The sequence below is a fragment of the Streptomyces sp. NPDC057694 genome (genome assembly GCF_042799415.1).
GTDB lineage: Bacteria > Actinomycetota > Actinomycetes > Streptomycetales > Streptomycetaceae > Streptomyces.
In genome coordinates, this window is record NZ_JBHVIX010000028.1 from 49701 (window position 1) to 105886 (window position 56186).

Consider the following 56186-nt stretch of genomic DNA (forward strand, 5'->3'; position numbering starts at 1 on the left):
AAGGATGAGACCAACAAGAGGGACACTGCGGAGCAGGGTGCGCACTGCCCCCCCCCCCCCCCCGCCGGGAGCGCCGCGCTCAGGCGGGCAGCGGCATCAGCGCCACGGGGTCGGAGGTCGGATGCTGGGATCCGCCCGCCGGTTCGACGGTGATCCCCATGCCGGACGCGCCGTCCACGGCACCGCTCAGCAGCACCGTCTGGTCCTGGCGCGCGGCGTCCATGAGGCCGGCGGCCCGCATGGTGCCGCCGTCGTCGAACCACAGTTGGTAGACCTTGCCCCGGGGCGGCTCGGCCATCCCGGAGACGACGAGAACCGCCTTGTCCTGCTGCGCGGAGACGACGACGGTGCCGGCCGCGCCGCCCGCCAGTTTCGCCGAGCCGGTCTTGGCGTCGGGCGCCGCGAGGACGGCGGCGATCCGGTCGCTGCTCTGCTCGGCCTGACGGGCCTGCTGGACCGCGTCCTCGGCGCGCTGGTGCTGCCACACCGCGACACCGCCGAGGGAGGCCGCCGCGGCCAGGCACGCCGCCAGCGCCCACCGCGACAGCAGACGCCGCCGTCCGGCTCCCGTGCGGACCGTCTGGGCCGCGACGTGCTGTCCCGGCGTGTCCTGCCGGACGGTGGTGATCCGCCGCAGCACCTGCTCGCGCAGCTCCGGGCGCGGCGCGTCGGACGCGGCCAGGCCCAGGCGGGCGGCGGTCGCGGTCAGTTCGGCGGTCTCCTGGGAACACGCCTCGCAGTCCGCGAGATGGCGTTCGAACGCCTCCCGCTCCTCGTCGGACAGTGCGTGCACCGCGTAGGCGCCCGTCAGCGTGTGCAGGTCGGCGGCGGTCATGCGGTCACCCCCAGGCAGTCGCGCAGCCGGATCAGGCCGTCACGCAGCCGGGTCTTGACCGTGCCCAGGGGCACGGCCAGCGCCTCGGCGACCTGACGGTAGGTCAGTCCACGGTAGTACGCGAGAGTGACCGCCTGCCGCTGGATCTCGGTCAGAGTGCGCAGACAGCGCCGCACCTGCTCCCGCTCCAGGCGGGCTTCGACCTGTTCACTGACCTGGTCGTACTCGGGTGTGTGGTCCAGGAGCGCGGCCCTGCGGTCCCGCGCGGCGGCCGCGTCCACGGACCGGACCCGGTCGATGGCGCGCCGATGGGCCAGGGTGAGGATCCAGTTGATCGCGGTCCCGCGGTCGGAGCGGTAGCGGGGCGCGGTGCGCCAGACCTCCACGAGGATCTCCTGGGCGACCTCCTCGGACTGGGCCCGGTCGCGGAGCACGGCGCGCACGGTGCCGAAGACCGGCCCTACCACGGCGTCGTACACCGAGGTGAAGGCTTTCTCGTCGCCGAGGGCGACGCGCCCCACCAGTTCCTCGAGGTCCGGCTCGTCGGCCGGACGACCGCCGATGTGCACGGCTTCTTTCACAGGGCCCTCCGTGGTCGCTGCATGTCCATGGTTAATTCGGAGCCCGACCGTCCACGGATTGGTGCCTGGACCGATCCACGTGCGGATCGGCTACGAATTGATGATGAGGGGTCGAGGGGGAAAGGGCACGGTACGGTGCCCGGCGCGGAGGGAGCGAGCACGGATGACGGTGGACGAGCGCGGGACACAGGTGGTTCGGGCGGGTGCGCTGGTACCTGGGAGGGTTCCCGCGCGGGCGCGTGCGGCCGTGCTGTTCCTGCACGGTGGCCGGGCCGACAGTCGTGCCCCGTCGCGGCCCTGGCACCCGGCGGCGCTGCGGATGCGGCCGTTCGTCGGGGCCGTCGCCGCCGCGCTGTCGGACGACGACGTGGCTCTCGCGCGGGTGCGCTATCGGGTGCGCGGCTGGAACGGCGCGGCGGCCGATCCGCTGCACGACGCCGAGCGCGCCCTCGCGGAACTCGCGCGGCTGGTGGGTGAGGTGCCGGTGATCCTGGTGGGGCATTCGATGGGCGGTCGCGCGGCGCTGCGGGTCGCGGGCGCGCCCTCGGTGCGGGGCGTCCTGGCGCTGGCTCCGTGGTGTCCGGACGGTGAGCCGGTGGCCCAGTTGCGGGACAGGGACCTCGTGGTCCTGCACGGGGACCGTGACCGGGTGACGGATCCCGCGGCCTCGCGGGCCTTCGTGGAGCGGGCCGGCGCGGCCGGGGCGCGGGCCGGGTTCCGGTCCGTGCCGGGCGGCGATCACGCCATGCTGCGCCGCTCGGGTCTCTGGCACCGCACGGCGGCCTCCGTCGTCGCGGGGCTGCTGCCGCGCTGACGGGAATCCGCCGCGGCGTGTGTTTTTTCAGGGGGACGGGGTCGTCAGCGGGGGTCGGTCGCCAGCAGAGCGACCGCCTCGCGCAGCCCGGCGGGCTGCACCGCCCGGTCGACGGCGGCGCCCCGCCAGCCGGGCCCGGCCAGATGCAGCCGGGGCTGCTGCCGGGCGCCCTGCGGCCCCCAGGCCGACTGGAGCAGGTGCTGGGCGAGCGGGGTGTTCGCCAGCGAGCGGGCCTGCGACCAGAGCACGACGGCGGCGGGCCCGGTCCTGCGCACCGTCGAGACGAGCGCGTCGGCGGGGACGGCCGCGCCCAGCATGCGGGAGGAGCGGCCCGCCTGGAGCAGCGCCGCGTGCACGGCCTCCAGCGGCAGGGTGTGCTGCTCGCCCGGTACGCAGGCCAGCAGTACCGAGTTGTCGTCGCGGCTCGCTTCGGGGAGGCCCAGCAGGAACGGTGCGTTGCGCAGCGCCGTCGACACGTGCCAGGAGAGGAGATGCTCGACCTCGACGTACCGGTCGCCCGACGCCTCCCATTTCCGGCCGACCGCGTGCAGGGTCGGCATCATGAGCTCTTCCCAGGCGGCGATCACTCCGTACGTCCGGACGAAGGCGTTCAACCGCTCCTGGACGGCCGCGGAGTCGAGGCGCAGCGCGGCCCGGATGAGCCCACGGCACTCGGCTCGCACGGTGCCGGGCGGTACGGACGCGGAGTCGGTGCTCCGGTTCTCCGGACCGGTGCCGGAAGGTTCCGCCTCTTCGGCGGCTCCGTCCGCCTCACCACGTGGCGCGTCCGCGGCGTGTTCCTTGACGACGCGCGCGGCTTCGGCGGGCGGCACGCCGGAAGCCGTCAGTCGGCACATCTCCTCGATCATGGCCACGTCCTGGGGTGACCAGCGGCGATGCCGGCCCTGGTCGCGGCGGGCCGGGCCGAGGTCGTAGCGCCGGTCCCACGAGCGAAGTGTCGTGGGCGAGATGCCCAGCCGCCGCGCCAGCGCCCCTGACGTGATGCCGGCGCCGTCCACGGTCGACGGGCGCCGGGACGATCGCGCCGGAGCGCCTCGGGTGTCCATGACACGCATTGTATCGATGCGAAACCGCTGCATGCCTGGTGGAGCCCTCACGAGAGGATCCTCCTCGCCCTTCACGCCCTTCCCCTGCCCGATAACCGCCCCATTTTGGGACCTCCCTGGGCTGCACACGACAACTTGAGGGCAAACCGATGCGTATTCGTTGCGAGTCGAAACGGATGCGGGCCGCTGGCCAAGGTGGGCATCACTCAGTCGGCCACAGAAGGGCACGGGTCCATGCGCGCTCAAACGATTTCCCGGACGTCGACTTCGCGCGGAGACTTGTGGGCCCCCGTCGAGGAGTCCCTCGCCGACGAAGAGCTCGCGGCCGGACTGCGCGGCGGCCAGGAAGCCTGCCTGGAAGCCGCCTACCACCGCTGGGGAACGCTGATCCACACCCTCGCCTACCGCTCCCTGGGCGACGCGCGGGAGGCCGAGGACGTCACCCAGCAGGTCTTCCTCGCCGTCTGGCGCGGCCGGGACGGCTACGACCCTGCGCGCGGCGCCCTGGCCGGCTGGATCGTCGGCATCACCCGGCGCAAGGTCGCCGATGCGCTGCGCGCGCGGACCCGGCGCTCCGATCTGGCCTCCGCGGCGGAGGCGGTGCTCAGCCTGGCGGCCCCGGCCGCCGACGACGCCCCGCAGCGCACGCTGGACCGGGTGGTGGTGAGCCACGAGCTGGCGCAGTTGCCCGCCACCCAGCGCCGCGTGCTGGAACTGGCCTTCTTCGCCGACCTCACCCACACCCAGATCGCCCATGTGACGGGCTGGCCGCTGGGCACGGTGAAGAGCCACTCGAAGCGCGGCCTGCACCGGCTGCGCCTGCGGCTCGTCGGCAGCGAGCTCGGCTGAGCCGCCCGGTCCCGTCCCGGCACGGCCCGTGCCCGATCCCCCTGCTTCTCAGGCCGCTTCCGCTCCCTGCGCTTCGGCCGTGAGGCGTTCCGCCGCCTTGGTGATGTTGTAGGTCATGCCCCCGAAGACGATGGCGTGGAAGGGGGCCACGCTCCACCAGTAGGCGTGTCCCGCCAGTCCGTGCGGGTGGAACAGGGCGCGCTGGCGCAGCACCGTCCGCCCCTGACGGTCGTGGCCGACGCGGAGTTCCAGCCAGGCCAGGCCCGGCAACAGCATCTCGGCGCGCAGCCGCAGGCTCCTGCCGTGCTGGATCTCCTCCACCCGCCAGAAGTCGACGACGTCGCCCAGGCGCAGCCGGGTGGCGTCCCGGCGGCCGCGGCGCAGTCCGACGCCGCCCACCAGCCGGTCGATCCAGCCGCGCACGGACCAGCCGAGGCCGAAGGAGTACCAGCCGTGCTCGCCCCCGATGCCCTCGATCACCGTCCACAGCGCCTCGGGGGTCGCTTCGGTACGGCGGGCCCGGCGGTCGGTGTAGAGGCTGCCGCCGGCCCAGTCTGGGTCGGTGGGCAGCGGGTCGCTCGGCACCCCGGGCACGGCCGCGGCGGACCAGTGGGTGCTCACCTGGGCCTGTTTCACCTGGCGCAGCGCGAGGCGCAGCGCGTCGTCGAAGGGGATCGGGGTGCCGGGGGGATCGGGCACGTACCGGGCGATGTCGTGCTCGGCGCAGACGACCTCGTGCCGCAGGGACTCGGCGAGCGGCCGGGCGATGCCCCTCGGGACCGGGGTGATCAGCCCGATCCAGTGGCTGGACAGGCCGGGGGTGAGCATCGGCACGGAGAGGATCATGCGGTGGGGCAGCTCGGCCACGCGTGCGTAACGCTGCATCATGTCGCGGTAGTTCATGATCTCGGGTCCGCCGATGTCGAACACGCGGGACACCTCGGCGGGCAGGTCGGCGCAGCCGACGAGATAGCGCAGCGCGTCCGCGACGGCGATCGGCTGGATGCGGGTGCGCACCCAGCGGGGCGTGACCATGACGGGCAGGCGTTCGGTGAGATAGCGCAGCATCTCGAACGACGCGGAGCCCGAGCCGATGATGACGGCGGCGCGCAGCACGGCCGTGGGCACCCCGGACCGCAGCAGGATGCGGCCGACCTCGCTGCGCGAGCGCAGGTGGGGGGAGAGTTCCGGTTCGGCGACGTCTTTGGGCGTCAGGCCGCCCAGGTAGACGAGCCGGCCCACTCCGGTCTGCGCGGCGGCGTCGGCGAAGGTCCGTGCTGCCCGCCGGTCGGTCTCCTCGAAGTCGTCGCCGCTCCCCATGCCGTGCACGAGGTAGTAGGCGACGTCGATGCCCCCCAGAGCGGCGGTCACGGACGGTGGGTCCAGGACGTCGCCGCGCACGATCTCGACCTGGCCGGCCCACTCGAAGTCGCGCAGCTTCTCCGGCGTCCGCGCAAGGCACCGGACACGGAAGCCCTTCGCCAGCAGTTCCGGCACGAGTCGGCCGCCTACGTAGCCGCTCGCGCCGGTCACCAGGCAGTGCCGTCCGCCGTCCGCCGGAGAATCTTCGTGCGCTGACCGTTCATCGGGGGAAGAACTCATGCTCGGACACGTACCCCGCACAGCGGTGGGCGTGCGCCGCTATCCGGGTACGGGACGGGGTTTCGTCCTGTCGCCGCACACTGCATGCCGCGAGGTCAGTACGCGACGGGCCACCCGCTGCTCCAGTTCAGGAGGTTGATGCCCAGCTTCGGGGTGCCGTTGTCGTTGCCGTCGTAGTAGTGGTAGACGATCAGGTCGCCGTCGGTGTCGTTCATGATGGACTGCCCGCCGGGGCCGATGACGCTGCCGTGCGACTCCAGGACCGGGGTGCCGCCGTTGTCGGTGAGGGCGACGCCGCTCTTGTCGTAGTACGGCCCCGTGACTCTGGTGGCCCGCCCGACCTTGACCTTGTACGTGGAGCTGGTGCCCGCGCAGCAGGTGTCGTAGGACGCGAAGAGGTAGTAGTAGCCGTTCCGTTTCACGATGTACGGGGCCTCGACGGCCTTGGTGCCGGTCGGCCGGGCGGCCAGGCCGTAGCGGGTGGTGCTGGAGGACAGCTGCTTGCCCGTGGACGGGTCGATCCTGATCATCTTGATGCCGGTCCACCAGCTGCCGAACGACAGCCACCAGGTGCCGTCGTCGTCCACGAAGAGGTTCGGGTCGATGGCGTTGTAGTCGCTGGAGGTGGTGGAGGTGTAGACGACGCCGTAGTCCGTCCAGGAGCCGGGCAGTCCCGTCGTCGAACCGGCGAGCCCGATCGCGGACTTGTTGGAGCCGAAGGTCGAGACGGCGTAGTACATCAGGTACTTGCCGCCGTGGTACGAGATGTCGGGGGCCCACGCCTCGGTCGCGTACGACGACCACCACGACGGCTTGGTGGTGAAGGCGTCGCCGCCGGCGGTGAACGCGATCCGGTCGGTGGACGTGCGGTGTCCGAGGCCGCCGCCGGTCGCGTAGAGCAGATAGCGGCCGCCGGAGGTGCGGATCATGGTGGGGTCGTGGACGACGGTGGCGCCGGTGACCGTGCCGGGGTTCGGGTAGGCGGACGCGGTCGACGGGAGCAGGGCGAGCACTGCTGCGGCGGGTACGGCGAGGAGGGTCCTGCTCAGGCGTCGGGGTGTGCGGCTCACGCGGCTCTCCTTCACTGCGGGGGACACGAGATCACTTCGGGGGACACGAGGGTTCTGCGGCTTCGGGACACGGTCGCCGCCCGGGGCCGGAAGGTTGCCCCTCCCCCACCCTCTTCACCTCCCTCACCGGCATAAATTGCGTTCCAGATGCAAGGTTTATAGCCTGCGCGCATGCGGCTGACGCGATTCACGGATCTGGCCCTGCGCGTACTGATGCGCCTCGCGGTCGAGGAGGGCGAACTGCCCACCACGCGCGAGGTCGCCGCTGCCATGAACGTCCCCTACACGCACGCCGCGAAGGCCGTGGCCAAGCTGCAGCACCTGGGCCTGATCGAGGCGCGGCGCGGCCGGGGCGGGGTTCTCGCCCCCACCCCCACCGCCCGCAGGGCCTCGATCGGCACGCTGGCGAGGGAGCTGGAGGGCCCGGGCGACGTGGTGGACTGCGACGGTACGACGCCGTGCCCGCTGCGCACGGCCTGTCGGCTGCGGGGCGCGCTGCGTCAGGCCCAGGAGGCCTTCTTCACCTCCCTCGACCCGCTGACCGTGAGCGATCTCGTCGAGTCGCCGACCGGGCCGCTGCTCCTCGCCCTCTCCCCCACGCGCGTCGTCGGCTGATCTTCCGGCCCGCCCTCCCGCTCTTCTTCACGTAGTTAAATTCGAATCTAAAATACCTATTAAGGAGCCCCTGATGCTGACCGACCAGTCGAGCGCCGTCGTCCGTGCCACGCTTCCCGCCGTCGGCGCCGCCATCGAGGAGATCACCGGGCGTTTCTACGAGCGGCTGTTCGCCGCCCACCCTGAGCTGCTGCGCGATCTGTTCAACCGCGGCAACCAGGCCGCGGGCACCCAGCGCCGGGCGCTCGCCGGTTCCGTCGCGGCCTTCGCCACGTATCTGGTGGACCACCCCGACGACCGGCCCGACGTGATGCTGCACCGCATCGCGCACAAGCACGCGTCGCTCGGCGTACGGGCGGACCAGTACCCGGTCGTGCACGAGCACCTCTTCGCCGCGATCGCCGAGGTGCTCGGCGACGCGGTCACCCCGGAGGTGGCGCGCGCCTGGGACGAGGTGTACTGGCTGATGGCGAACGCGCTCATCGCGATCGAGGAGCGCCTGTACGCGCAGCAGGGCGTCGTCGACGCGAACGTGTGGCGGGAGTGGGAGGTCGTCGCCCGCACCGAGGAGACCGACGACGTCGCCGCCTTCGTCCTGCGGCCCGCGGACGGCCGACCCGCGCCCGGTCTGCGGCCCGGGCAGTACGTCTCCGTCCAGGTCGAACTCCCGGACGGCGCCCGGCAGATACGCCAGTACAGCCTCACCGGCGCGCCGTCGCCCACGACCCGGTCGATCGCGGTGAAACGGGTGCGGGGCGCCGCCGGGAGTCCCGACGGCGAGGTCTCGCGCCATCTGCACGCGCGCGTCGGTGTGGGCGACCGGCTGCGCGTCTCGGCTCCGTACGGGGATCTGGTGCTCGCCGCCGACGCGGCCCCGCTGCTGCTCGCCTCGGCGGGTATCGGCTGCACGCCCATGCTCGCCATGCTGGAGGAGCTGGCGGGCACCGGTCACGCAGGCCCCGTCACGGTCGTGCACGCCGATCGCTCCCCCGGCACCCACGCGCTGCGCTTCGCACACGAGGCCCTGACCGGCAAGATTCCGTCCGCCGACGCGCACTTCTGGTACGAGGAGCCCGCCGGAGGGGACACGGGCGCCGGAGCCGAGCGCCACGTCGGCCGGGTCGATCTCACCGACGTGCCGATCGCTCCCGGCACCCGCGCCTATCTGTGCGGGCCGCTGCCCTTCATGCGGGCGGTGCGCGAGCAGCTGCTCGACCGGGGCGTCGCGGCGGCCGACATCCACTACGAGGTCTTCGGCCCGGATCTGTGGCTGGCCGTCTGACCTGCACCGATGCCCTCTGCGACGGCGAATGTCAGTGGTGGGGTGCAGACTGACGGACACCTGGAGACAACGGCGTTTCGGAGGTGTTCGGCATGACTGACGTACTGCTCGCGGTGGGTACGCGCAAAGGGCTTTTCCTGGGGCGGACGGGCGGGGCGGCGGGGGCGTCCCGCCAGGCCTGGACGTTCGACGAGAGTCCCTGTTTCAACGCGCAGGCGGTGTACTCCGTCGCCATCGACACCAGGGGTCCGACACCAAGGCTGCTCGTGGGCGGCGACAGCGCGCACTGGGGACCGTCCGTCTTCCACTCCGACGACCTCGGCAGGACCTGGACCGAGCCGTCCGCACCGGCCGTCAAGTTCCCCCGGGACACGGGGACTTCGCTGGAGCGGGTGTGGCAGCTGCACCCGGCGGCCGCCGAGCCGGACGTCGTGTACGCGGGCACCGAGCCGGCGGCCCTGTACCGCTCGGAGGACCGCGGCGAGACGTTCGAGCTGTGCCGGCCGCTGTGGGAGCACCCGACGCGCGCCCGGTGGGTGCCGGGCGGGGGCGGCGAGGGACTGCACACCGTCCTGACCGACGCCCGTGATCCGCGGGCGCTGACGGTGGCGGTGTCCACGGCCGGGGTGTTCCGCTCGGCGGACGGCGGCGCGAGCTGGGACCCGGCGAACTCGGGGGTGTCCGCCGTGTTTCTGCCCGACCCGAATCCGGAGTTCGGGCAGTGCGTGCACAAGGTGGCCCGGGACGCCGCCGACCCGGACCGGCTGTACCTGCAGAACCACTGGGGTGTGTACCGCAGCGACGACGCGGGCGGCCACTGGACGGACATCGGGGACGGCCTGCCGTCGACGTTCGGTTTCGCCATGGCCGCGCACCCGCACCGCGCGGACACCGCGTACACCTTCCCGATCACCGCGGACGCGGACCGGGTCCCCGCCGACCGCCGCTGCCGCGTCTTCCGCACCCAGGACGCGGGCAAGAGCTGGGAGCCGCTGAGCCGGGGCCTGCCCGCGGGCGACCACTACGGCGTGGTGCTGCGGGACGCACTGTGCACGGACGACGCCGACCCGGCGGGCGTGTACTTCGGAAACCGGAACGGGGAGGTGTACGCCTCGGCCGACGACGGCGACAGCTGGCAACAGTTGGCGTCCCATCTGCCGGACGTGCTGTGCGTGCGGGCGGCGGTGGTGGGCTGAGGAGCAGGGGTGGACTGAGGAGCAGTGGCGGGCTGAGGCCGGGGCGGTGCTCCCCCGGCCCCTGGAAAGCCTTGTTCCGTCCGCCGTAGGGTCTACGGCAGACGCCAGTCCACCGGCTCCATGCCCTGCTGCCGCAGCAGGTCGTTGGCCCGGCTGAAGGGGCGGGAGCCGAAGAAGCCGCGGTCCGCGGACATCGGGGAGGGGTGTGCGGACTCGATCGCCGGGAGGTTTCCGAGGAGCGGGCGGAGGTTGCGGGCGTCACGGCCCCACAGGATCGACACCATCGGCTTGTCGCGTGCCACCAGGGCCCGGATCGCCTGCTCGGTGACGTCCTCCCAGCCCTTGCCGCGGTGGGCGGCGGGTTTGCCGGGGGCCGTGGTGAGCGCCCTGTTCAGCAGCAGCACGCCCTGTCGCGTCCACGGCGTCAGGTCGCCGTTGGAGGGCCGGGGCAGGCCCAGGTCGGAATGCATCTCGCGGAAGATGTTCTCCAGGCTGCCCGGGAGATTGCGCACGTCGGGCGCCACCGCGAAACTCAGCCCGATGGCCATCCCCGGTGTGGGGTAGGGGTCCTGACCGACGATCAGGACTCTTACATCGTCCAGGGGTTGCTGGAAGGCGCGCAGGACATTGGCGCCCGAGGGGAGATACGTCCGGCCGGCCGCGATCTCGGCCCGGAGGAAGTCCCCCATCTCCGCGATGCGTCCGGCCACCGGCTCAAGGGCCTGCGCCCAGCCTGCTTCAACAAGTTCGTGCAACGGTCGTGGTGCCACAGTGCGTCACCCTACTGGTCCACACCGACAGCGACGGTCCACGGGTGGGCAACCCCCGCACCGGGGCGAACGGGCTCAGCGCTACCCTTCGTCATGTCCGAGGCCATCGAGCCGGTCCAGCACCCCACGCGGCCGGCCACCAGGAAGGCGGGGAGCCCCTTTGCATCCGGCGTTCGAGCCACTCCCCCACACCGACCGGCGGCTGCCGTGAGCGCCGCCCGGGTCCTCGGGATCGACTCGGGGGGTTCGGGACTGCGGGTCGCGCTCGCCCGCGCCGACGACCTGGCCGGGACCGCCACCGCCGCGTCCCGTACGCCGGTGCGCACCTCGGCGGCCGGGATCGACGCCGCCGACATGATGGAGCAACTCCTGCCCATGGTGCGGTCATTGCTGTCCGACGCCGGCGCACCGGTGGACGCGGTGGCCGTGGGCGCCGCCGGGATGGCGACGCTCGGCGACGACCTGCGGGCCGAGCTGCCGGGCGCGATGAAGCGTGAACTGGGCATCGGCCGGATCGCGTTGGCCGGTGACGCCGTGACCGCGTACGCGGGGGCGCTCGGTCAGCGGCCCGGGGCGGTCGTCGCCGCGGGCACCGGCATGATCGCCCTCGGCAGCGACCTCACCGCCTGGCGGCGGGCCGACGGCTGGGGACATCTGCTCGGCGACAGCGGGGGCGGCGCCTGGATCGGGCGGGCCGGGCTCGACGCGGCGCTGCGGGCGTTCGACGGCCGGCGCGGGGGCAGCGCGCCGCTGCTCGCGCTCGCCGAGGACCGGTTCGGGCCCGCCGGTGACCTGCCCGGCCGGATCTACCCGCGCACGGACCGGCCGGCCGCGCTCGCCTCCTTCGCGCCCGACGTGGCCCGGTGTGCGGCGGAGGGCGACCCGGTCGCCGCGGAGGTGCTGCGACAGGCCGCACGGCACATCGCCGAGGCCGCCGCCGCGGTGTGCCCGGCGGACGGCGGGGACGTCGCGCTCACCGGAGGCCTGTTCAAGACGGGTGAGCCGCTGCTGGCCCCGCTGCGCGCCGAACTCGCGGAACAACTGCCCGGGGCGACCGTGGTCTCCGCCGCCGGCGATCCGCTGCACGGCTCCCTGGTGATCGCCGCGGCCCTCGCCACGGACGACCTGCGGCTGCCCTGTGACGGCCGACTTCTGGCGGTGGCCTAGGGCGCCGCCGGAGTGCCGGGGGCGCCCGGGGTTGACGGTCACCCCTGCGGACCAGGGCACTTGAACCGTCCGTAACCGCCCATCCGTAACTGAACGGACAATCAAGGACGGATACCGCTCAGCTGGGCCCTGACCGAACACCGGGGCCTGCTGAGCCAGTAGCATGCGGCGCCATGAGCTCCCCCCAAGGGCCTGCTTCTGGCCTGCCTGTACGAATGCCGCGACCCCGACAGCCCGGACGGCACCGCCGCCCGGAACCCGTGGCCGCCCCCGAGGGCGCACCGTCCCTCGTTCTCGCGGTGCCGGGCACGCCCAGCGCCGCGACGCGCATGCTCGCCGACGAGGTCGTGAGCATCGCCCGTTCCGAGCTGCCCGGCCTGGACGCGCGCGTCGCCTTCGTGGAGGGGGAAGTCACCGACTTCCCGGTCTCCGCCGAATTCCCCTCGCTCGCGTCCGTGCTCGCGCACGCCGCGAAGGAGCGCACCGGCCGTTACGAGCAGGCGCTCGCCGCCGGTGTCGAGGGCGCCAAGGAGCCCGAGGGCCCCGTCGCCGTCGTCGTGCCGCTGCTCGCCGGCCCGGACAACGCGCAGGTCCGGCAGATCCACCAGAGCATCGCCGACAGCCGGGTCGCCGCCGAGCTGACCGATGTGCTCGGCCCGCACCCGCTGCTCGCCGAGGGGCTGCACGTACGTCTGTCGGAGGCCGGTCTGGCCCGTGCCGACCGTGCGCGGCTGTTCACCGTGGCCACGGCCGCCGACGGGATCATTCTCGCGACGGTCGGCGGCGAGGAGGCCGTGCAGGCCGCCGGGATCACCGGCATGCTGCTCGCCGCGCGTCTTGCCGTGCCGGTGATGGCCGCCGCGCTGGACGCCGAGGGGTCGGTCACGGCGATCGCCGAGCAGTTGCGGGGGTCCGGGTCGCAGCAGTTGGCGCTGGCGCCGTATCTGATCGGGCCCGAGCTGGATCCGTCGGTGCTTGAGGCTGCCGCCAAGGATGCCGGGTGTGCTGCCGCGGAGCCGCTGGGGGCGTATCCGGCGATGGGGAAGTTGGCTCTGGCCAAGTACACGGGGGCGCTGGGGATCACGCCTCAGCCTGTTGCCTCCGGCGGCTGACCGGGGATTTTGTGCGGGGCTCGGGCTGTGCTCGGGCCCCGTTTCTTTTTTCGGCTCGCCCTGCGGGCTCGATCGTCGCCCTGCGGGCTCGTCCTCAATCGCCGGACGGGCTTGATTGGGCTTGCCTTTCGTCGCAAGTGCACGCCCGTCCTCAATCGCCGGACGGGCTTGATTGGGCTTATCTCTCGTCGCAAGAGCGGGCAGTCTGTAGCGTCGTTGTCATGAGCAGCGACGACGCGGCACTCATGGCGGAGCAACTGGCCTACTACCGGGCCCGTGCGCCCGAGTACGACAGTGTCTACGCGCACCGGGCGGACCTGCGGGAACTGTTGGGCGGGATCGATGAGTTGCCCGTGCGGGGGGATGTGCTGGAGCTTGCGTGCGGGACCGGGCAGTGGACCGCGTTGCTTGCCGAGCGGGCCGTGTCCGTCACCGCTGTCGACGCGTCGGCCGAGACGCTGGCCATCGCGCGGGAGCGGGCCGGCGGGCCCACCGTGCGTTTCGTGCAGGCCGATCTCTTCGACTGGCAGCCGCCTCGGCGCTACGACACCGTGTTCTTCGGGTTCTGGCTGTCGCACGTGCTTCCGGCCCGGTTTCCGGGGTTCTGGCGGTCCCTGGGGGCGTCGCTGGCGCCCGGCGGGCGGGTCGTCTTCGTCGACGACGCGCCGTCCGAGGCGGTGCACGAGGAGTTCGTGGCCGACGAGTCGACGCACACGGCACTGCGCCGGGTGGGGGACGGCAGCGCGTTCCGCATCGTGAAGGTGTTCCGCGGGCCCGGGGAGCTCACGGACCAACTGGCCGCGCTCGGGTGGTCCGTCGAGGTCAAGGGGGCCGCCGGGAGCTTCCTCACCGGCGTCGCCAAGCCCTCCGAAGCGCAGGGCTAGCCGAACACCACGCACGAGGCCGCCGGTACCCGTACCGAGCCGCCCCGCACCGGCACGCCCGTCTCCGGGGCCACGGTGAACCAGGTGACGTCGCCGGAGCGTTCGTTGGCCGCGTAAAGGAAGCGGCCCGAGGGGTCGATGGCGAGGTCGCGGGGCCAGTGGCCGCCGCAGGGCACCGTGGCGAGCAGGGTGGCCGTCTCGCCCGTCGGGTCCAGGGAGAAGACCGAGATGACGTCCTCGCCGCGGGTCGCCGTCCACAGGAAGCGGCCGTCGGGGGCGACGACGACCTCGGAGGGAAAGGCGTCGCCGTTCGTGTTGTCGCCGGGCAGGACGAGGAGTTCGGTGAGCGGCTTGAGGGTGCCGCCGACGGCGTCCCAGCGGCAGACGGTGAGGGTGGGAGTGAGTTCGTTGAGCACGTAGACGTACGCGCCGGAGGGGTGGAAGGCGAGGTGGCGGGGGCCCGAGCCGGGGCGCAGCGCCGTCTCGTGGTGGAGGGTGAGCCGGCCGTCGGTGAGCGCGCAGACGCGGACCGAGTCCGTGCCGAGGTCGACGCTGACGGCCCAGCGGCCGCTCGGGTCCGGCAGCACCTGGTGGGCGTGCGGGGCCTGTTGGCGCTGCGGGTGCGGGCCGGAGCCGGTGTGGCGCAGCACGTCGCGCCCGGCCGGATCCGGGGTGCCGTCGGCGCGCAGCGGGAGCGAGGTCACGCTGCCCGAGTTGTAGTTGGCGGTCAGCACCCGGTCGCCCCAGACGGCGAGGTGGGTGGGGCCCGCGCCGCCCACCGGGGCGGAGGGCGCGGCGAGCCGCACCGGGGTGGTGTCCGTGCGGAAGGCGGCGACGGCCCCTTCGCGGGTCTCGCTCACCGCGTACAGGACCTGGCCGGCGAGGGCGAGGTAGGAGGGGTCGGGCAGGGCGTCCGTGGCGTCGAGGACGGTGAGGGAGCCGTCCCTGATGTTCAGTTCCGCCGTCACGATGCCGGGGCCGCCGGCCGCCGTGAACGACCCGATGTACGCCCGTGCTGCCTGACTGCCGCTCACTGCTTCCCCTTTCGGCCGCGGGCCCGGTGCCCGTGCGGCCGACGGTAGCAGTCGGTCTAGACCAGGTCGTGCCACGGTGGGCGGTGCCGCGCCGGGACCGCGTCCTCGCCGCGGGCCCGCGCATGGGCCTCGGGATGGTGGACGTACGTCGGAGTGTGCTGGACGTCGTCGTAGGTCCGGTGGAAGACCGGGGTCGTCGAGCCGGAGAGGGGCGGGACGATCCAGGACCAGTCGGCGCCGACGGTGCGGCCGCGGGACTCCTCGCGTTCGAGGTGGGTGAGGAAACGGACGGACTCGGTGTGGTGGTCGGTGATGGTGACGCCCGCGCGGTCGAAGGAGTGCAGGACCGAGCGGTTGAGTTCGACGAGCGCGCGGTCCTTCCACAGCGAGCGGTCGGTGGCGGTGTCGAGGCCGAGCCGGTGGGCCAGGTGGGGCAGCAGGTTGTAGCGGTCGGTGTCGGCGAGGTTGCGGGCGCCGATCTCGGTGCCCATGTACCAGCCGTTGAAGGGGGCGGCGCCGTAGCAGATGCCGCCGATCTCCAGGCACATGTTGGCGAGCGCGGGCACCGCGTACCAGCGCAGGCCCAGCTCGGCCCACCAGGTTAACTCCGGGTGTTCCAGGGGGACTTCGAGGATCGCGTCCGGTGGGAGGCCGAAGAGGCGGGGCCTGCGGTGCGGGGCCTCCTGGACGATGAGGGGCAGGACGTCGAAGGCGGAGGCGGTGCCCGCGGCGCGCCAGCCGAGGTGCTGGGCGTACGCGGTGAGGCCCGCGGCGCGCGGGTCGCCGATGACGTGTCCGTCGCGCTGGACGTATCCGGCGTAGCGGATGAGTTGGTCGTTCCAGATGCGCGGGCCGGGGCGGCCCGGCCGGTCGGGGGCGAAGACGGTGATGAGGGGGCGGATCCGGCCGCCGGGCGCCGCCTGCCGCAGATGGTCGGCGCAGGCCTCGGCGATCTCCTCGGCGGAGTCGAGGTGGCGCAGGTCGCGGACGTGCAGGGAGCGCCAGTACAGGCGGCCTATGCAGCGGTTGGCGTTGCGCCAGGCGAGCCGGGCGCCGTGTTCGAGTTCGCGCGGGGTGTGCGTGTACGTGCCGGTGGCCGCGAGTTCCGCGTCGACCTCGGCGATGCGGCGGGCCGGGTCGCCGAGCTCTTCCTCGGCGTGGTGCTGCCGGATGAAGGCGGCCGCGGCCTGTGCGGTGTCGGTCGCCGGAGCGCGGTGCGCGCCGGGGTCGGGGGCCGGGCAGGCCGCGTGCCGTGCACGGCCGTGGGGGCCACGGGCCACGGCGAGCCAGCCCTCCACGTCCTGCGACGGTCCGGTCCTGCGCAGATGGCTCGGCATGGCGCACCCCCAGCGGTTCGGTGGCGACGGCACCCGGCTCGCTCCCGCGCGGCCGGGCGGCGGGGCCGGTCCGCCGCGTCGGCGGTCCGGACCCCGGGCGTCCAATGGCGCGGGATGTACCCCTCGGGCGGACTGATCCACCCGATGAGGGACCGGGAACGGGCCTCATTCGGGGCCGGGGTGTCCACGCCGATGCGAGACAACCACACCTCGGCCCCGGTGGGCGGGCCGTCACGGACGCACGGGGAGCGCGCGGAACTGTTCGACGGCGCGCGGCCGGGGCTACGCGCCCAGGGTCGCGCGTCCGGCTCCGCGCAGGGGGACGGCGAGTTCGACGAGGGTCCGCTCCAGGGCGTGCAGGTGGGCGAGTACGGGCAGTTCGGCGTCGGCGGGGTGCGGCGCGGCCACGACGGAGTGCGGGTGGCGGGCGGGGACGGTGAGTGCCTCGACCGCGCTCTCCACGCGTCGGCAGGCGGCGGCGAGCCGGGCGTCGTGCGAGGCCTCCGGGTCGGCGGCGACGGAGGCGAGACCGCGTACCTCGTGGGCGCACGCGTCGAGCAGGGCGAGCACCTGCCGGGCCCGGCCCTTGCGGTGGCGCAGGGGGCTGAGCGGGTGCACGAGCGGGGCGAGGGAGAGGCGGACGCGGCCGAGGACGGCTTCCAGTTCGGCGACCCGCGGCGCCGGGTCGGCGTCGCGTCCCGCGAGCCGGTCGGCCGCTTCGGCGGTGCAGGCGTGGACGCAGCGCAGCGCCCGCTCGACCCAGGCCTCGGTGACGGAGTGCGTGGTCACGGGGAGCACCAGCAGCACGGCGAGAGCGGCGCCCAGGGCGCCGACCGCCGTCTCGCTCACGCGCAGCGCGAGCAGGGCGGGGTCGAGCACGCCGAGCAGCCCGTAGAGCATGCTCGCCATCACGGTCACCGCGAGCATCATCCACGTGTAGGAGACGTGGGCGGTGTAGAAGATCCCGAAGACGCTGACGGCGATCACCGCGGCCGCGACGACCGGGTCGTGGTGAAGCGGCACGGCGAAGCCGAGGACGATGCCGAGGACCGTCCCGAGGAACCGGCGGAAGCCGCGCACCACCGTCTCGCCGCGTGAGGTCGTGGCGACGAACACCCACCAGGTGGCGCCGACGGCCCAGTACCAGCGCTGGTCCGACAGCAGTTGTCCGGCGGCGAGCGCGAAGCCCGCACCCACGGTCGCCTGGACGGCCTGCCGGGTGGTGATCCGGCGCAGCCCGGTCCCGCCGGTCGGCGCGGCGACGGCCGCCGGGGCCGGGAGCCGTCGCTCGTAGCACCAGACCCCGAACCGGACGGCGGCCGCCGCGCCGAGCGACAGGAGCACGGCCGCGTACAGCTCGGGGAGCTGGCCGGGCACGGTGTGCAGGAACTGGGCCGCGAAGAAGGTCATGAAGCCGAACACGCCGAGCGAGTGGCCGCGGGGCCCCCACCGCCGCGCGTACACGCCCGCGCCGACGACGCCGAGGAACGCCAGGTCCCGGGCGAGGGGTATGTCGTGCAGCAGGGCCGCGAGGGCGAGCACCGGCAGTCCGACGGCCGGCAGCAGCGCCGTCGTGACCGCCTGCCCGCGCACGGTCGGGTCGGTCACCGTGAACAGGGCGAGCAGCGCGGCGAGACCACCGGTGACGGCCGCCACCAGCGAATGCCCCAGGGCCCCGCACAGCGCGACGGCGAGCCCGATGCCCAGTACGGCCCGGCTCGCGAACCGCAGCCGCATGCGGCCCGGATCCGGCGCCACGAACGCCCTCTTCAGCACAGTGCCCCGCCCCTCCTCGTTGCTGGTCCACGTGCGCACAGGAGATCCGTACGCACATGAGAAAGGCGCCGCGGAGACCTCTCACAGGTCCGCAGCGCCATCGATACGTACATCTCAGCAGTTCAGTGGCTCATGGTTCAACAGAGGGCGAAAGCCCTGGGCCAATGGCACACCATCGCCCGGTTCCGCTCGGCCACCACCGGGCCAACGGTCCACCGCGCCGCGTCGGCCGATCGGTCAGTCGGTGAGCCGGCCGGGGCTCACCAGGCGGTACTCGTAGGCCATGACGACGACCTGGGAGCGGTCCCGGGCGCCCAGTTTGGCCATGACGCGGCTGACGTGGGTCTTCGCGGTGAGCGGGGAGACCACCAGCCGCTCGGCGATCTCGGCGTTCGTGCAGCCGGCGGCGATCAGCCGGGTGACTTCGCGTTCACGGCCGGTCAGGGTGTCGAGGCGCCGGTCCGGCTCCCGGGTGTGGTCCGGGCGGGAGGCGAATTCGGCGATGAGCCGGCGGGTCACGGAGGGGCTGATGAGCGCGTCGCCCCGCGCGGCGACCCGGACCGCGTGCAGGAGTTCCGCCGGTTCGGTGTCCTTGACGAGGAACCCCGTGGCGCCGGCGCGCAGCGCCCCGTACACGTGGTCGTCGAGGTCGAAGGTCGTCAGCATGACCACCTTGACCGCGGCCAGGTGATCGTCGGCGGCGATGCGGCGGGCGGCTTCGAGTCCGTCCATGACGGGCATGCGGATGTCCATCAGGACGACGTCGGGCAGCAGTTCGCGGCAGGCGGCGAGGGCGGCCTGTCCGTCGGCGGCCTCGGCGACCACCCGCAGATCGTCCTCGTCGTCGAGGATGCCGCGGATGCCCGCGCGCACGAGGCGCTGGTCATCCGCCAGCAGGATCCTGATCATCAGTTGCTCCGCCGGTCGGCTCGTGGTGGTCTGCGAACGGTAGCCGGGCCAGGACGGCGAATCCGCCCGTGTCGCCGGGCCCGGCGCTCAGTGTTCCGCCCAGGGCGCGCGCCCGTTCCGTCATGCCCGTGATCCCGCTGCCCGCCGCGTGCGCCGCGCCGCGGCCGTCGTCCCGGACGCCGAGCGTCAGGTCCCGGGCGCCGTGGTGGACGGTGACGACGACGTGCCGGGCGCCGCTGTGCCGGACGGCGTTGGTCAGGGATTCCTGCACGATGCGGTAGGCGGCGAGGTCCACGGCGGCCGGCAGGGCGCGCGGGGCTCCGCCGCGCTCGACGGTGACGTCCAGACCGGTACGGGCCGCCGACGCGACCAGGTCACCGATCCCGGAGAGCCCCGGTGCGGGAGCGGTGGGCGCCTCTTCGTCGACCTGGCGCAGGACGCCGAGCGTGGCGCGCAGTTCCCGCAGGCCCTCCTTGCTGCCCTGCTTGATGGCCGTCAGTGCTTCCTCGGCCAGGGCGGGGTCCTTGCGCATCCGGTGCAGGGCGGACGACGCCTGGACGTGGATCATCGACATGTTGTGGCCGATCACGTCGTGCAGTTCACGGGCGATGCGCAGCCGCTCACGCGTGGCGCGCAGCCGCGCCTCCTCCTCCGCGTAGGCGATCCGGCCGTGGCGCATCGCGCCCAGCGCGACCACGGCGACCAGCCAGCCGGTCAGCATGAAGACCGCTGTGCCGTTCACGTCGCCGGTGCCGGCCAGGACTCCCGCGCCCACCCCGAGGACCATCACCGCGGCCATGGCGACCGATGCCCGGATCCTTCCGCGGGCCGACAGCGCGTACAGCGCGGCGACCGGGATCACGACGAGCGGACCGTCGACCGTGCTCAGCAGGTGGTACACGCCCGTGCCGAGGACGGTGCACCAGCCCACGGCCACCGGGTGGCGCCGGCGCAGCGGCAGCGCACCGCACACGGCCGCCGCGACCAGCCAGGAGACGATCACCGACGCGGTCGCGTCGCTGTCCGAGCCGAGCCGCTGTCCTTCGGCGATCCCCGTCAGCGCCAGCACGATTCCGGCGAGCGCCAGGTCGGCGCGCGGGCCCGAGGGCAGGCGGAAGCGGGCGGCGTCGAGAGGGGGCATGGCCTCATTCTGCCTGGGGCGCGCTGGAGAACCGTGCCGGATGTCCCCTTTTGTGCGCCGAGTGCCTGCCGGGGATGTACGCGCCGCCCGGTCCCGTACATCCGCTGGTGTACGCCGCTGTGGCCGTGTCCCCCTGTCGGTGCAGACGGGCTGTCCGCCGGGGGCCGATGCCCGCGCCCGGGGTTGCCGAGCACGATCGAGGCGACTCCAGGAAACACTCTCGCTCGACTTCGAGGCAGGCATCATGTCTTCCCCCCGCGGCTCGGCCGCGCCCCTCGCCCCGGCCCCGACACCGGGCGGCGAACCGCCCGCGCCCGTCGGACGGTTCGGCGCCCTGGCCCGCTGGGCGCAGCGTCGTCACTGGGCCGCCCTCGTGCTGTGGGTGGCCGTCGTGGCCGCCATCACGCTGGGCTCCACCGTCGCGGGCTCCGCGTACAAGAACGACTTCTCGCTGCCGGGCACCGATTCCCAGACGGCCACCGACCTGTTCACGCGGCACGGCAGTGACCGGGCGGGCGACAGCGTCGAGATCGTCTTCGCGGACGCCACCGGCATCCGGGGCGCGAAGGACCGCGTCGAGCCGATGCTGGCCGAGGTGCGGCGGCTCGCGGGGGTCGCCGAGGTGCGCAGCCCCTTCGCCGACGCGTCGGCGGTGTCCGGGGACGGCACGATCGCCTACGCGTCCGTCACGCTGGACGGCAAGACCGAGGAGGTACCCAAGGAGGACGTCGCCCGGATCATCGACACGGCGCAGGGCATCGCCGACGGGCACCTCCGGGTCGAGGTGGGCGGCGAGGCCGCGCGCAACGCGGAGGACAAGGCGGGGCCGACGGCCGAACTCGCCGGGATCGTGGCCGCCCTGGTCATCCTGGTGCTGCTGTTCGGCTCGCTGCTGGCGGCCTCGCTGCCGCTGATCACCGCGCTGTTCGCGGTCGGCGGTGCCATCGGCCTGATCGCCCTGGCCTCACACGTGTTCACGGTCGCCGACTTCACGCCGCCCATCCTGATGCTCGTCGGCCTCGGTGTCGGCGTCGACTACGCCCTGCTGATCTTCTACCGCTACCGGCACGAGCTCCTGGCCGGTGCCGAGCCGGACGAGGCGGGCCGCAAGGCTCTGGACTCCGCGGGACGCACGGTCTTCTTCGCCGGCTGCACCGTGATCGTCGCCCTGCTCGGGCTGGTCGCCCTCGGGCTCGGCTCCCTCCAGGGCATCGCCCTCGCGGTGGCCGTCACGGTCCTCATCACGATGGCGGCCTCGCTGGTACTGCTGCCCGCGCTGCTCGCCCTGTTCGGCCGGCGCATCCAGCGGCACGTTCTCGAGCAGCGGGCCAAGGCCACCCTCAAGAGCCGGACGGAAGGCGATCGCTGGCGCGCCATGGCACGCGCGGTGCAGCGCCGCCCGCTGCCGACCCTCCTCGTCGGCGTGCTCGCCCTCCTGGCCCTGTCGGCACCGGCCCTGGGCATGCGGCTGGGCTTCGCCGACTCCGGGAACGACCCCGCGGAGACCACGTCCCGGCACGCGTACGACCTGCTCGCCGAGGGGTTCGGCCCCGGCTTCAACGGGCCGCTCGTCGTCCTGGTGAAGGGCGACGCGGAAGCGGGCAGGACCGTGCGGGCGAAGCTCGCCGCCACCCCTGGCGTCGCCCAGGCCGGGCCCGCGGCGCCGTCCGAGGACGGCGCCCTGTCCACGGTCTTCGTCTACCCGACGACCTCGCCCCAGGACGAGGGGACCGTGGACCTCGTCCACCGCCTGCGGGACACAGTGGCCCCGCCCCTCGAAGACGCCACCGGTGCCGAGATCCTCGTCGGCGGTGCCACCGCCGCCTCCCAGGACGTCTCCGAAACCCTCGCCGACCGGCTGCCCCTGTTCATCGCCGTCGTCGTCGGCCTCTCCACGCTGCTGCTCCTACTCGTCTTCCGGTCCTTGTGGATCCCCGTCAAGGCGGCGATCCTGAACCTGCTGTCCATCACCGCCGCGCTCGGCGTCATCACCCTGGTCTTCCAGCACGGCTGGTTCGGCGCGCAGCCGGGTCCCGTGGAGGCCTTCGTCCCCGCCCTGATCTTCGCGATCGTCTTCGGGCTCTCCATGGACTACGAGGTCTTCCTCGTCTCCCGCGTCCACGAGGAGTGGGTCCGGACCGGGGACCACTCCCTGGCCGTGCGCGAGGGGCTCGCCTCGACCGGCAAGGTGATCACCGCCGCGGCGGCCATCATGATGTTCGTCTTCGGGGCCTTCGTCCTCGGCGACGACCGGATGCTCCAGCAGTTCGGGCTCGGCCTGGCCGTCGCCATCCTGCTCGACGCCGTGGTCATCCGCTGCCTCATCGTCCCCGCCATCCTGCACCTGCTCGGCACGCGGGCCTGGTGGCTGCCCGCGTGGCTGGCCCGCAGACTGCCCGAGGTGTCCCTGGAGCGGCCCGGGCGCGGCTGACGCGACGCGATGTTCTCCGCCGCGTCGGACGTGCGGCTCCATGTGCGACTTATGTGCGGTCGCTTGTCCGCCCTTGTCCCGCACATCGTGCCGGACCGAGTCTTCGGTGCGACAACGCACTCACTCGCCTTCATCAAGGGAGCAGACGTATGTCCTCTTCGGGACGGTTCAGTCGGCGGAGCGCACTGGGGCTGGGGCTGGCGGTGGGGGCCTCCGCCCTCACCGTGCCCGTGACGAGCGCGACCGCGCGGGCCGCTGCGGGGCGTGGCCACCATGGGGCGGCGGTCGTCGCGAAGTCGTTCACCGCCGACACCTCGACGGTGCTGCGCAATCCGCTGAACGGCTTCGTGCTCTACGGCGACACGACGTTCCCGGACGACTTCTGGTCGGTGCGGGACGCCATCGGCGTGCCCGGTGTGGGCGACGTCCGCGCCTCGGACTACGCGTCGACCTTCTACCTGCGGATCGCCTGGTCACTCCTGGAGCCCGAGGAGGGGGTCTACGGCTGGAACACGAACGACAGACTCAAGGCGGCGCTCGCCACGGCCCGCGAGCGGGGTCTGAAGCTGGCGTTCCGGGTGGTCGTCGACAGCCGCGACAAGGCGTACAACTTCACGCCCGACTTCGTACGGGAGGCAGGCGCCGCCGGGTACGAGTCGCAGTCCGGCAGCAAGACGCTGTGGTCGCCGTATCCGGACGACCCGGTCTTCCAGGAGAAGTTCGGCGCGTTCGTACGGGCCTTCGGCGCCGAATTCGACGATCCGGAGCGGGTCGATTTCGTCGACGGCTACGGGCTCGGCAAGTGGGGCGAGGGGCACTCCCTGAAGTATCTCGACGCCGCGAGCCGGGAGCCGGTGCTGCGCTGGGTGGTGGACCTGTACGCGGACGCGTTCCGGCGGGTTCCGCTCGCCATCAACTACCACCGGCTGATCGGCACCCCGTCGGACTGGGGCGCTCCGGACCCGGACAGCGAGCGGCTGCTCGACATCGCCGTGGACAAGGGGTTCTCGCTGCGCCACGACGCGTTCGGCATGACGACGTACTACGGGGACTGGGAGCGCGCGTACGCCGCGAAGTGGCGCTACCGGCGGCCGATCCTAATGGAGGGCGGCTGGGTCACCACGCAGCACAGCTACCAGGACGATCCGCGCGGATACCAGAGCGTGGGCGACGTGCGCCAGGGCGAGTTCGACGACTCGGCCGAGGGGCACGTCAGCGCATTGGACTTCCGGGTCGGCGAGACGGTGTCGTGGTTCACCGAGTCGTTCGGCCTGGTGAAGCGGACCGTCGCCGAGGCCGGGTACCGGCTGCTGCCGACGGCCGTGGCGGCGCCGGCCACGGCCACGGCGGGCGGCTCCGCCCGGATCGACCACACGTGGGCCAACCTGGGCTGGGCGAACCTGCCCAACGACGTCCCGCAGTGGAAGCACAAGTACCGGCCCGCCGTCGCCCTGCTGACCGCGGACGGCCGGGCCGCGCACGTCTTCGTCGACACGGCCGCCGACCCGGGCGGCTGGCTGAAGGACGCCCCGGCCGAGCACACCTTCCAGGCCTCCCTCGCCTCCGTGGCCAAGGGCGCCTACCGGTGGGGCATCGCCCTCGTCGACACCTCGCGGGGCAACACCCCGGGCATCCGGCTCGCCGCGCGGGAGGAGACGGTGGGCGGCTGGCTGGCCGTCGGTGGGGTCACCGTCGGGTGACGGAGGGCCGGGCCGGTCAGACGTTGGCGTAGCCCGCGATGCTCGCCTTGATGCGGTCCATCTCGCGCTCGTCGGACACACCCTGGAAGTCGTGCCGGGGTGTGTACGGGGCCTCCAGGCGACGGGCCTCGTCATCGGTGAGGGTCAGGTCGAGGGAGGCCACCGCGTCGTCGATCTGCTGGATCGTGCGGGCGCCGACCAGGGGCGCCGCGACGACCGGGTTGCGGCGCAGCCAGGCCAGGGCGATCTGGGCGCGGCTCACTCCGTGCGTGTCGGCGATCGCCCCGACCTCGTCGATGATGAGGCGGTCGCTGTCGGCGGTGGCCCGGTAGAGCAGGTCGGCGAAGGCGCCGTCGGTGGCGGCGCGCTCCCCCGCGTTGGCCTGGTCGAAGGGACGGGCGAGACGGCCGCGGGCCAGCGGGCTCCACACCATCGTGGCGACGCCCTCGTCGGCACAGAGCGGGAGCATCTCGCGCTCCTCCTCGCGGGCGAGCAGGTTGTAGTGGTCCTGCATGGTGACGAAGCGCGCCCAGCCGTGCCGCTCCTGGAGGTGGAGGGCCTTGGCGAACTGCCAGGCGTGCATGGAGGACGCGCCGAGGTAGCGGGCCTTGCCCGCCTTCACCACGTCGTGCAGGGCCTCCAGGGTCTCCTCCAGCGGCGTCGCGCCGTCGAAGCGGTGGATCATGTAGACGTCGACGTGGTCGGTGCCCAGGCGGCGCAGACTGGCGTCGATCTCGGCCATGATCGCCTTGCGGGAGAGCCCGCCGCCGTTGGGGCTGCCCGGGCGCATGGTGTGGCGGACCTTGGTGGTGATGACGACGTCGTCGCGGTTCGCGTAGTCCTTCAGGGCACGGCCCAGGATCTCTTCGCTGGAGCCGTACGAGTACATGTTGGCGGTGTCGAAGAAGTTGATGCCCGATTCCAGGGCGTGCTTGACGAGGGGCCGGCTGCTCTCCTCGTCGAGGGACCAGACGGGGTGGCCGCGGTCAGGCTGCCCGTAGGTCATGGCGCCGATGGCGACCGGGGAGACGTCCAGGCCGGTACGGCCCAGCTTGATGTACCGCACGGGGGCTCCTAGTGTGGGACGAACAGTAAACGGAGATGTCTCCGATTGACTCTTCGAACGTAACGGAGAGTTCTCCGTTTGGCAATCGGGGGCCGGTTCACCAGGAGGATCCATGCCCGAGACCGCGCGGCGCTCTGACGCGCTCAAGAACCGGGAAGTGATCCTCCAGGTCGCCCACGACGTGCTCGCCGAGACGCCGGACGCCTCGCTGAACTCGATCGCCAAGCGCGCGGGCGTCGGCCCCGGGACCCTCTACCGGCACTTCCCCACGCGGGAGGCGCTGATCCTGGAGGTGCACCGGCAGGGCATCGACCGGCTCGTCGCGGCGGTGGACGAGACGCTGGCCGCGCAGCCGCCGCTGGAGGCGCTGCGCAGCTGGTTCACCACGCTCACGGGTTATGTGCGGATCAAGCACGGTCTGGGCGAGGCGCTGAACTCGGCGGCCGCGCAGGAGGTCATCAGCGCCTCCTGGCCGCCGGTCAGCGCCGCCGTCGGGCGGCTGCTGGACGCCTGCGTGGAGGCCGGCGAGGTGCGTCCCGGGCTCGACCCGGTCGACGTCATCATGCTGCTGAGCTGCTTGTGGCGGACCCCCGACACCCCGGAGGGGACCGCCCAGGCCCAGCGCCTGATGGACCTGGCCATCGACGGGTTCCGCCCCTGATCAGGCCTGGATCTCGAACTCCTGGTGGCTGATGGGCTCCAGGAACGTACCGGTCGTCGTGAACGCGACCGTCTCGCGGACGGCGTTGTGGGCCAGGCGGCCCAGTTCGTTGCCGACGGAACCCGCGATGTGCGGGGTGATGAACGTGTTCGGCGTCCGGCGCAACCGGGCGTCGGCGGGCAGGTGTTCGGGTTCGGTGACGTCCAGGACGGCCGCGATGTCGCCCTGGTCGAGCCGGTCGGCCAGGGCCTCCTGATCGACCAGGGCGCCGCGCGCGGTGTTGATGAACGTGGCCCCGGGCCGCAGGCGTTCGATGAGGCCGCGGTCGAACATGCCCAGGGTGCCGGTCAGCAGCGGGGCGTGCAGGGAGACGACGCTGCTCGACTCGACCAGTTCGGTCAGGTCCACGTGGCGCACGCCGAGCCGGGCCGCCTCCAGATCGTTCAAGTGCGGGTCGGCGACGACGAGTTGGACGTCGTAGGCGCGCAGCCGCTCGATGACGGCGCGGCCGACCCGGGAGGCGCCGACGAGACCGACGGTGATGCCGTGCGCGCCCACGTCGGGCCAGTCCGCCTCCAGGTCCACCGAAGCGGCGCCGCGGCGCAGTTCGTCGGCGGCGCTGAAGGCACGCTTGGCGGCGAGCACGATCATCGCCACGGTGTACTCGGCCACGGGGACGGCGTTCGCCGCGGCGCTCGAGGTGACGGCGATGCCCCGGGCCCACACCTCGTCGTCGACGACGGGGCGGACGGTGCCCGCGGAGTGCACGAGGCCGCGCAGGCTCGGCAGCAGGTCGAGCCGGGCCGCGTCGAGCGGCGCCGTGCCCCAGCCGGTGATCAGCACTTCCGCCTGGGCGAGCAGACCCTGGTCCACCGGGTCGGCGGGGTCGAGGGGACGGTCGGCGAGGAGTTTGACCGTGCCGGAGCCGTGCAGCGCGGCGAGGTCGTCGGGCCGGAAGACCCGGTGGAACGTGGAGTCGGGCATGGCGAACGCCACGGGGACGGTCGGCCGGGGGCCGGCGGCGGGCGGCGCGGGCCTCGGGGGCGGCGTCATGGGGTCCTGCCTTTCGGGGAGTTGACGGCGCCGGCGGCCGCGGCGCGCGTCGACGTGCACGCGGCACCCGGCGGGGCCGGGTGCCGGTGGTGTGCGGTCCGTCCATGCCAGCCCCGGGCCATGTTCGATGTCAAGATTCGAAGAGCGGTCGATCATCAAACGAACATGTGCCGGCCGCGGCGGCGGACCGGTCAGCCCGGCGGCGCCGACGACTCGCGGACGGTGAGCGTCGGGGTGAGGGTGATGTGCCGCTGGGCGAACGGCGTCTGGCCCGCAGCCGAGATGCGTTCGAAGCAGGCGGTGGCGGCGAACCGGCCGACGTCGTGCTTGGGCGGCGCCACCGCGGTCAGCGGCACGGCGGCGAGCTGCGCCACCTCGTCGTCGTAGGCGACGACGGAGAGGTCCCCCGGGATGGAGACGCCGAGTTCGACCGCGGTGGCGACGAAGTCGATCGCGTAGTGGTCGGAGTGCACGAGCACCGCGGTGGTGCCGGTCTTCTTGCACAGTTCCAGGTAGGCGGCGGTCTGTCCGGCCACGTCCCCGGTCTCGTCGATGTGCTCGACCGCCGCGTCGCCGGCGAGGCCCAACTGCCGCACGGTGCGCGCGTGTCCGCCGAGGATGTGTCCCGAGGTGGGGGTGTCGAAGGTCGCGACGCCGATGCGCCGGTGTCCGAGACCGGCCAGGTGGCGCACCGCGATCGCGGCCCCGGCGGCGTGGTCGCTGCGCACCGACTCCAGGGCGTATCCCACGGGCGCCTCGGCCACGGCGCGCTCCACCATCACCACCGGCATGGGGGCGCTCTCCAGGAGCTCGAAGGTCGGGTACGCGTCCGCGACGGTCGTGGTGACGAGCAGCCCGTCGACGCCGCCGGCGATGAGCCGTTCGATGTGCCGTCGTTCGTGATCGGCGTCGTAGCGGGACACCCGCAGCACCACCCGCCCGCCGAGCGCGGTGGTGCGCTCGACGGCTCCGGCCACGATGTTCGGGTAGTAGTAGCCGGGGTCCGGCACGACGAGCCCGAAGGTGAACAGGGCCTTGCCGTCCTGCGCCGCCGGACGCGGCACGTGACGCCCGGCGATGCCGCCGGTGGGATCGGTCTCGACGGTGACCGCGCCGCCGTGCACCCGCCGCAGCAGGCCGAGTTCGGACAGCTCCGCGAGGTCGCGGCGGACCGTCATCGCGGAGATCTCCTCGCGCCGCGCGAAGTCCGTGACCGACAGCGAGCCGTGGATGCGCAGCTCCGCCAGGATGCGTTCGTGCCGTGGATGCGGGTGCATCACTACCCCCGATGTTTGATTAATGTTCGGATGGTTGCTCACACTTGACCGTCATCGTAGGCCCAACTCAGGATGACCACCGGTGCTCGGGGACGAGCCCAGGTCGGCCGCGGTTTTCCGGACACGTTCGGGGCAGGTCCAGGCGGTCCGGTCCGATCCCCTCCTTCTCCGCCCGCCGAAGTCCGTGTGCGGAGTCATGTCTGTCGGATGCGAAGGAGCCGCATGGGCACGACGCTTGAGAAACCGATGTCCGTCACCGAGGCAGTGGCCCGCGGCGGCGGACCGCCGGGCAGCCGCCGACCGCCCGTGCTCAAGGCCTCGTTCTGGTTGCGGCTGCGCCGGGACCGGCCGCTGCTGCTCATGGTGGCGCCCGCGGTCGTCCTGCTGCTGTTGTTCGTGTACCTGCCGCTGGTGGGCAATGTCGTCGCGTTCCTGGACTACCAGCCCTACATCCCGATCGGGCAGAGCCGCTGGGTGGGCCTGGACAACTTCCGGGTGCTGTTCGCCGATCCGGCGTTCTGGCAGGCGACGCTCAACACGCTCGAGATCACCTTCATGCAGCTGGTGCTGTACTTCCCGGTCCCCATCGCGCTGGCCCTGCTGATCCACTCCCTGACCTGGCCCTGGCTGCGCACCGCCGTCCAGTCGGTGCTCTACCTGCCGCACTTCCTGTCCTGGGTCATCGTCGTCGGCTTCTTCCAGCAGTCCCTCGGCTCCGGCGGCATCCTCAACCAGACGCTGCGCCAGCTCGACGTCGGCACCGTCAATGTGATGGCGGACCCGGGCACGTTCAAACTGCTGCTGACCGCGCAGGTCGTGTGGAAGGACGCGGGGTGGGGAGCGATCATCTTCCTCGCCGCGCTCGCCGCGATCGACGACTCGCTCTACGAGGCGTCGGCCATCGACGGGGCGGGCCCCTGGCAGCGCTTCTGGCACGTCACCCTGCCGGGCATCAGGCCCATCATCATCATGCTGCTGATCCTGCGCCTCGGCGAGGCCCTCAACGTCGGGTTCGAGCAGATCCTGCTGCAACGCAGCGCGGTCGGCGCGCACGCGGCCGAAGTCCTCGACACCTACGTCTACTTCCACGGTGTCATCGACGGCAACTGGAGCATCGGCATCGCCGTCGGCCTGATCAAGGGCGCCGTCGGATTCCTCCTCATCCTCGCGGCGAACAAGACCGCCCACCGCCTCGGCGAGCAAGGAGTCTATTCCCGCTCATGAGCACCGTTCTCCGCCCCGCCTGGCAGGGCAAACCGAAGCCCGTCGCCATCGCCCTCAAGGCGCTCGCGATCGTGCTCGCCCTCTCCCTGGTCCTCTTCCCGTTCCTGATCGTCTTCTCCACGAGCGTCTCCGACGGCGACTCCATCACCGAGGCCGGTGGCTATCTCGTCTGGCCGACCTCGTTCAGCCTCGACGCCTACACGCAGATCTTCGAGGGCGGCGTCGTCACCCGCGCGATCGTCGTCTCGACGCTGGTCACGGTCGTCGGCACCGCCATCAGCCTGTCCGCGACGGTGCTCGCCGCCCATGCGCTGAGCCGGCGCGGCGCCCTCTTCCAGCGCTCGCTGCTGACCTTCGTGCTCGTCACGTTCCTGTTCGCCCCCGGCCTGATCCCGCTGTACCTGGTCGTGAAGGAACTCGGGCTGCTCGACAACTACTGGGCGCTGATCCTGCCCACCGCGTTCAGCGTCTTCAACATGATCGTCGTCCGTGGGTTCATGATGGGGATCCCCCAGGAACTCATCGACAGCGCGAAGATCGACGGCGCCGGCGAGTGGCGCGTCCTGTGGACGATCAGCATTCCGCTGTCCCGCGCGGTGATCGCCGTCGTCGGACTCTTCTACGCGGTCAGCTACTGGAACGCCTTCTTCAACGCCCTGATCTACCTCAGCGACAGCACCAAGTGGCCGCTCCAACTCGTGCTGCGCACCTACGTGTTGCAGGGCTCGACGCTCGTCGACACCGGCGGGGACAGTGCCGCGCCGCCCGCCCAGTCGATCCAGATGGCCGTCGTGATGATCGCCGTCGTCCCGATCCTGCTCGCCTATCCGTTCGTCCAGCGCCATCTCACCAAGGGCGTTCTGACGGGAGCCGTCAAGGGCTGAGCCCCACTCCCCGTCCGACCTCTCGCCCCTCCCCCACCTCGCACTGCCCCGGCATGCCTCCATCCGCCCTCACCAAGGGAGCTGCACGATGAACCGTCCGACCTCCCCGGCCCTGAGCCGGCGCAACCTCTTCAAGGGCACCGCTCTCGGGATCGCCGCGCTCGGCACCGGGCCGCTGCTCGCCGCGTGCTCCGGCTCGGGCGCCGGCGCCACCGCGTCCGGCGACATCGCGGCGCTGCCCTCGTACCTCCCCATCACCAAGGGGCCGAAGCCAGACCTGAAGGGCAACGCCTCCGTACAGCCGGTGTACTACCGGGCTCCCGCCGAGAGCGAGTTGTTCCGGTCGGTGGCCTCGAAGCCCGGCACGGGCGGCAGACTCTCCGCGTTCGTCGTCACCTACTACTCCCCGCCGCCCGCGGACAACTCCTACCTCAAGTACATCTCCGGGCAGATCGGCACCGAGTTCGACATGCAGCTCGTGCCCGGCGACTCGTACGCCTCGAAGTTCGCGACCATGACGGCGGGCGGTGACCTGCCCGACCTGGTGCAGTTCCTCACGTTCGCCCCGCCGCAGGGCGGGCCGCAGCTGCTCCAGGCGAAGTTCCAGGACCTCTCCGAGCATCTGTCCGGCGACAAGATCAAGAAGTACCCGAACCTCGCGAACCTCTCCGAGGCGTCCTGGGCGAGCGCCCGCGTCAACGGCCGTATCTACGGAGTGCCCGAGCCGCGCCCGCCGTTCGGCAGCATCCTCGTCTGCCGCCCCGACCTCATCGAGAAGCTGACCGGGCAGGAGCCGGCGCCGAAGAACGAGGCCGACTTCACCGAACTCTGCAAGCAGGTCACCAGCGAGAGAGCCAATCGCTACGCGATCTGCGGGCAGGGCGGAGGCGGCAGCGTCGAGTGGGGCTTCGACTTCTTCGCCGCCATGTTCGGCGTCCCCAACAACTGGCGGCTCCAGGGCGGCAAGCTCGTCAACAAGTACGAGACCGACGAATGGCTGCGCGCCATCAGCTACATCAAGAAGCTCCGCGGCGCCGGTTACTACCACCCCGACACCCCCAGCCTGGAGAACTCGCGGGCCAAGACGTACGTGGCCAACGGCAGCGTCCTCATGCACATGGACGGCATCTCCTCCCTCCTCGACATCACCCTGCCCAAGGGTGCCGTGACGGGAGCGGTGGTGCCCTTCGGCGCCGACGGCGGGAAGGGCGGCAACTATCAGGGGCCGTCCAGCTTCGGGTTCACCGCCATGAAGAAGGCGGACAAGAAGAAGATCGAGGAGCAGCTCGCCGTCCTCGACTATCTGGCCGCCCCCTACGGCTCCCAGGAGTACTTCAAGCTCCGCAACGGCAAGGAGGGCGTCCACTACAACCGTGCCGGCGGCAACGTCGAACTCACCAAGGCGGGCCGCACCATGGTCGAGCCCAGCACCCTGTTCCGCATCGCGGAGGGCCCCCAGGTGCTCACCAGCACGATCCGCATCGACGAGCAGCTGCGCCGCTCCCACGCCTGGCAGGTCGCCACTCAGGACATGCTCGTGGAGAACCCCGTCCAGGGCCTGTACTCGGAGACGGCGTCCCGGTCCAACTCCGCGACGACCGGCCTCACCGACACCATCACCAGTTACATTCTCGGCCGGTCCGACCTGGGCGCCGTCAAGTCCGCGATCTCCTCGTGGAAGTCGTCCACGGGCAACGCGATGCGCGACGAGTACACCCGTCAGCTCGACAAGCAGAACGGGAAGTCATGAGCGGTCCGCGCGTCGAGACCCCGGCGCTGTCGTTCGCCGAGGCGTTCACCCCGAAGGCGCGGGCCGCGCTGCGCGTCCGGTCCTGGAGGCCCGCGCCGCCCGTCGCCGACCGGGACGGCTGGGCGCACCTCGCCGGGCGCGACCGGGCGGCGCTCGCCTCGGCCGCGGCCGACTGGCGGGAGCGTGCCGCCCACCACCCGCCCCGGCTCAGGGACTGGGCCGCGTACAGCCGGGACGGCGACCGGATGCCCCACCAGGACAGCGAGCACGCCCTCCTCGGGCACACCGCCACCACCGCGCTGCTGCTCGCCGCCGACAACAGGGCGGAGGACGCTGTCGCGTTGGGCGATGCCGTGTGGCGGCTGTGCGAGCTGTCCGCCTGGTGTCTGCCCTCCCACTACGCCCTGCCCGAGTCGGGGGAGCGTCCTTTCCTGCCCGAGCCGGGCCGCGACATCCTCGATCTCGCCGACGCCGCCACGGGCGCCCTGCTCGCCGCCGTCGACGCCTTCGCCGGTGACCGTCTGGAGGAGCTGTTCCCCGGGCTCAGGCGGCGCGTCCACCACGAGATCCGGCGGCGCGTCCTCGACCCGTGGGAGCGGGAGACGTACTTCTGGCACGGCCTCGACGGGCCGCCGAACAACTGGGCGCCCTGGATCGTCTCCAACGTGCTGGTCTGCGCCGCGGTCGTCGAACCGGACCGGGCGCGGCTCGAGGCGACCGTGGACCGCGCCCTGGCGATCCTGGACCGGTTCCGCGCGGGCTACGACGCCGACGGCAGCTGCGACGAGGGTGCCACCTACTGGTGGTGGGCCGGTGCCACGCTCTTCGAGGCCCTGGACCTGCTCGGCGAGATCACGGACGGCGCGTTCGACGCGTTCGCCGTGCCGCCGGTCGCCGCCATGGTCCGCTTCCCCGTCGACATGCAGATCGGCCCGGACAGTCAGGTCAACTACTCCGACGGCACGCCCGTGCTGCCGGAGAACGCCAACTGGCATCTGCTGGCGCGCTTCGCCGAGCGGGTGGGCGACACCACCGCCGCCGCTCACGCCCGCTGGATGGGATCGCTCCATCCGCTGCGGTTCGACGGCCAGTTGGGCCCCCTGTTCCGGCGCACGCTCGCCGAACTGCGTGATCCCGACTGGACGGTGCGGGGCGACGCGACACCCGGCATGCCCGCGTCCCGCTTTCTGCCCGGCACCGAGATCGCCGTCGCGCGTGAGCAAGCGGGCGTCACGCGCGGTCTGTTCGTCGCCGCGAAGGGCGGCCACAACGACGTCAGCCACAACCACAACGACGCCGGTGGCGTCATCGTCTCGCTGGACGGCGATCCCGTCCTCATCGACGCCGGCGTCGGCGTGTACCGGCGCGACACCTTCCAGCCCCACACGCGCTACACGATCTGGACGATGCGCAGCGCCTGGCACAACGTGCCGCTGCCCGACGGTGTGGAGCAGCCGCACGGCAAGGAGTTCCGCGCCACGGACGTCGCCTTCGAGGACACCGGCAGCACCGCCCGGCTGCGCATGGACCTGGCCGCCGCCTACCCCTCCACGGCGGGCCTGGCCCGCTGCGAGCGGGCCGTCGAACTGGACCGCGCCCAGCGCACGGTCCTCGTCCACGACGACTGGGCCTTCGACGCGCCCCGCACGATGACCCTCGTCCTGATGACCGCCCACCGGCCGGTCGCGGATCCGGACGGGCTGCGTGTCGGTGGCGCGCTGCTGCACTGCGACACGGACGCGTTCGAGATCCGTACGGAGACGATCGCGCTCGACGACGACCGGTTGCGCGGCGCGTGGGGCGACACCGTCCACCGCACCCTCCTCGTCCAGCGCGAGCCCGCCGCCCACGGTCGGCACACGCTGCGCATCCGGCGCGCGGACGGTGACGCATGACGGTGATCGAGCCCGGGCGGCTCTTCCGCGACCAGGACGGCCGCCCCGTCCAACTGCACGGCGCGGGCGTCCTGTTCATCGACGGCAGGTTCTGGGCGTGGGGCGAGGACAAGCGCTCGGGCGGCACCTTCTCCGCGATCGCCTGCTACTCCTCGCCCGACCTCGCCGGCTGGCGTTACGAGGGTGACGCGCTGTCCGCGGGGACGGGTGACCTCGCCCCGGGCCGGGTCGTCGAGCGCCCCAAGGTGCTGCGGCATCCGGCGAGCGGCCGGTACGTCATGTATCTGCACATCGACTCGGCGGACTACGCGGACGCCCGCGTCGGCTTCGCCAGCAGTGATCATCCGGCGGGCCCGTACACGTACCACGGCAGCGTCCGGCCGCTGGGCCGGCTCAGCCGTGACATCGGCGTCCACGCCGAGGGCGACGCCGGATATCTGCTGTCGGAGGACCGCGACCACGGACTGCACCTCTACCGGCTCACCGACGACTGGCTCGGCGTCGACTCCCTCGTCTCCACCACGCTGGCCGACCACGGCCGGCACGGCTACGAATCGCCCGCCCTGGTCCACGCGGACGGCCTGTACTACCTCTTCGGCTCCGACCTCACCGGCTGGGCGACCAACGACAACCGGTACGCGACCGCGCCCTCTCTGGCGGGCCCCTGGTCGCCGTGGCGGCTGTTCGCCCCGGAGGGATCGGCGACGTACGACTCGCAGATCAGCGCGATCGTGACCGTCCACGGCACCGAGCGCACCAGTCACGTCTATCTCGGCGACCGCTGGCTGCCCGACCGGCTGGCCGACTCGCCGCCCGTCTGGCTGCCGCTGCACATCGGCGGCGGCCGGGCCCGCCTGGAGTGGCACGACCGCTGGAGCGTCGACCCGCGCACCGGATCCATCACCTCGCACCACGCCCCGCACCGCGCGCACCAGGAAGAGAGCACATGAGCGACGCACTGCCCCGGTTCGAGCTGCCGCCCGACGACCCGGAGCGTTCACCGATCACCGGCTGGACCCGCGCCCACTGGCAGACCACCGGGCTGCGCTGGCTCGACCACGTCCGCCGCCACGACAGCCCGGGCGGCGGCCTGCCCCGGCTGCCCGGGCGGGTCACCGCCGACGGTCCGCGCCGCGAGAGCATGGAGACCGTGGGGCGGTCCTTCCTGCTGGCCGCACCTTTGATCGCGGGCGCCGCACCCGAGACCGCCGAGCCGCTCGCCGAGCGCTACGCGCGCGCCCTGCTGGCGGGCACCGACCCCGACGGGCCCGAGAGCTGGCCGCGCGGCGTCACCTGCCGCGCGCCCGTCACCGGGGTCACCAACTCCATCGTCGAGGCCGCAAACATCGCGTTCGGCCTGCACATCAGCCGCGAGCGACTGTGGGACCGGCTCACCGCGCCCGAACGGCGCCGGATCGCCGGCTGGCTGCGTCATCACGCACGGCTTGAGGTGTGGCACAACAACTGGCAGCTGTTCCCCGCCATGGCCGAGGCGTTCCTGACCTCGGTCGGTGAGGACACCAGCGGCTGCACCGGGACCCGCAACGTGGCCCGCGTCGAGTCCTGGTACCTGGAACAGGGCTGGTACACCGACGGCCCCGAGCACGCCATCGACTACTACAACGCCTGGGCCATCCACCCGTACCTGTGGGCCTGGTACCGGATGACGGACCGCACGGCCACCGCCGAGGGCGCCCGGCATCTCGACCGCCTCGGGCAGTTCGTCACGTCGTACGCGCGCACCGTCGCCCCCGACGGATCGATGCTGCACGTGGGGCGCTCGCTCAGCTACCGCACCGCCGCGCTCGCCGCCGTGTGGTGCGCGGAGATCTCCGGGGTGAACCCGCTCTCCCCCGGCGCGACGCGACGGCTGGCCTCCGGTGTCCTCGCCCGGTTCGTGTCCCACGGCGTCGGCATCGACCGGCCGCTCGACCTCGGCTGGTACCGGCCCTACGAGCCCGTGGCGCAGACCTACAGCGGGTTCGGCTCCGCTTACCTCGCCGGGATCGGCTTCCTGGGCCTGGCCCTCGGACCGGACGCGCCCGTGTGGACGGACACCGAGCAACCCCAGCCCACGGACGCCGAGTTCGGGACTCACGCGTGGCCGGCACTCGGCTGGCTGGTCACCACCCAGCGCGACGGCATCGTCCGCCTCGCCAACCACGGCAGCGACCACTGCGAGATCCCCGTCGAGCCCACGCGGCCCGACCCCGACGACCCGCACTACGCCAAGCTCGCCTACTCCACCCACACCGCCCCGGGCACGGCCGCCGCGTGGGAGGACGGTGTCGACTCGCATCCGGCGCTCCTGGACGCCGACGGCCGGGCGAGCCGGCGCGGTCCGCTCCGGGCCGTGCGCGTCGACGGCACCGTCGCCGCCTCGGTCCAGCTGCCCCAGCGCGACGGCCGGGCCTTGCCGGGCTGCGCGATCACGTCCGTGACGCTGCCGCACGACGCGCACGAGGTCCGCGCCCACCTCGTCCGCTCGCCCGGCGGACACACCGTGCGGGAAGGCGGCTGGGCGGTCGCCGACGATCTCCCCCTGACGGCCGAAAAGCGTTCCGGAGCCGCCTCGGTGACGAACCGTCAGGGTCTCACCGCGCGCGTCGTCGCCCTGCACGGGTACGACGCCGCAGGGGTGTTCACGTACCAGGACGCGAACGCGATGGGCCCGCACTCGGCCGTCCCCGCGCTCACCGCGACGGCCGATCCGGGGGACACCGTCCTGGTGAGCCTGCACACGCTGGCCCGGTCGACTCCGCTGCCCGAGCCTCCCGTCGTGGCCGTCGCCGGGACCGTCGTCACCGTCTCCTGGCCCGACGGGAGCGAGCAGCGCGTCGATCTCGCGACGTGCTGTCCCTGGGACGGACGGATCCCGGGCACCACTACCGTGTGACGGCCCCGCCCCGGAGAAACGGAACGCAGCATGACCCCATCCCCGATGTCCCTGAACTCCCCGATCCCCGCCGGGCCGCGCCACGGAGTGCTGCTCGGCGGCGTCGGGCGTTACACCGACCCCTGGCATCCCTTCGCCGACACCAACAGGGGTCTGGCGGACGTGGCCCGGGAGGTGGGCGTCGTCCTGGAGCCCGTCGCGGACATCGACGCCGCGCTGGCCTCCTTCGCCGCCGGAGCGCTGCCGGACCTCGTCGTCGTCAACATCGGCCTGCCGCGGGACGGCGACCCCGTACCCGCGAACGCCCGGGCCGCGGCCGGACTCGCCCGGCTGCTGGAGAGCGCCACGCCGGTCCTCGCCGTGCACTCCTCGGCGACCTGCTTCCCGGACGACGAGGTCTGGGAGTCGGGCCTGGGCGGCACCTGGGTGCGCGGCACCTCGATGCACCCGCCGTACGGCCGCGCCCGCGTCCTGGTCACCGACGCCGGCCACCCGATCAGCGCGGGCGTCGACGACTTCGAGGTGGACGACGAGCGCGACACCCACCTGCGCCGCAGCCCGGACGTCCGGGTGCTGCTCGCCCACGAACACGAGGGCGGGCGGCACCCGTTGATGTGGGTGCACACCCGCCCGGGCGGTGGCATCACGGTGTTCGACGCCCTGGGCCACGACGGCCGTTCGTACGCGTCCGCGACGCACCGCGCCCTGCTCCGGCGCGCCCTGGGCACGCTGCTCGGCTGACCGGGCGTCGTGCGCCGTACGGTGTCAGAGCGTGGCCGCGAACGGGTCCCGGTCCAGCGGTACCGCCCGGACCTCACCGGCCCGGCTCTCGATGTGCTGGGTCCGGCCGGTGGCGGCGGCCCGGTCGATGGCGACCAGCACCTCCAGCACGTGGTGGCCGAGGTCGCCGGTCGCGATGTGCGGCGTACCGGACCGGATGGACCGGGCCATGTCGAGGACGCCGAGGCCGCGGCCCTCGCCGAGGCCGATGGACTCGACCGGCTCCCAGTGCGGCGCGCCGTCGTCGCCGGTGCCGCGGGTGATGCGCACGTCCCCGGTGAACCCGTTGGGGTCGGGCACGACGAGGGTGCCCTCGGTGCCGTTGATCTCCACGACGCCGTCGCGGACAAGGGCCGAGTCGAAGCTGAAGACGCTCTGCGCGACCGCTCCGCCCTCGAAGGTGATGAGGGCGGCCACATGGGTGGGGACCTCGACCGGGAACTCGGTGCCTGTGCGCGGTCCGGTGCGGATCGTGCGGACCTTGCGGCCGGTGGAGGCCACGGCGGACACCTGCGTCACGGACCCGAACAGGGTGATCAGCGTCGTGAAGTAGTAGGGGCCCATGTCGAACAGCGGCCCGGCTCCGGCGGCGAAGAGGAACTCCGGGCTCGGGTGCCAGGCGTCGGGACCGGCGGTCTGGAACATGGTGTGCGCGGACAGCGCCGCGCCGATGTCGCCGCGTTCGATGGCCCGCCGTGCCGTCTGGACGCCCGGGCCGAGCGCGGTGTCGGGGGCGACGCCGACGCGCAGCCCGGCGGCGGCGGCCTGGTCGAGGAGGGCGCGCGCGGAGGCCAGGTCCACGGCGATCGGCTTCTCCGACCACACGTGCTTGCCCGCGGCGACGATCGCCGAGCTGACCTCGGCGTGCACGGCGGGGATGGTCAGGTTGACGACGATCTCGACGTCGTCGTGCGCGAGGACGTCGTCCGTCGTGCCCCAGGCGGCGATGCCGTGCTTGCGGGCCTGCTCCTCGGCGCGGTCGGCCATCAGGTCGCCGATGATGACGACGTCGACGTCGGGGATCTTGGTGAGGGTGGTGAGGTACTGCTCGCTGATGTTGCCGGCGCCGATGACGCCGACGCCGACCGGGCCCGACCGGGTCGTGGGCGGCGCCATCAGACGATCCCCTTCTCGCGGAGGTGGGCGACCGATCCGGCGATGCCCTCGAAGATGTCACCGGCGTACGTGTCGAACTCGACGATCGCGTAGGCGGCGTTCGGGGCGGCGGCCAGGGCGGCGTCGACCGGGATCTCGCCCTGCCCCGCGGACACCTGGCGGGTCTGCGCGATGTCGAAGGGGGCGCCCGTGGTGAACGGGTCGTCGATGACGGCGCCGTCCTTGATGTGCAGCGCCGTGACCCGGTCCCCGAGCCGGCCGAGGAGGGCGACCGCGTCGTTGCCGCCGGCCGAGGCCCAGTACACGTCCAGTTCCAGGTCCACCGTGTCGTCGAGGCGGGCCACGAACCACTCGTAGGCGCTGAGCCCGTCGACGGTGGGGGTGAACTCCTGCGAATGGTTGTGGTATCCGACGCGCAGCCCGTGGTCGGCCGCGATCGTCGCGGCGTCGTTGAGCAGCTTCGCGGTATGCGTGATGTGCTCGGCGTCCGCCCACCGGTCGGCGTGCACCATCGGCTCGTAGACGGTCTCCAGGCCGAGGGTCTTCGCCGCGGCGAAGGTCCGCTCCAGCGCGTCCCGGCCCTGATCGGGAGCGGCGATGCCGGCGTGCCCGGTGCGGGCGGTCAGTCCGTGCCTGCCGAGTGCCTCGGCAAGCTCCTCGGGCCGGTTCACGAAGTCGAACACCTCGACGTTGCGCAGTCCGGTCGCCGCGAGACGGGCGAGCGTGCCGTCCTCGTCGGCCCTGAGGGCGTCGCGCACCGAGTACAGCTGGAGCGACAACTGGGGTGTGGACATGGCTGGTCTTTCCGATCGTGAGACAAGGGGGGAGGTGACCGGGCGCTCAGGGCCCCGGCGGCGGGAAAACGCTCATCGTGTTCGAAATCCCGGCACCAAGGCCCCTTTTGCGGCGGGGACTTTCGTTCAGATTAAGCTAAAGCCTGTCCGGTGCCAAGGCCATCCATCCCCCTCGGGTCGATCTCAGGTCGATCAGGAGGTCGGGCGGGGCTCGATCCTGAACAGCTGTCCGTCGACCTGTCCGATGAGGCTGTCGCCGTACTTGACGAGCTTGGGTACGACCCCGCCCCGCACCGGCGCCTCGGGCAGCTGGACGCGGCCGCGCCAGCGCACCGCGCCGCTGTCGAGGTCGAAGCCGATGAGATTCCCGGACGGGTCGAGGTAGTACGCCACCCTGGCCTTGAGATCCACCACGGCGTCGGAGGCCAGTTCGCGCAGCTCGCCCGAGCGGGGGTCCTTGCGGAGCGTCAGGCCGAGGTCGTGGGACCACAGGCGGCGGCCGTCGTCGGCCGACCAGGCGATCGCCTGGTCGTAGGAGCTTCCCAGGACGATGCCGTCGGAGATCACGCCCCCCGGTGCGCGGTCGACGCGGTGCTGCGTGACCGAGCCGGAGCTCGTGTCCACGCGCGTCAGGGTGACCTCCCCGGGATCGCTGAAGAGGTGGCCTCCCTTGGGCACCCCGGCGAGCAGGACGGTCCGGCCGTCCGTGCCTAGGTAGCCGGTCATTCCCTTCACGGTCGCGACCGTCCGCGCCTCGCCCGTCGCCGGGTCGAGCCGGACGACGGTGCTGGTCTGCGGCGCCTTCTCACTGTCCGGCGAGCACGTCAGGTAGGGGGACCCGTCGATGACGGTCTTGTCGCAGTCGGCCTGCTTCCACGCGTACGTCCACAGCGTCCGGCCCGTTCTGTCGTCCAGGGCGGCGACCTTTTTGAAGGTGGGGGTGTTCGCGAGGACGCCGCCGTCGAACAGCAGGGCGGAGTCCTCGTCACGGCTGTCGTCGGCCAGCTTGTGCCGCCACAGCACCTTGTGGCTCGTGACGTCACGGGCGACGACATCGGTCCCCGGGTTCTGCGTGCCGGGGGCGTGGTCGGCGTAGCTGAAGAGGACGCCGTCGCGGACGCCGGGCAGGGCATAACCCGCGGACCCGTCGTTGGATTCCGCCCGCTCCTTCCAGGTGATCTTTCCTGTCGTGGCGTTCACCGCGATGGCGTCGTACCGCTTGCCCTGGCAGTAGACGGTGCCCGAGCCGGTGCCGCAGCCGCCCCACTCCGTACCGCCGGGCAGCGTGGTCCGCCACAGCAGCTTGCTCGTGGTGCTCGTGCCGGACGCGGGCTGCTGTGTCCCCTGGTGGGTGTCGCCCCCGGTGATGAGCACGGCGGAGACCGTGATGCCGGCGATGCCGAGTGCGGCGCCGGTCACCCGCGTGATGTTCCTGCGCCGTCTGCGGCGCACGATGCGGTCGGCGATGCCCGCGGGAGCGGCCGGGTTGTCGGGGGTCATGCCGTGCAGAGCGTCCCGGATCGCGCGGTCCAGCTGGTCGGCGCTCATGTGTGGGCTCCCTTCGGGGTGCTGCCGCTCACCACGGCGATCGTCTGCTGTGCGGGGGCGGCCAGCTCCGGCGCGAGGCTGCGCAGCCGGGCCAGGGACCGGTGGGTGGTGCTGCGGACGGTGCCGACCGAGCAGCCCAGGGTGCTCGCGACCTCCGTCTCGGAGAGGTCCTCGAAGTAGCGCAGGACGAGCACGGTGCGCTGGCGCGGCGTGAGCCGGGCGAGGGCCTGGCCCACGGCGATCCGCAGATCGGCGGCGGAGGTGCCGTCGGTGACGCCGAGGCTCTCCGGCGGCGTGGCGAACGTCGGCTCGCGGTGCGGCCTGCGCAGCCGCCACCGGCTGACCTGGTGGCGGTACATCACCTTGCGCACATAGCGCTCGGGGTCCTCGACGTGCCGCCAGCGGTCCAGCGCCTTCATCAGGGCGGTCTGGACGAGGTCCTCGGCCTCGTGCCGGTCGCCGCCGGTGAGCAGGTTCGCCACCCGGAGCAGTGCGCCCCAGCGGGAGTCGACGAACTCCCGGAATCTCTCGTGGTCTTGCGGGTCCATGGGCCCTCCCGTTTCTTGACTCCCCTATGGACGCGCGGACCCGTGGCCATCTATGTCTGCGGCGGCTCACGTCTTTTCCGCTACGGCACGTGCGGTCCGCCCAGGTAGTGGCCGTCGGCGTCGTAGGGCCAGGCGTTCGCGACGCACCCCTTCAGGCCCTTGATCTGCTGCATCATCGCGGGGGCGGGCGCACCGGGCCGGGGGCAGGTCTCGTGGCCGTGGCCGATGCGGTGGCCGACCTCGTGGTTGACGATGAGCGCCCGGTACTGCTCGATGGGGCCGTCGAACTCGGGCGAACCGAGCAGCCAGCGGCGCAGGTTGACCACGACGGTCCGGCCGACGCTGCAGTTGACCTCGCCGTGGGTGTGCAGTCCCGCCGAGCCGCACAGGCAGTCGACGGTCCGCGGTGTGGCGATCTTTATGACGAAGTCCCGGGGGCCCGCGCTCACCAGCTGGAACGCGTCGACGCCGTCGCTGCCCCATCCCCGGGGGTCGCCCAGGACGCCGGAGATCTCCCGCGCGGCCGCGTCGGCCGAGATCCCGGAGCCGTCCTCGACCTGGACCTGATAGCGCCGCAGCCGGGCCCCGGTGCCCACCGGCGGGCCGTCGGCGTGCGCCGTGCCGAAGGTGCCGGGGCCGGCCGCCCGGACCGTGCCGGCCGGCCCCGCCGCCCGCAGCTCTCCCCGCCCTGTCTGGGCGCAACGGGCGGCGGTACGGGCCTCGCTGTGCCGCCAATACGTGTAGCCGGCGGCGCCCCCGACGGACAGGGCCACCGCCATCCCGAGCAGCACGCTCAGGAACGCCGCCCGTCTTCGTATCCACCGCGCCGACACGGCCCTGTGCCCTCGCACCGTCCGGACCCCCCATGGTTTAGACCAGTCCACCGAGCCTAAGTGACGCGCGAGGAGGGCGGATGGTTGCGCGATGCAGGCAGATCAGAGCGCCTGCGCCCGCACGAGGAGGAGCTGTTCGGGATAGAGGGCGGGGGCGCGCACGCCCACCCGGGCCAGGGCGGCGCCGCCGAGCACGAGGGGTTCGGTGGTCCACGGGGTCGGCTGCCCCTGCCGCAGGGCGGGGGTGTCGCCGGGCGGCTGCACGCTCACCCGGTACGTCAGGTCCTCGTCGAGGCCCGGGAGCCGGACAGTGCCGGGTACGGAGGCCAGCGGGGCGTCCAGTTGCACCAGGGCGAACAGGGCGTCGCGCCGGTCGGGGGCGACGACGCCGTGGACGGCGAGCGCGGGGTCGTGGGCGTCGTCGCGGACGGTGGTGCCGCCGTGCAGGAGGGGCCGCAGTTCCTTGTACAGGGCGACCCAGCGGGCGAGTTCGGCGCGCTCGGCGGGGGTGGCGGTGGTGAGGTCCCACTCGATGCCGAAGGAGGCGAACAGGGCGGTTCCGGCGCGGAAGGAGAGGTCGTGGGTGCGGCCCGTGGTGTGCGAGCGGGGTGCGCCGACGTGCGCGCCGACGAGCTCCGGCGGCACCAACTGGGCGGTCCAGCGCTGGATCTGCTGCCGCTCCAGGGGATCGATGCAGTCGCTGGCCCACACCCGGTCCGTGCGTTCGAGGATGCCGAGGTCGACGCGGAGGCCGCCGGAGGAGCAGGACTCGATCTCGACGCGCGGGTGCCGGGCGCGGAGTTCGTCGAGGAGGCGGTAGACGGCGTGCGTCTGGGCGTGGACCGAGGGGGTGCCGTGCGGGCCGTGCCCGGCGTCGAGGAGGTCGCGGTTGTGGTCCCACTTCAGGTACGCGATGTCGTACTCGGTGAGGAGCGCGTCGAGGCGGTCGAGGATGTAGGTGTACGCGCCGGGGACCGCGAGGTCGAGCACCTGCTGGTGGCGTGAGGTGAGCGGCTGCCGGCCTCCGGTGGCGAGCAGCCAGTCGGGGTGGGCGCGGGCCAGGTCGGAGTCGGGGTTGACCATCTCCGGCTCCACCCACAGGCCGAACTCCATGCCGAGGCCGTGGAGGGTGGAGATCAGCGGGCCGAGGCCCTTGGGCCAGACGTCTTCGTCGACGTACCAGTCGCCGAGGCCCGCGCGGTCGTGCCTGCGGTGCCGGAACCAGCCGTCGTCGAGCACGAACCGCTCGACGCCCGCCTCGGCGCCGGCCCGGGCCAGCTCGGTCAGGCGCTCCAGGTCCTGGTCGAAGTAGACGGCCTCCCAGGTGTTCAGCACGACCGGCCGGGGCGGCAGTTCGGGCCTGCCCGCGCGCAGGTGGGCGTGGAAGCGCTCGGCGACGGCGTCGAGGCCGGTGGCGCCGTACGCCGCGTACACCCACGGCGTGGTGTAGGTCTCGCCGGGCGCGAGCCGGACCTCGCCGGGCAGCAGGAGTTCGCCGCCGCCGAGGACCGCGTCACCGGTGGAGAGGCGTTCGGCGTAGCTGCGGTGGTTGCCGCTCCACGCGACGTGCAGGGCCCACACCTCGCCGTGCCGGAAGCCGAAGCCGGGGGTGCCCGCGGCCAGGATCAGCGGGGCGTCGGGGCCGGTGCGGCCGCGGCGGTTCTCCCGGCTGTGCGCGCCGACGGTGAACGGCAGCCGTTGCGGGGCCCGTTCGCGTCCCCAGCGTCCGGCCAGGTCGAACAGTTCGGTCGCCACGGGCGGCACGGGCACGGTCGCGGTGAGCGCGTCGAGCACGAAGAAGCCGTCGGACGCGGTCGAGGTGATCGCCGCACGCTGGCGCACCAACCCCTCGGCGGTCAGCTCCAGTTCGAGCCGCAGGGCGAGACCGGCCTCGGGATCCTCACCGGTGGCCACGACCCGGCCGCCCCGGCCGGGCGCTCCCCGGTCGTCGACGTCGAGTCCCGTGCGCCGGAACCAGGGTGACCAGGCGGTGCCGTCGCGGTGCCCGGTCAGGCCGGGCCGTCCGTGCCAGCCCGCGGCGTGCTCGCGCGCGAGGGACGGGGCGACCACCCGGTCGAAGTCGTTGGGCACGGGGGCGGGTTCGGCCGCCCGGCACAGGTGGGTGAGCGCGGCCGTGTCGAGGGCGCCGAGGTCCGCGCCCCAGTGGACGACGGACGGCAGGGCGTCGGGCGCGCCCTGCGGTGCGGCGAGGACGAGGCCGACGCCCGCGGCGCGCAGGTGGACCGGGTCGGGCAGTGACACGGAGGACTCCTGGGGGTTGTGGGGCACAGCGGCGGGCGGGGACTTCTTGAGTTTTGCCTCGATACTCTCGGGCGGTCAATACCCGGCCCTCCATGGAGTTCTTCCCGGCAGACCACTCATCTCTCCCTATGGTGAGTTTCGTCGCGGAAGGCTAAGGTCGCCTCGATGCAGGCCACTTGACGTTGCTCCGGACGGAGGGATCTGCCCATGACGTGGTCCCCCCTCAGCGGTTCCGCGCGGGAGGTGGCACTCGCGGTGCTGCTCGACGGCCCGTTGCCGCGCAGCGAACTCGCGCGCAGGCTGCGGCTGTCCGCGGGCAGCCTGACCCGGCTGACGAAACCCCTGCTCTCGTCGGGCCTGTTGGTGGAGATGCCGGTCGAGCACGATCCGGAGACGGGGCGGCCGTCGCGGCCGCTCGACATCCGTCCGGCCGCGCACCACTTCCTCGGCGTGAAACTCACCGCGGACACGGCCTACGGGGTGGTGACCTCGATGCGCGCGGAGATCCTGGCGCAGGACCGCCGCCCGCTGCCCGACCCCACGCCGGAGGCCGTCGTCGCCGCGGTGACGGAGCTGGCGCGGGCGCTGGGCGCGGGGCACGGCGGCCGGTGGACCGCGGCGGGCGTCAGCCTCGGCGGGCAGGTGGTGGATCACTCGACGGTGACGAGCGCCCGCTATCTCGGCTGGCGGGACGTCGCGTTGGGCCCGGCGTGCGCGGCGGCCCTGGACTGCCCGGTCGTCGTCGACAACGACCTGCTCTCGCTCACCCGCGCCGAGCAGTGGTTCGGCGCGGGCAAGGGGTACAACGACTTCGCCCTGCTGACGGTCGGCGAGGGCGTCGGGTACGGCCTGGTCGCGCACGGCCGGATGCGGACCGGCCCGGACGCCTCCGTCGGCGTGCTCGGCCATCACCCGCTGGACCCGCTGGGCCCGCTCTGCCCACAGGGCCACCAGGGCTGCGCGGAGGCCATGGTGACGATCCCCGCGATCCGCCACCGGGTCTCGCTCGGTCTGGGACGCGACGTCACTTACGACACCTGCCTCGATCTCGCCGCGGCGGGCGACCCGGTGGCGGCCCGCGCGGTCGGGGAGTCGGCGGCGGCGCTCGGCCGGCTGACCGCGGCCGTCGGCAACATGACGCTGACCGAGCGCGTCGTCCTGAGCGGCGACGGCGTCCGCCTGGCCGACGTCGGCCGTCCGTCCTTCGACGCGGCGCTGCGCCGGGACCGCAGCCCGTACGCGAGCCCGCTCGACGTCGTCGTCCGGCGCACCGGCTTCACCGACTGGGCGCGCGGCGCCGCCGCCACCGCGATCCAGACGTACGCCCTCGCGGTCCCGGCCGCCGGCGCCCCGTAGAGCACGGCCGTCCCGCGCGTATCCGCGGGGCCGCCGGGGCAGGTCCCCCAGGGGCCGGGCGGTCCGGCGGCGGGGCGGGGAGGACGCATGGCGATGGCGGGGGAACTCGACGGGGTGCACCTCTCGGCGAGCGGGATCGGGCTGCGGCTGTCCGGCACCGCCGTGCTGTCCGAGGTCACCGTGCCGGCCGTCGGTCCTGGGCAGGTCCTGGGCATCGCGGGCGGCAGCGGCGCGGGAAAGACACTGCTCCTGGAGATCCTCGCCGGACTGCGGACCGCGGACGCCGGACGGGTCTCGGTGCAGGCGCCGCCGGACGCGCTGCGCCACGGGTTCGTGCCGCAGGACGACATCGTGCACCGCGCGCTGCCGTTGCGCACGGCCCTGGAGTACGCGGCCCGACTGCGCGGCACCGACCCGTCGGACGTGCCGCTGGTACTGGACGAGTTGGGGCTCGGGCCGGTGGCGGAGCAGCCAGTGCGGACGCTGAGCGGCGGGCAGCGCAAGCGGGCCAGCATCGCCATCGAGCTGCTGTCGCGGCCCCGGCTGCTGTTCCTCGACGAGCCGACCTCGGGGCTCGACCCGCTGGCCGGGGCGCAGTTGACGACGTATCTGCGCCGCCTGGCCGACACCGGGGTCACCGTCGTCCTCACCACGCACACGCCCGCGGATCTGCTCCGCTGCGACCAGGTGCTGTTCATCGCGCCGAACGGCCGGCCAGGACCGACGGGCACCCCGGCCGAGCTGGTGGACGCCTCACCGGACGGCACGCTGGAGGCGCTGTACTCGGTGGAGACCGCACCGGAACCCCAACAGGACCTTCCAGTAGTTGAGTTGGTGCACCCGTCCGTCGCCCCGGCCACCGGCGCCGTGCGCCAATGGACCGTGCTGACCGGCCGCGAGCTGAGACTCCTGCGGCACGACCGGCTCACCGCCGCCATCACCATCGGCTCACCGCTGATCATCATCGCCATGTTCGCCCTGCTGTTCCGGCCGGGAGTCTTCGACCCGGACCGTCCGGATCCGGCGGCCTCGGCGATGGTGCTGTTCTGGATCGCGTTCGGCGCGTTCTTCTTCGGGCTCGCGTACGGACTGCCGCAGATCTGCGGCGAGTTGGCGGTTCTGCGCCGCGAGCGCCGCACCGTGCTGCGCCTCGGCCCCTATCTTTTGGCGAAGCTCACCGTCCTCGGACCCGTGCTGCTGCTCGCCGACGCGCTGCTGCTGGTGGTGCTGCGGGCCCTGGACCGGCTGCCCGAGGCCGCGCTGTCCGTGCACGCGTCGCTCTTCGTGACGACGGCCCTGGCCTCGTTCGCGGCGCTCGCCCTCGGCCTGTGCTGCTCGGCGCTCGTCTCCGAACCGAGCCAGGCCGCGCTGGTGCTGCCGCTGCTCTGTTTCCCGCAGGTGCTGTTCTCCGGCGCGTTCGTGCCCGTGCCGCGGATGGCGGCGGGCGGCCGCTGGATCAGTGTGGCGATGACCAACCGGTGGGCGTTCGAGTCGCTGGGCTCCGGCGCGGGCCTGGAGCGGCTGTGGCGGGGCGGCGGCGCGGAGGGCCGGGCGCTGCTCGCCTCGTACGCGGACAGTTTCGGGCGGCCCGCCTGGTTCGGGTGGGTGGTCCTCGCGGGCGTCGCCGCCGTGCTGCTCGTGGTCGCCTGGCTGGTGCTGCGCCACCGCTGCCCGGCCGCTCGGCACCGGCTCAGCAGGACAGCCGTGGGGCCAACGCGCCCCTGACCGGTGTCGCGGCGGCGAACGTGACGCGCAGGAAGTCGACGAACCGGTCGATGTCGGCGGCCACGTTCGCGATGCCGGGTGAGACCCGCACGGCGCCGCCCGACGGCAGTCCGAGCCGCTCGATGTAGCCGTCGATGGTCTCGGCGCGGCTGCGGCCGCTGCCCGTGCGGCGCAGCAGCCGCGGGGCGATCGCGAACGCCTCCTCGCCCGCCCCCGGGTTGCAGAAGCAGCCGGTGCGCACGGAGATACCGGCCGCCGAGCACTCGCGCGCCACGATCCGCTCGTCGACGATGCGGCCGTGCCGGTCGAGAACGTTCAGCGCGACCGTGCCACCGCGCCCCTCGGTGCCGCGCGGCCCGTAGACGCGCACGAGCGGCCGTCCGTCGCGGTGGGTGAGACCGGCGAGGCCGCCCAGCAGGCGTTCGGTGAGGGCGGCGACATGTCCGGCGATCCGGTCGGCGCCGATCGCGTCGTACCAGTCGAGGCCCGCCACGATCTGCGGCACCGCGTGGAAGTCGGGCGTGCCGTCCTCGAACGCGGCGGGGGCCTGCGCCATCCGGTGCCAGCGGGCCTGCGCGCTGACCACCTGGATGGTGCCGCCCGCGAACCAGGGTCTGCGCAGCGCGGCGAGCGCCTCGCGCCGCGCCACCAGGCTGCCGACGCCGGACGGATAGCCGAACACCTTGTACCAGCTCACGACGGTGAAGTCGGCGGGCGTCCGGCGCAGCGACAGCGTCCCCGTCGGCAGATACGCGGCCGCGTCGAGCAGGGTGTGCCAGCCCGCGTCCCTGGCCCGCTCCACCCACTCCAGCGGATGCCGTACGCCGCTGAAGTTGCTCTGCGCCGGAAAGCAGAAGAGCCCGCGCCGCCGGGCCGCCAGCGCCTCGCGCACGGCCGCGCCGTCGGCCCGCAGTGCGTCGCCGGAGAACGGCACGAGGCGCACCCGCGCGCCCGCCGCCCGCGCGAACTCCCTTACGCCGTTGACGGAGTTGTGGTTGTCCTGGGTGAGGAGCAGCGCAGGGCCCGTCCGGCCGCGGAACGGATACGCCTCGCCGACCAGCTTCACGGCCTGAGACGCGTTGGCCGTGAACACCACCGTGTACTCGGCCGGGTCCGCGTCCAGGAACCGCAGGACTCTGTCTCTGGCCGCCTCGATCAGCTCGGTCGAGGCGGCGGACGCCGGGCTCTCGGTGTGCGGGTTGCCGAACGCGGCGCCGCGCAGCCGGGCCGCGTGCGCGTCGACGAGACGGCGCGGCACCGGTGCGGCGCCGGTGTGGTCCAGATAGATCTGCCGTGTCTCGTCCAAGTACCCGAAGTCGTCGGCGCGCAGCGCCCCGAACGACTCCCCGCCCCACCCGTCCTGCTCCATGCCGACGCCCCCCCCTGCCTGGGCCCGCGTTCCTTGTGGCCCCTCCTGGCCGCAATATCGGCCGACCGGCGCCGGTTGTCCAGACCGCGTCGGCGGGCGCACCGATGAGTTCCGGGGTGTCCTGGAGTCATCACTCCCAGACAGTCCCGCGAGCGCCCGGAGGCACCATGTCAAGCACCGAGAACGCCCTGCCGCCCGTCGTCGACACCGCCACCTGGGAGAAGGAGCTGGCGACGCTGCGGGTGCGGGAGAAGGCGGCCACCCGTGAACTCGACGCGATCGCCGCGCAGCGCCGCCGGCTGCCGATGGTCGAGATGCCGGAGTACGTCCTGGAGGGCGCGGACGGCCCGGTCCGGCTCGCCGAGATCTTCGACGGGCATCCGCAGCTGATCGTGTACAGCCACATGTGGCACGAGGGCGCCGAGTGGCAGTGCGGCGGCTGCACCGGCTTCACGTCCCAGTTCACCCGGCTGCTCGGCCTGGAGAAGTTCGACGCCCGCTTCGTGATCGTCACGCAGGGCCCGATCGAGGAGGCGCTCGCGTACCGGCGCAGGGTCGGGAACAGGATGGACTGGTACTCCACGGCGCACAGCTCCTTCGGCGCCGATGTCGGCGCCCCGCCGGACGGCGGCTTCGCGGTGAACGTGTTCCTGCGTGACGGCGACACGGTGTACCGGACGTGGCACACGGACGGCCGCGGCACCGAGCAGCTCAGCCATCTGTCCCCGCTGGTGGACGTCCTGCCGTACGGCCGGCAGGAGGTCTGGCAGGACTCCCCCGACGGGTGGCCGCAGGGGCCGACGTACAGCCGCTGGGCCACCCCGCAGGAGATCGCGGCGGCCTACGGCGACCAGGACTGACGGGGATCAGCTCACGCGCCGGACCCGGTGAGGGAGTCGAACAGGTCCGGCGCGACCGAGCATCCGTGCGGTGCGTTCAGATGTCACGGGCTTGAACTGTGTCCGGCGGGGCGGCATGCGGGCTCACCGGTGCTTCTATGGGACGTGCCAAAAAGAACATGCCGGGGGCAGTTCCCTCACTGCTCCCTCGGACACCAGGGGGCGCCGAAGTGAACGCGACCACTCCGCCGTCACTCGTCATCGATGTCGTCGACACGGGCGACACGGTTCTGTTCCGCGTCCGAGGCGAACTCGATCTGCGCACCGGTCCCCGCCTCGACCGGGCCCTGACCCCGTTCCACGCGCGACGCTGCGAACTCGACCTGACCGAGGTGCCGTTCACCGACTCGACCGGGGTGAACCTCCTCGTCCGGCATCAGCGCTACGCGACGCGGGCCGGTGGCAGTCTGCGGCTCGTGTCCGTCACGCGCCCGGTGCTGCGCGTCCTGAAACTGACCGGGACGGACGCCCTCCTGCTGCCCGGGGACGGCCCGCCCGGGGAGCCGGGCGCCTCCTGACTCGTCTCAGCCCCACGCCGCTCCGCGCACCACCCGGTAGGGCGAGTGCCCGGCCCTGGCCGCTTCCACCGCGGCCTCGGGCCGCTCGGCGGACGGAGGCCAGTTGCTCGCCGACGAGGTCTCCCCGGTGTCGATGATCCTCCGGCCCGGTCCCGCGTCGATGTGCACGAAGGCGCCGGTGACGACGGCGATCACCGCGTCGTCCAGCAACTCCAGCAGGCCGGCCGAGCCGTCGTCGCACGCGTCGCAGCCGCAGTCCGGCACCCGCTCCGCCAGGACGGCGGGCTCGCCCGCCCCGACCGCGAGCACGGTGCGCGGTACGTCGTCGATGGCTCCGAAGCCGAAGACCAGGGGGACGGCGTCCGCGCGGGCCGGCCGCAGCAGGACGGGGTCGTCGAGCGGCACATCCGGGGTGTGCCGCCACAGGACCCCCGGGTCGCCGACCGGCTCCGCCGTCGCCAGGCCGCGCCCGCACAGCACCCGCGTCCAGGCGTCGGCGCGGGCGGCGAGGATGCGGTACTTGCCCGGGTCGAGGCAGCGTGAGTACTCCTCGTCGAGCGCGGCCCTGTCGGGGTGCGGGTCGTCCCAGGCGGGGGTGTCGGCCCCGGTGTCGGCGAACTCGGCCTCGACGGCTTCTCGCAGCTCCTCCTGATCCATGCCCGCACTGTAACGCCGTGTTCCGGCCCGGCTCAGGACCCGGCGGTGAGCCGGTCGAGGACGCGCCGCATCGTCTCCCGCACCGCGTCCCGCGCGCTGTCGGTGTGGTCGAGCCCCTCGAAGGCGTGCGGCGCGTCCGGGACGTCGACGACCTCGACCGGCGCGCCGCCCGCCTCGGCCGCCGCGAGGAACTCGGCGACCGTCGCGGCGACCGCCGACGCCTCCCGGCCGACCCGGAGGAGGACGAACGGCGGGGTGCCGCCCCGTGCCACCACCTCCGCAGGCCGGAACCGGGCGTCGTTCACTCCCCAGGCGGGCAGCGGCGCCATGATCGGGTAGTTGGCGGCCAGGCAGCGCAGCCACGGCGGCCTCGCGCTGAGCCACGGCGCGGTCAGCGGCCCGCTGCCGGAGAGGAACCACAGGGCGATCCGGTCCGCGTCCACCCGGGGGTCGGCCCGCACCTCGGCCACCGCGGCCGCGAGGTCCTCGGCGGCCGTCGGATAGGCGGTCACCGCGTGCAGGCGGTGGTCGAGCGTCACGCCGACCACTCCCCGGTCGGCGGCGAGGCGGGCGTATCCGATCAGCGTCGGCCAGTCGCGCGGCGTCGGCTCCTCGCCCTCGGGCACCGGCCCGCCGTGCACGAACACGATCGCGGGCCGCGGGGTCTCCTCGGCGCCTTCGGGGACGTAGAGGTCGATGGTGCCGCGTCGCTCCCGGGGTCGCTCCGTGACGTCGAGGAGGAAGGGCTTGAGGTACCCCACCGTCGGCGCGCCCTGCGCCGCGAGGCTCTCGCCCTCACCGGCGGCCGCGGCGAGCAGCACCTCGGCGAGCCGGTCGGGACAGGACAGCATCGGCCAGTGTCCCGTGGACAGTTCGAAGAAGGTGACCTCGGGCCTGGCCAGGGCCTTGATCATGGGATCGCCGAAGCTCAGCAGCATGCGGACGGCCGCGAGGGTCGCGCCGCTCTCCGCGCACAGCACTCCGGTGGTCGGCGGCAGGTCAGCGCCGGAAAGGCGCAGCGGTCGCAGCAGGGTGCCGAGCGGCTGCGGCGAGGCGAGGTCGGCGAGCCGGTCCAGGGCCGCCTCGGGCACTCCCGCGGTGCTCCCCCAGCGCGGCCACTCCTCCCGCGCGGGCGGTGCGAGCACCCCGTCGGTGTCCCCGGCGGCGGCGAGCCGTTCGCGCAACTCCTGGTCGGGCACGCCCGCGAGCGCCGGTACGCCGTCGCTCACCGGGGCCGAGTCCACGTACACGATCCGGGCGACGCGCCCCGGCCGCAGGTCCGCCGCGCCCACCGCGGGAAACATCCCGTAGTCGTGCCCGACGAGCACGATCTCCGGCTCCCCGCCGTCCGCAGCCGCGTCGATGACCTCGACGACCCGGGCGACGTCCCCCGCCAGGTCGGCGCCGGAGCCGTCGCCGGGCCGCCGGCCCGGCAGGTCCACCGGGTGCGCCCGCGCGCCCTCGGCCTCCAGCCGGGCGGCCGTCTCCCGCCACACGTGCGACCCGGTGAACAGACCTGGTACCAGCACGAATTCCGTCATTCCGCACGCTCCTCGGGGCGCTCGCCGTCACGGTCCGGTCCGTCGCCGGGCCGCGCTCACGGGTACGTTAGGAACTCCCCCAGAGGGAGGTTCAAGTGGCGCTGGGTCCCGGGTCCGACGGTCTGTGGAGCATCGGTGAGCTCGCCGAGCACGCGGGCACCACGGTGAAGACGGTCCGCTTCTACTCCGACAGCGGTCTGCTGCCGGAGCGTGCGCGCAGCGCGGGCGGACATCGCCGCTACGCGCCGGACGCGCTGGACCGGCTGCGGCTGATCCGTTCCCTGCGGGGTCTCGGCCTGCCCGTGCCCGAGGTGCGCCGCGTCGTCGACGAACGGGCCGGTGCGCAGGGCGTGTTGGAGGACGCCGTCGCGGGACAGTTGCGCACGCTCGGTACGCGACTCAGCGCGCTGCGCTGGCAGGAGGCCGCACTGCACCTGGTGCACGCCTGCCCGCCCGAGGAGCGCGCGGACCGGCTGCGGCTCGTCGGATCGCTGGGTACGCCGCCCAGCACGGCCCCGCTGGCCGGGTTCTGGCGCGCGTGGCTGCCGCCGCGGATGCCGGCCGCGTCTCGGAGGGCCTTCCTGGAGGCGGCCGTTCCGCAGCCGCCCGACATGCCGGACCCGGCGCAGGTGCTGGCGTTCGCCCGGCTGTGCGCCCTGGTGTCCCGCCCCTGCGACGGCACCGCCGCTCCCACCCAGCCGGCCGCCCATCGCGCGGCGGGCGCGCGCGAATCGGCCCTGCTGTACGCCGGGTTGGCCGAGGCCTACGAGCTGGCGGCCCGGCAGATGCGGACCGGAGCCGGTCCCGCCGACGGTGAGGCGCTGGACTGCTTCGTGGCGACGTACGCGCGCGTGGCCGGCTGCCGCGACACCGACGGCTTCCGCCGTCTGCTCGCCGTCCAGCTCACGGCCGATCCCCGGCTCGACGGCTACTGGGCCCTCGTGGCGGAGCTGATCACCGCGCCCGGCGGCGCCCCGGAACCGACGCCGGGCACGGCCCACGACTGGCTTCTCGCCGCGCTGGACGGCCAGTTGGCGTCCTGAGCATCGCCCTACTCCACTGCCGCGCTGCCGCGTCAGTGCCCCCGGAACGCCTCCTCCAGCCACCACGAGCCGTGCTCCCGTACGACCTTGGCGTCGATGAGGAGCGGCGCGGTCCGCGGTCCCGCGACCCAGTCCTGTACGGCCTTCAGGTCGGCCGGGGCGCGCACGGTCACCGCCTCGAAGCCGTAGCCGCGCGCCACGGCCGCGATGTCGGTGGGCGGGAACTCGACGGTGGAGAGCGGGAATCCGTGCGGGCCGAAGTGGTGCACCTCCGCTCCGTAGGCGTCGTCGTTGTAGACGACGACCACCATGGGCAGGCCGAGGCGGCGCACCGTGTCGAGTTCGACGGCGCTCATCAGCGCGCCGCCGTCGCCGAGCGCGGCCACCGGGAGCCGGTCGGGGCGGGCCAGGGCCGCGCCGACCGTGGTGGCGAGGCCGAGCCCGATGGACTGGAACGCCTGGGTGAAGCACAGGCCCTGCGCGTCGGGGACGGACAGGTACATCGTCGGGTGGCCCATGAAGTTGCCGGAGTCGATGCCGATGACCCGCTCGGCGGGGAGGATGTCGTCGAGCGCGATGCTGAGGGTGCGCGGGTCGATGCGGTCGCGGGTGGACTCGTCCTCGTACGGGATGTCGCGCCAGCGCAGCCGGGTGGCGAGCGCGTCGCCGGTGGCCGGGGTGCGGTAGCCCGTGCGCGTGCCGTCGCCGAGCACGGTCCGCACGCGCTCGGCCGTCAGGCGGACGTCGCCGGTGACACCGAGGTCGACGGGACGCTGCCCGCCGAGCGCGTCCGCGTCGTCGTCGATCTGGACGAGGGTGGCGTCGGGGCCGATGAGCCGGCCGTGCCGGGTGGTCCACATGGTCAGGGAGCAGCCCCAGGCGATCACGGCGTCGGCGCCCTCGATCAGTTCGGCGGCCAGCGGTGAGGCGAAGCCGCCGGAGACGTCGAGCGACCATGGGTTGCCGTGGAAGAGGCCCCGGGCCACCGCCGAGGTCGCGAGCAGCGCGCCGCAGCGTTCGGCGAGCGGTTCCAGGGCCGCGCGGGCGCCGGGGCCGCGTGCGCCGCGTCCGGCGATGAACACCGGTCGCTCGGCCCGCGTGAGGATGTCGGCGAGGGCCGCGATGTCGTCGGCAGCGGGTTCGACGGCGGCGCGCGGGACCGGTGGGGCGACGGCGGCCAGGGCCGTGTCCGCGCCCGTGACCTCCTGGGTCTGGACGTCGAGCGGCAGATTGAGCACGACGGTGCGCCGCTCGTGCACGGCGAGGGCCACGGCGGCGCGGGTCTGCGCGACGGCGTCGGCGGCGGAGGTGACGCGGGCGCTGTGCGCGCCGAGCGCTTCGGCGAGCGCCGGCTGATCGACGTAGAAGTTGGAGCGCGGCTGGGACGCCTCCGCCGCGACGACGACCAGGGGTGTGCGGCTCTTGGCCGCCTCGCCGATGCCGGTGAGGGCGTTGGTGAGCCCGCACCCCTGGTGCACGCTGAGCGCCGCCACGGTGCCGCTGACCCGGGCGTACGCGTCGGCCATGGTGGCGGCGCCGCCCTCGTGGCGGGTGGCGACGAACCGGGCGCCGGCCGCCGCCATGGCGTTGGTGACGTGGAAGTTGCCGGAGCCGACGACGCCGAAGACCTGCTCCACACCGGCGGCGACCAGGGTCCGTCCGACCACCTCGGCGACGTTCACGACGGCTGCCCCGTCCGCTCGACGAGGGCGAGGACCCGGGCGGGCGCCCCGGACCCGGACACGATCGGCAGCGGTCCCGCGATCACCACGGCGCCGGTGGGCGGCAGTTCGGCCAGGTTCTGCAGTTGCGTCAGGCCGTACTTGCCGCTGCCCATGAGGTACGAGTGGCAGGGGAACGCCGGGTCGAAGCCGTGCGCCCGGCCCGCGTCGGTGCCCACCGTCTCGACGCCGAGCCCGAGGACCGGGGTCTCTTCCGCGACCCAGCGGGCGCAGTCGGCGGAGAGGCCCGGAGTGTGCGGTCCGTTCTCGTCGGCGTTCAGAAAGGTGTCCTGCGCGGCGGACCGGCTGCTCCAGCCGGTCCGCACGAGCAGCCAGCCGCCGTCGGGCAGCGCGCCGTGCCGGTCCTGCCAGGCTTCGATGTGCGCCCGTTCCACCAGGAAGTCGGGGTCCTTGGCGACCTCGTCGGTGACGTCGAGCACGGCGGCGGGCGCGACGAGTTGCCGTGCCGGCACCGAGGCGATGTCGGCGAGATCGCGGCCGGTGACCCAGTGGTTGGGGGCGTCGAAGTGGGTTCCGGTGTGCTCGCCGGACCGGAAGTTGTTCCAGTACCAGGCGGGCCCCCGGTCGTCGTACCGGC

48 protein-coding genes (1 of these 48 only partly in view) are annotated in these 56186 nt (G+C 73.1%); 23 read left to right on the plus strand and 25 right to left on the minus strand.

Annotated features, from left to right (window positions below):
* Positions 1 to 79: 79 nt before the first annotated feature.
* Positions 80 to 835, minus strand: coding sequence for an anti-sigma factor domain-containing protein (locus ACFVDP_RS37490; RefSeq protein ID WP_383500031.1), 756 nt, complete (start codon positions 833 to 835; stop codon positions 80 to 82).
* Positions 832 to 1416 carry a sigma-70 family RNA polymerase sigma factor gene (locus tag ACFVDP_RS37495; RefSeq protein WP_383500034.1) on the minus strand — a complete coding sequence of 195 codons (585 nt, stop codon included), beginning with the start codon at positions 1414 to 1416 and terminating at the stop codon, positions 832 to 834. Before ACFVDP_RS37495 ends, ACFVDP_RS37490 begins: the two co-directional genes overlap by 4 nt.
* Before the next feature lie 163 nt (positions 1417 to 1579).
* Between ACFVDP_RS37495 and ACFVDP_RS37500 the strand changes: the two genes are divergently transcribed.
* Positions 1580 to 2230, plus strand: a complete 651-nt coding sequence (locus ACFVDP_RS37500) for an alpha/beta hydrolase (RefSeq protein ID WP_383500036.1) — start codon at positions 1580 to 1582, stop codon at positions 2228 to 2230.
* Between the two features lie 44 nt (positions 2231 to 2274).
* On the opposite strand, the gene ACFVDP_RS37505 is transcribed toward ACFVDP_RS37500, so the two are convergent.
* Positions 2275 to 3297, minus strand: coding sequence for a MerR family transcriptional regulator (locus ACFVDP_RS37505; protein ID WP_383500039.1), 1023 nt, complete (start codon positions 3295 to 3297; stop codon positions 2275 to 2277).
* A 234-nt stretch (positions 3298 to 3531) separates the two neighbouring features.
* Here ACFVDP_RS37505 and ACFVDP_RS37510 point away from each other — a divergent pair, with 234 nt between their 5' ends.
* On the plus strand, positions 3532 to 4146 hold the full coding sequence (locus ACFVDP_RS37510; RefSeq protein WP_383500043.1) for a sigma-70 family RNA polymerase sigma factor: 615 nt from the start codon (positions 3532 to 3534) through the stop codon (positions 4144 to 4146).
* A gap of 48 nt (positions 4147 to 4194) precedes the next feature.
* Here the strand turns inward: ACFVDP_RS37510 and ACFVDP_RS37515 are convergent, their stop codons facing one another.
* Together ACFVDP_RS37515 and ACFVDP_RS37520 are read right to left on the minus strand one after the other, a co-directional pair.
* Positions 4195 to 5748 carry an SDR family oxidoreductase gene (locus ACFVDP_RS37515; protein WP_383500046.1) on the minus strand — a complete coding sequence of 518 codons (1554 nt, stop codon included), beginning with the start codon at positions 5746 to 5748 and terminating at the stop codon, positions 4195 to 4197.
* A gap of 95 nt (positions 5749 to 5843) precedes the next feature.
* Positions 5844 to 6797 carry an arabinan endo-1,5-alpha-L-arabinosidase gene (locus tag ACFVDP_RS37520; protein WP_383500185.1) on the minus strand — a complete coding sequence of 318 codons (954 nt, stop codon included), beginning with the start codon at positions 6795 to 6797 and terminating at the stop codon, positions 5844 to 5846.
* A 192-nt stretch (positions 6798 to 6989) separates the two neighbouring features.
* Here ACFVDP_RS37520 and ACFVDP_RS37525 point away from each other — a divergent pair, with 192 nt between their 5' ends.
* The 3 genes from ACFVDP_RS37525 (at position 6990) to ACFVDP_RS37535 (ending at position 9911) form a co-directional block, all read left to right on the plus strand.
* A complete protein-coding gene (locus tag ACFVDP_RS37525) occupies positions 6990 to 7433 on the plus strand; it encodes an RrF2 family transcriptional regulator (protein ID WP_383500049.1) in 444 nt (147 codons plus the stop codon).
* A gap of 73 nt (positions 7434 to 7506) precedes the next feature.
* Positions 7507 to 8715 carry a globin domain-containing protein gene (locus ACFVDP_RS37530; RefSeq protein ID WP_383500052.1) on the plus strand — a complete coding sequence of 403 codons (1209 nt, stop codon included), beginning with the start codon at positions 7507 to 7509 and terminating at the stop codon, positions 8713 to 8715.
* Positions 8716 to 8807: 92 nt separating this feature from the next.
* Positions 8808 to 9911 carry a WD40/YVTN/BNR-like repeat-containing protein gene (locus tag ACFVDP_RS37535; protein WP_383500055.1) on the plus strand — a complete coding sequence of 368 codons (1104 nt, stop codon included), beginning with the start codon at positions 8808 to 8810 and terminating at the stop codon, positions 9909 to 9911.
* A 92-nt stretch (positions 9912 to 10003) separates the two neighbouring features.
* Here ACFVDP_RS37535 and ACFVDP_RS37540 read toward each other — a convergent pair whose 3' ends face one another.
* The gene (locus ACFVDP_RS37540) at positions 10004 to 10681 is read right to left on the minus strand and encodes a uracil-DNA glycosylase (protein ID WP_383500058.1); all 678 of its coding nucleotides are present in this window, start codon (positions 10679 to 10681) and stop codon (positions 10004 to 10006) included.
* A 207-nt stretch (positions 10682 to 10888) separates the two neighbouring features.
* On the opposite strand from ACFVDP_RS37540, the gene ACFVDP_RS37545 reads away from it, so the two are divergent.
* The 3 genes from ACFVDP_RS37545 (at position 10889) to ACFVDP_RS37555 (ending at position 13844) form a co-directional block, all read left to right on the plus strand.
* Positions 10889 to 11848 carry an N-acetylglucosamine kinase gene (locus ACFVDP_RS37545; RefSeq protein WP_383500061.1) on the plus strand — a complete coding sequence of 320 codons (960 nt, stop codon included), beginning with the start codon at positions 10889 to 10891 and terminating at the stop codon, positions 11846 to 11848.
* 173 nt (positions 11849 to 12021) lie between these two features.
* Positions 12022 to 12960 carry a sirohydrochlorin chelatase gene (locus tag ACFVDP_RS37550; protein ID WP_383500064.1) on the plus strand — a complete coding sequence of 313 codons (939 nt, stop codon included), beginning with the start codon at positions 12022 to 12024 and terminating at the stop codon, positions 12958 to 12960.
* Between the two features lie 221 nt (positions 12961 to 13181).
* Positions 13182 to 13844: a class I SAM-dependent methyltransferase gene (locus ACFVDP_RS37555; RefSeq protein WP_383500067.1), complete on the plus strand. Its 663-nt coding sequence runs from the start codon at positions 13182 to 13184 to the stop codon at positions 13842 to 13844.
* Here the strand turns inward: ACFVDP_RS37555 and ACFVDP_RS37560 are convergent.
* The 5 genes from ACFVDP_RS37560 to ACFVDP_RS37580 all read right to left on the minus strand — a co-directional run bounded on the left by ACFVDP_RS37560 (position 13841) and on the right by ACFVDP_RS37580 (position 20041).
* Positions 13841 to 14878 (minus strand): lactonase family protein, encoded by a 1038-nt coding sequence (locus ACFVDP_RS37560; RefSeq protein WP_383500070.1) that lies wholly within the window; start codon positions 14876 to 14878, stop codon positions 13841 to 13843. The genes ACFVDP_RS37555 and ACFVDP_RS37560 overlap by 4 nt on opposite strands.
* A gap of 56 nt (positions 14879 to 14934) precedes the next feature.
* The gene (locus tag ACFVDP_RS37565; protein WP_383500074.1) at positions 14935 to 16215 is read right to left on the minus strand and encodes a nitric oxide synthase oxygenase; all 1281 of its coding nucleotides are present in this window, start codon (positions 16213 to 16215) and stop codon (positions 14935 to 14937) included.
* 282 nt (positions 16216 to 16497) lie between these two features.
* A complete protein-coding gene (locus tag ACFVDP_RS37570) occupies positions 16498 to 17991 on the minus strand; it encodes an FUSC family protein (protein ID WP_383500188.1) in 1494 nt (497 codons plus the stop codon).
* 237 nt (positions 17992 to 18228) lie between these two features.
* Complete coding sequence (locus ACFVDP_RS37575) at positions 18229 to 18900, minus strand: response regulator (protein ID WP_383500077.1); 672 nt, start codon at positions 18898 to 18900, stop codon at positions 18229 to 18231.
* The gene (locus tag ACFVDP_RS37580) at positions 18875 to 20041 is read right to left on the minus strand and encodes a sensor histidine kinase (RefSeq protein WP_383500080.1); all 1167 of its coding nucleotides are present in this window, start codon (positions 20039 to 20041) and stop codon (positions 18875 to 18877) included. Before ACFVDP_RS37580 ends, ACFVDP_RS37575 begins: the two co-directional genes overlap by 26 nt.
* A gap of 244 nt (positions 20042 to 20285) precedes the next feature.
* Here ACFVDP_RS37580 and ACFVDP_RS37585 point away from each other — a divergent pair, with 244 nt between their 5' ends.
* Positions 20286 to 22472, plus strand: a complete 2187-nt coding sequence (locus ACFVDP_RS37585) for an MMPL family transporter (RefSeq protein ID WP_383500083.1) — start codon at positions 20286 to 20288, stop codon at positions 22470 to 22472.
* 149 nt (positions 22473 to 22621) lie between these two features.
* A complete protein-coding gene (locus ACFVDP_RS37590; protein WP_383500086.1) occupies positions 22622 to 24172 on the plus strand; it encodes a DUF4832 domain-containing protein in 1551 nt (516 codons plus the stop codon).
* Positions 24173 to 24188: 16 nt separating this feature from the next.
* Here ACFVDP_RS37590 and ACFVDP_RS37595 read toward each other — a convergent pair whose 3' ends face one another.
* Positions 24189 to 25238 carry an aldo/keto reductase gene (locus ACFVDP_RS37595; RefSeq protein WP_383500089.1) on the minus strand — a complete coding sequence of 350 codons (1050 nt, stop codon included), beginning with the start codon at positions 25236 to 25238 and terminating at the stop codon, positions 24189 to 24191.
* 112 nt (positions 25239 to 25350) lie between these two features.
* Here ACFVDP_RS37595 and ACFVDP_RS37600 point away from each other — a divergent pair, with 112 nt between their 5' ends.
* A complete protein-coding gene (locus ACFVDP_RS37600) occupies positions 25351 to 25899 on the plus strand; it encodes a TetR/AcrR family transcriptional regulator (protein WP_383500092.1) in 549 nt (182 codons plus the stop codon).
* Here the strand turns inward: ACFVDP_RS37600 and ACFVDP_RS37605 are convergent, their stop codons facing one another.
* Both ACFVDP_RS37605 and ACFVDP_RS37610 read right to left on the minus strand, forming a co-directional pair.
* On the minus strand, positions 25900 to 26952 hold the full coding sequence (locus ACFVDP_RS37605; RefSeq protein ID WP_383500095.1) for a hydroxyacid dehydrogenase: 1053 nt from the start codon (positions 26950 to 26952) through the stop codon (positions 25900 to 25902).
* A gap of 191 nt (positions 26953 to 27143) precedes the next feature.
* Positions 27144 to 28229: a substrate-binding domain-containing protein gene (locus tag ACFVDP_RS37610; protein ID WP_383500098.1), complete on the minus strand. Its 1086-nt coding sequence runs from the start codon at positions 28227 to 28229 to the stop codon at positions 27144 to 27146.
* A 222-nt stretch (positions 28230 to 28451) separates the two neighbouring features.
* On the opposite strand from ACFVDP_RS37610, the gene ACFVDP_RS37615 reads away from it, so the two are divergent.
* From ACFVDP_RS37615 to ACFVDP_RS37645, 7 genes are all read left to right on the plus strand, one after another.
* Positions 28452 to 29453: an ABC transporter permease gene (locus ACFVDP_RS37615; protein ID WP_383500101.1), complete on the plus strand. Its 1002-nt coding sequence runs from the start codon at positions 28452 to 28454 to the stop codon at positions 29451 to 29453.
* Positions 29450 to 30337 (plus strand): carbohydrate ABC transporter permease, encoded by an 888-nt coding sequence (locus ACFVDP_RS37620; protein WP_383500103.1) that lies wholly within the window; start codon positions 29450 to 29452, stop codon positions 30335 to 30337. Before ACFVDP_RS37615 ends, ACFVDP_RS37620 begins: the two co-directional genes overlap by 4 nt.
* A gap of 88 nt (positions 30338 to 30425) precedes the next feature.
* Positions 30426 to 32087 carry an extracellular solute-binding protein gene (locus ACFVDP_RS37625; RefSeq protein ID WP_383500106.1) on the plus strand — a complete coding sequence of 554 codons (1662 nt, stop codon included), beginning with the start codon at positions 30426 to 30428 and terminating at the stop codon, positions 32085 to 32087.
* Complete coding sequence (locus ACFVDP_RS37630; protein ID WP_383500109.1) at positions 32084 to 33982, plus strand: heparinase II/III family protein; 1899 nt, start codon at positions 32084 to 32086, stop codon at positions 33980 to 33982. The genes ACFVDP_RS37625 and ACFVDP_RS37630 overlap by 4 nt, the downstream gene beginning before the upstream one ends.
* Positions 33979 to 34932, plus strand: a complete 954-nt coding sequence (locus ACFVDP_RS37635; RefSeq protein WP_383500112.1) for a family 43 glycosylhydrolase — start codon at positions 33979 to 33981, stop codon at positions 34930 to 34932. Before ACFVDP_RS37630 ends, ACFVDP_RS37635 begins: the two co-directional genes overlap by 4 nt.
* On the plus strand, positions 34929 to 36878 hold the full coding sequence (locus ACFVDP_RS37640; protein ID WP_383500115.1) for a DUF2264 domain-containing protein: 1950 nt from the start codon (positions 34929 to 34931) through the stop codon (positions 36876 to 36878). Before ACFVDP_RS37635 ends, ACFVDP_RS37640 begins: the two co-directional genes overlap by 4 nt.
* A gap of 30 nt (positions 36879 to 36908) precedes the next feature.
* Positions 36909 to 37619: a ThuA domain-containing protein gene (locus ACFVDP_RS37645; RefSeq protein WP_383500118.1), complete on the plus strand. Its 711-nt coding sequence runs from the start codon at positions 36909 to 36911 to the stop codon at positions 37617 to 37619.
* Positions 37620 to 37643: 24 nt separating this feature from the next.
* Here the strand turns inward: ACFVDP_RS37645 and ACFVDP_RS37650 are convergent, their stop codons facing one another.
* From ACFVDP_RS37650 to ACFVDP_RS37675, 6 genes are all read right to left on the minus strand, one after another.
* Complete coding sequence (locus ACFVDP_RS37650; RefSeq protein ID WP_383500121.1) at positions 37644 to 38774, minus strand: Gfo/Idh/MocA family protein; 1131 nt, start codon at positions 38772 to 38774, stop codon at positions 37644 to 37646.
* Positions 38774 to 39568, minus strand: coding sequence for a sugar phosphate isomerase/epimerase family protein (locus tag ACFVDP_RS37655; protein WP_383500123.1), 795 nt, complete (start codon positions 39566 to 39568; stop codon positions 38774 to 38776). The genes ACFVDP_RS37650 and ACFVDP_RS37655 overlap by 1 nt, the downstream gene beginning before the upstream one ends.
* 192 nt (positions 39569 to 39760) lie before the next feature.
* Complete coding sequence (locus tag ACFVDP_RS37660; protein ID WP_383500126.1) at positions 39761 to 41116, minus strand: PQQ-binding-like beta-propeller repeat protein; 1356 nt, start codon at positions 41114 to 41116, stop codon at positions 39761 to 39763.
* The gene (locus tag ACFVDP_RS37665) at positions 41113 to 41664 is read right to left on the minus strand and encodes a SigE family RNA polymerase sigma factor (protein ID WP_383500129.1); all 552 of its coding nucleotides are present in this window, start codon (positions 41662 to 41664) and stop codon (positions 41113 to 41115) included. Before ACFVDP_RS37665 ends, ACFVDP_RS37660 begins: the two co-directional genes overlap by 4 nt.
* A gap of 80 nt (positions 41665 to 41744) precedes the next feature.
* The gene (locus ACFVDP_RS37670; protein WP_383500132.1) at positions 41745 to 42515 is read right to left on the minus strand and encodes a DUF3152 domain-containing protein; all 771 of its coding nucleotides are present in this window, start codon (positions 42513 to 42515) and stop codon (positions 41745 to 41747) included.
* Positions 42516 to 42599: 84 nt separating this feature from the next.
* The gene (locus ACFVDP_RS37675) at positions 42600 to 44753 is read right to left on the minus strand and encodes an alpha-galactosidase (protein ID WP_383500191.1); all 2154 of its coding nucleotides are present in this window, start codon (positions 44751 to 44753) and stop codon (positions 42600 to 42602) included.
* A 213-nt stretch (positions 44754 to 44966) separates the two neighbouring features.
* Between ACFVDP_RS37675 and ACFVDP_RS37680 the strand changes: the two genes are divergently transcribed.
* Positions 44967 to 46115 carry an ROK family protein gene (locus ACFVDP_RS37680; RefSeq protein WP_383500134.1) on the plus strand — a complete coding sequence of 383 codons (1149 nt, stop codon included), beginning with the start codon at positions 44967 to 44969 and terminating at the stop codon, positions 46113 to 46115.
* Positions 46116 to 46202: 87 nt separating this feature from the next.
* Positions 46203 to 47840: an ABC transporter permease gene (locus ACFVDP_RS37685; protein WP_383500136.1), complete on the plus strand. Its 1638-nt coding sequence runs from the start codon at positions 46203 to 46205 to the stop codon at positions 47838 to 47840.
* Here ACFVDP_RS37685 and ACFVDP_RS37690 read toward each other — a convergent pair.
* Complete coding sequence (locus ACFVDP_RS37690; RefSeq protein ID WP_383500138.1) at positions 47806 to 49209, minus strand: aminotransferase class V-fold PLP-dependent enzyme; 1404 nt, start codon at positions 49207 to 49209, stop codon at positions 47806 to 47808. The genes ACFVDP_RS37685 and ACFVDP_RS37690 overlap by 35 nt on opposite strands.
* Before the next feature lie 167 nt (positions 49210 to 49376).
* Between ACFVDP_RS37690 and ACFVDP_RS37695 the strand changes: the two genes are divergently transcribed.
* Positions 49377 to 50069, plus strand: coding sequence for a DUF899 domain-containing protein (locus ACFVDP_RS37695; protein WP_383500141.1), 693 nt, complete (start codon positions 49377 to 49379; stop codon positions 50067 to 50069).
* Between the two features lie 209 nt (positions 50070 to 50278).
* Positions 50279 to 50626 carry an STAS domain-containing protein gene (locus ACFVDP_RS37700; RefSeq protein ID WP_383500143.1) on the plus strand — a complete coding sequence of 116 codons (348 nt, stop codon included), beginning with the start codon at positions 50279 to 50281 and terminating at the stop codon, positions 50624 to 50626.
* A gap of 6 nt (positions 50627 to 50632) precedes the next feature.
* Here ACFVDP_RS37700 and ACFVDP_RS37705 read toward each other — a convergent pair whose 3' ends face one another.
* Both ACFVDP_RS37705 and ACFVDP_RS37710 read right to left on the minus strand, forming a co-directional pair.
* The gene (locus ACFVDP_RS37705) at positions 50633 to 51283 is read right to left on the minus strand and encodes a DUF6226 family protein (protein ID WP_383500146.1); all 651 of its coding nucleotides are present in this window, start codon (positions 51281 to 51283) and stop codon (positions 50633 to 50635) included.
* A 32-nt stretch (positions 51284 to 51315) separates the two neighbouring features.
* The gene (locus tag ACFVDP_RS37710) at positions 51316 to 52824 is read right to left on the minus strand and encodes an alpha/beta fold hydrolase (protein ID WP_383500149.1); all 1509 of its coding nucleotides are present in this window, start codon (positions 52822 to 52824) and stop codon (positions 51316 to 51318) included.
* A 101-nt stretch (positions 52825 to 52925) separates the two neighbouring features.
* Here ACFVDP_RS37710 and ACFVDP_RS37715 point away from each other — a divergent pair, with 101 nt between their 5' ends.
* On the plus strand, positions 52926 to 53867 hold the full coding sequence (locus tag ACFVDP_RS37715; protein WP_383500193.1) for a MerR family transcriptional regulator: 942 nt from the start codon (positions 52926 to 52928) through the stop codon (positions 53865 to 53867).
* A gap of 32 nt (positions 53868 to 53899) precedes the next feature.
* Here ACFVDP_RS37715 and ACFVDP_RS37720 read toward each other — a convergent pair whose 3' ends face one another.
* Together ACFVDP_RS37720 and ACFVDP_RS37725 are read right to left on the minus strand one after the other, a co-directional pair.
* Positions 53900 to 55549 (minus strand): thiamine pyrophosphate-binding protein, encoded by a 1650-nt coding sequence (locus ACFVDP_RS37720; RefSeq protein WP_383500152.1) that lies wholly within the window; start codon positions 55547 to 55549, stop codon positions 53900 to 53902.
* Positions 55546 to 56186 carry the 3' portion of a cyclase family protein gene (locus ACFVDP_RS37725; protein ID WP_383500154.1) on the minus strand. It continues 196 nt past the right edge of the window, so 641 of the gene's 837 nt are visible here — the last part of the coding sequence; its start codon lies beyond the right edge, outside the window; the stop codon is at positions 55546 to 55548. The genes ACFVDP_RS37720 and ACFVDP_RS37725 overlap by 4 nt, the downstream gene beginning before the upstream one ends.

Excerpts from the sequence above, each read along its gene's own strand:
- ACFVDP_RS37490 (WP_383500031.1), bottom strand. The coding sequence starts at position 835 with ATGACCGCCGCCGACCTGCACACGCTGACGGGCGCCTACGCGGTGCAC.
- ACFVDP_RS37500 (WP_383500036.1), top strand. The coding sequence starts at position 1,580 with ATGACGGTGGACGAGCGCGGGACACAGGTGGTTCGGGCGGGTGCGCTG.
- ACFVDP_RS37505 (WP_383500039.1), bottom strand. The coding sequence starts at position 3,297 with ATGGACACCCGAGGCGCTCCGGCGCGATCGTCCCGGCGCCCGTCGACC.
- ACFVDP_RS37510 (WP_383500043.1), top strand. The coding sequence starts at position 3,532 with ATGCGCGCTCAAACGATTTCCCGGACGTCGACTTCGCGCGGAGACTTG.
- ACFVDP_RS37515 (WP_383500046.1), bottom strand. The coding sequence starts at position 5,748 with ATGAGTTCTTCCCCCGATGAACGGTCAGCGCACGAAGATTCTCCGGCG.
- ACFVDP_RS37525 (WP_383500049.1), top strand. The coding sequence starts at position 6,990 with ATGCGGCTGACGCGATTCACGGATCTGGCCCTGCGCGTACTGATGCGC.
- ACFVDP_RS37530 (WP_383500052.1), top strand. The coding sequence starts at position 7,507 with ATGCTGACCGACCAGTCGAGCGCCGTCGTCCGTGCCACGCTTCCCGCC.
- ACFVDP_RS37535 (WP_383500055.1), top strand. The coding sequence starts at position 8,808 with ATGACTGACGTACTGCTCGCGGTGGGTACGCGCAAAGGGCTTTTCCTG.
- ACFVDP_RS37550 (WP_383500064.1), top strand. The coding sequence starts at position 12,022 with ATGAGCTCCCCCCAAGGGCCTGCTTCTGGCCTGCCTGTACGAATGCCG.
- ACFVDP_RS37555 (WP_383500067.1), top strand. The coding sequence starts at position 13,182 with ATGAGCAGCGACGACGCGGCACTCATGGCGGAGCAACTGGCCTACTAC.
- ACFVDP_RS37565 (WP_383500074.1), bottom strand. The coding sequence starts at position 16,215 with ATGCCGAGCCATCTGCGCAGGACCGGACCGTCGCAGGACGTGGAGGGC.
- ACFVDP_RS37575 (WP_383500077.1), bottom strand. The coding sequence starts at position 18,900 with ATGATCAGGATCCTGCTGGCGGATGACCAGCGCCTCGTGCGCGCGGGC.
- ACFVDP_RS37580 (WP_383500080.1), bottom strand. The coding sequence starts at position 20,041 with ATGCCCCCTCTCGACGCCGCCCGCTTCCGCCTGCCCTCGGGCCCGCGC.
- ACFVDP_RS37585 (WP_383500083.1), top strand. The coding sequence starts at position 20,286 with ATGTCTTCCCCCCGCGGCTCGGCCGCGCCCCTCGCCCCGGCCCCGACA.
- ACFVDP_RS37590 (WP_383500086.1), top strand. The coding sequence starts at position 22,622 with ATGTCCTCTTCGGGACGGTTCAGTCGGCGGAGCGCACTGGGGCTGGGG.
- ACFVDP_RS37600 (WP_383500092.1), top strand. The coding sequence starts at position 25,351 with ATGCCCGAGACCGCGCGGCGCTCTGACGCGCTCAAGAACCGGGAAGTG.
- ACFVDP_RS37605 (WP_383500095.1), bottom strand. The coding sequence starts at position 26,952 with ATGACGCCGCCCCCGAGGCCCGCGCCGCCCGCCGCCGGCCCCCGGCCG.
- ACFVDP_RS37610 (WP_383500098.1), bottom strand. The coding sequence starts at position 28,229 with ATGCACCCGCATCCACGGCACGAACGCATCCTGGCGGAGCTGCGCATC.
- ACFVDP_RS37615 (WP_383500101.1), top strand. The coding sequence starts at position 28,452 with ATGGGCACGACGCTTGAGAAACCGATGTCCGTCACCGAGGCAGTGGCC.
- ACFVDP_RS37620 (WP_383500103.1), top strand. The coding sequence starts at position 29,450 with ATGAGCACCGTTCTCCGCCCCGCCTGGCAGGGCAAACCGAAGCCCGTC.
- ACFVDP_RS37625 (WP_383500106.1), top strand. The coding sequence starts at position 30,426 with ATGAACCGTCCGACCTCCCCGGCCCTGAGCCGGCGCAACCTCTTCAAG.
- ACFVDP_RS37630 (WP_383500109.1), top strand. The coding sequence starts at position 32,084 with ATGAGCGGTCCGCGCGTCGAGACCCCGGCGCTGTCGTTCGCCGAGGCG.
- ACFVDP_RS37635 (WP_383500112.1), top strand. The coding sequence starts at position 33,979 with ATGACGGTGATCGAGCCCGGGCGGCTCTTCCGCGACCAGGACGGCCGC.
- ACFVDP_RS37640 (WP_383500115.1), top strand. The coding sequence starts at position 34,929 with ATGAGCGACGCACTGCCCCGGTTCGAGCTGCCGCCCGACGACCCGGAG.
- ACFVDP_RS37645 (WP_383500118.1), top strand. The coding sequence starts at position 36,909 with ATGACCCCATCCCCGATGTCCCTGAACTCCCCGATCCCCGCCGGGCCG.
- ACFVDP_RS37650 (WP_383500121.1), bottom strand. The coding sequence starts at position 38,774 with ATGGCGCCGCCCACGACCCGGTCGGGCCCGGTCGGCGTCGGCGTCATC.
- ACFVDP_RS37655 (WP_383500123.1), bottom strand. The coding sequence starts at position 39,568 with ATGTCCACACCCCAGTTGTCGCTCCAGCTGTACTCGGTGCGCGACGCC.
- ACFVDP_RS37660 (WP_383500126.1), bottom strand. The coding sequence starts at position 41,116 with ATGAGCGCCGACCAGCTGGACCGCGCGATCCGGGACGCTCTGCACGGC.
- ACFVDP_RS37665 (WP_383500129.1), bottom strand. The coding sequence starts at position 41,664 with ATGGACCCGCAAGACCACGAGAGATTCCGGGAGTTCGTCGACTCCCGC.
- ACFVDP_RS37680 (WP_383500134.1), top strand. The coding sequence starts at position 44,967 with ATGACGTGGTCCCCCCTCAGCGGTTCCGCGCGGGAGGTGGCACTCGCG.
- ACFVDP_RS37685 (WP_383500136.1), top strand. The coding sequence starts at position 46,203 with ATGGCGATGGCGGGGGAACTCGACGGGGTGCACCTCTCGGCGAGCGGG.
- ACFVDP_RS37690 (WP_383500138.1), bottom strand. The coding sequence starts at position 49,209 with ATGGAGCAGGACGGGTGGGGCGGGGAGTCGTTCGGGGCGCTGCGCGCC.
- ACFVDP_RS37695 (WP_383500141.1), top strand. The coding sequence starts at position 49,377 with ATGTCAAGCACCGAGAACGCCCTGCCGCCCGTCGTCGACACCGCCACC.
- ACFVDP_RS37705 (WP_383500146.1), bottom strand. The coding sequence starts at position 51,283 with ATGGATCAGGAGGAGCTGCGAGAAGCCGTCGAGGCCGAGTTCGCCGAC.
- ACFVDP_RS37710 (WP_383500149.1), bottom strand. The coding sequence starts at position 52,824 with ATGACGGAATTCGTGCTGGTACCAGGTCTGTTCACCGGGTCGCACGTG.